Consider the following 57,671-nt stretch of genomic DNA (forward strand, 5'->3'; position numbering starts at 1 on the left):
ATCTAAAGGAGCTAAGGCATTGACTTCAAAATCGTTTGAAAATTCTGTCTCAATAGAATAGGTGCTTAATAATTCACTTAATTTCATCAAATATCCTTATTGTTCTTTATGTAAATCCCACAACAATGTAGTTTTATTATCTTTTTCTTCTACAGCTCCCATGCCCATAATATTATACCCCGCATCTACAAAATGCACTTCGCCGCTCACCCCACTAGACAAAGAAGAGAGCAAATACATTCCCGCATTGCCGACTTCTTCTAAGCTCACATTTTTTCTTAAAGGAGCATTGATTTCATTCCATTTTAAAATCATTTTAAAATCAGCTATCCCACTAGAAGCAAGCGTTCTAATAGGTCCGGCGGACAATGCATTCACTCGTATATTTTCTTTACCTAAATCAACAGCTAAATAACGCACCGCACTTTCTAATGCCGCTTTAGCTAATCCCATGACATTATAATGTGCCATGTATTTGGTGCTACCTAGATAGCTCAAAGTTAAAATTGATGCCCCACTATTTAATAAAGGTTTTAAGGTATGCGTTAGCTCTATTAAAGAATAAACTGAAATTTCCATAGCAGTATTAAACGCACTTTTAGAAGTTTCTAATAACCCCCCTTCTAAGGCGTCTTTTGGAGCAAAAGCTACGCTATGAACGATAAAATCTAATGAGCCTAAATCTTGTTTGATATTATCGTGCAACAACTTAAAATGCTCTTCTTTACTCACATCTAATTCATACACATAAGGGCTATTAAATTCTTGTGCGATAGGTCTCACACGCTTTTCTAAATTCTCATTTAAATAAGTGAAAGCTAGTTCTGCCCCTTGTTCATAGCAAGATTTAGCAATCCCATAAGCGATGGACTTATTGTTTGCAACCCCTACAATAAGCCCTTTTTTACCCTTTAAAAATCCCATAATTTTTCCTTTTATAAAAATGAAATAATTGTTTTAAAATTTTCCAATTCTAAAGACGCGCTTCCAATCAACAAGCCATCTACACTATCAATGTCTAAAATTTCTTGTGCGTTACTTATATTCACACTTCCGCCGTATAACAAAGGGGTTTTTGGATTTAAATTTTGCTTTAAAAAATTATGCGTGAGATAAATATCTTCCACGCTCGCACTTCTTCCTGTGCCAATCGCCCATATAGGCTCATAAGCCACAATTAAATTTTGATAGTTAGTATCAACTATTTCTAATTGCTTGTTTAAAAATTCTTTAACCGCCCCTAAACCCTTTTCTCTAGTTTGTAAATCTTCGCCAATACAATAGACAATCTTAAAATTTTTATCTTTAAAAAAATCAAATTTTTCTTTTAAAATTTTAGAGCTTTCATTTAAAAGGGCGCGTCTTTCGCTATGTCCGATCAAGAGCGTGCTGATTTTGAGTTCCTCTAAATGCTTTGAAGTGATTTCACCTGTAAATGCCCCAGAATCTTTAGGATAGGCATTTTGTGCTCCCAAAGTGAAATGCAAAAATGCATTAGGCAACAGCCCTAAAAAATCAGGGAATACAAAGACCCTATCAAAGTGCTGTGGTTTTAAATTTTTTTCCAGTTCTTCTAAATACGCATGGCTTTTAAAGATAGGCATAGCGGATTTGAAATTAGCCATTGCAATTTTCATCATAGATTATCCTTAATTCTGTAGGTGATAACTAGCATTATTATATCGCATGCGTTTTAAAAATGTAAATTTTAAACAATAGCCCCCTTTAATTTTATTTTTTTCTCAATTTAGGGGATGGTTATAAGAAAAATTACCTTTAATGTAGTAACATGAAAATAGTGTTTTTGTATCAAAACGCTCAGATTGAGCCAAAATTTGAGTTTTTTTAGGAGCAATTTTTATGCAACAAGAAGAGATTATAGAGAGTTATTACGGCGTTAATAAAGAGCGTAAAAAGAGCGGTATTTATGCCAAGCTAGACTTCTTACAGAGTGCTACGGGTCTCATTTTAGCACTCTTTATGATAGTGCATATGTTCTTAGTCTCTAGTATTTTAATCAGTGATGAAGCCATGTATAAGGTGGCGAAGTTTTTTGAAGGAAGCTTGTTTTTGAAAGCGGGCGAGCCAGCGATTGTAAGCGTGGTTGCAGCGGGGATTATTCTCATTCTTGTTGTGCATGCCTTTTTAGCCCTTAGAAAATTTCCTATCAATTATCGTCAATACAAAATTTTTAAAACCCATAAGCATTTGATGAAACATGGCGACACAAGCTTGTGGTTCACTCAGGTGCTTACAGGATTTGCGATGTTTTTCTTAGCGAGTATCCACTTATTTGTCATGCTTACAGAGCCTGAGAGCATTGGACCGCATGGCTCAAGCTATCGTTTTGTAACGCAACATTTCTGGCTTTTATATATTTTCTTATTGTTTGCCGTGGAATTGCATGGCTCTATTGGATTGTATCGTTTAGCGATTAAATGGGGGTGGTTTAAAAATGTAAGCATTCAAGGGTTAAGGAAGATTAAATGGGCTATGAGCGTGTTTTTTATCGTTTTGGGGCTTTGCACTTATGGAGCGTATATTAAAAAAGGCTTAGAAAATCAAAATAGTGGTATTCATACCATGCAACAAGCCATAGAAGCTGATGAAAAATTCCACAAAGAATAAGGGTAAAGAATGAAAATAACATATTGTGATGCGTTAATTATTGGGGGTGGGTTAGCCGGATTGAGAGCGAGTGTTGCTTGTAAAGAAAAGGGCTTAAACACCATTGTATTAAGTCTTGTGCCTGTTAGAAGAAGCCATAGCGCAGCCGCTCAAGGGGGCATGCAAGCGAGTTTGGCAAATGCTAAAATGAGCGAAGGCGATAATGAAGATTTGCATTTCTTAGACACGGTTAAAGGGAGCGATTGGGGGTGCGACCAACAAGTGGCTAGAATGTTTGTAACTACCGCACCTAAGGCTATTAGGGAATTAGCTGCATGGGGTGTGCCTTGGACAAGAATTAAGAAGGGTGATAGGGGTGCCGTTATCAATGGCCAGCATGTAAACATTACCGAGAGAGACGATAGGCATGGCTATATTTTAAGCCGTGATTTTGGTGGCACAAAAAAATGGCGTACATGTTTTACCGCTGATGCAACTGGGCATACCATGCTATATGCGGTAGCTAATGAAGCCTTGCACCACAAAGTGGATATTCAAGACAGAAAGGATATGCTCGCACTCATTCATAAAGATAACAAATGCTATGGAGCGGTGGTAAGAGACTTAATTACAGGCGAAATTTCAGCATATGTCTCCAAAGGCACGCTTCTAGCTACAGGGGGTTATGGGCGTGTGTATAAGCACACCACTAATGCCGTGATTTGTGATGGTGCTGGAGCTGCAACAGCCCTTGAAACAGGGGTTGCCAAATTAGGAAACATGGAAGCGGTGCAATTTCACCCTACCGCATTAGTGCCAAGTGGGATTTTAATGACAGAAGGTTGTAGGGGCGATGGGGGTGTTTTAAGAGATAAATTTGGAAGACGCTTTATGCCTGCTTATGAGCCTGAGAAAAAAGAACTTGCTAGTAGAGATGTGGTCTCAAGGCGTATTTTAGAACATATTCAAAAAGGCTATGGAGCAAGCTCGCCCTATGGAGACCATGTGTGGCTAGATATTGCCATTTTAGGACGAGAGCATGTAGAAAAGAACTTAAGAGATGTGCGTGATATTGCCATGACTTTTGCAGGAATTGACCCTGCAGATAGCGATGAGCAAACTAAGGACAACATGCAAGGTGTACCCACTAATGAGCCAGAATACGGACAAGCTATGGCTAAGCAAAAAGGCTGGATTCCCATAAAACCCATGCAGCACTATTCTATGGGTGGGGTTAGGACAAATGCTAAGGGCGAAACCCATTTAAAAGGCTTGTTCTGTGCAGGCGAAGCGGCGTGTTGGGATTTGCATGGCTTCAACCGCTTAGGGGGTAATTCGGTGAGTGAAGCCGTGGTTGCAGGTATGATTATAGGGGATTATTTTGCCAAGCATTGCTTAGAAGCTCAGATTGAAATCAATACCAGCCAAGTAGAAACTTTTATTAATGAAAGCCAAGACTACATGCATGATTTGCTTTATAATGAAGGCACAGAAGATGTGTATGAGATTAGAGAACGCATGAAAGAAATCATGGACGAAAAAGTCGGCGTTTTTAGAGAAGGAAGCAAACTAGAAGAAGCCCTTAAGGAACTGCAAGAACTTTATGCACGCTCCAAAAACATTTGCGTGAAAAACAAAGTTCTACACAATAACCCTGAATTAGAAGACGCTTATCGCACTAAAAAAATGCTTAAACTCGCCCTTTGCATCACTCAAGGGGCGTTATTGCGCACTGAAAGTAGGGGAGCTCATACAAGAATTGACTACCCTAAAAGAGATGATGAAAAATGGCTTAACAGAACTCTTGCTAGCTGGCCTAATAAGGAGCAAGACATGCCTACTATTGAATACGAAGAGCTGGATGTAATGAAAATGGAAATCAGCCCTGATTTTAGGGGTTATGGTAAAAAGGGTAATTTCATTCCCCACCCCAAAAAAGAAGAGCGTGATGCTGAGATTTTAAAAACCATTTTGGAATTAGAAAAACTTGGAAAAGATAGGATAGAAGTTCAAAACGCACTCATGCCTTTTGAATTACAAGAAAAATACAAAGCTAGAAATGTGCGTTTAGAAGATGAAGAAGTTAGGGCTAAAAACCAACATTTATATTCTTACAATGTCCATGATTTACTAGACAAACACAACGCAAACTCACAAGGAGAGAGCCATGAGCAATAATGAACGCACCATTACCATTAGAGTGTTAAAATTTGACCCCCAAAGTGCAATAAGCAAACCCCACTTCAAGGACTACCAGCTCAAAGAAATTCCTTCTATGACGCTTTTTATTGCCTTAAATCTCATTAGAGAGCATCAAGACCCTGATTTAAGCTTTGACTTTGTGTGTCGTGCTGGGATTTGTGGCTCTTGTGCGATGATGGTTAATGGCAGACCGCGCTTAGCTTGTAAAACCCTTACTTCTAGCTTTGAAAGTGGGGTGATTACTCTTATGCCTATGCCAAGTTTTACGCTCATTAAGGATTTGAGCGTAAATACCGGTGATTGGTTTGGCGATATGACTAAGAGAGTGGAAAGTTGGGCGCATTCCAAAAAAGAAGTGGATATTACCAAACCTGAAAAGCGCATTGAGCCTGATGAAGCCCAAGAAGTCTTTGAATTAGATAGGTGCATTGAGTGTGGGTGCTGTATTGCATCATGTGGGACAAAGCTTATGCGTCCTAATTTCATCGGAGCCGCTGGCATGAATAGAGCCATGCGTTTTATGATTGATAGTCATGATGAAAGAAGTGATGATGATTTTTATGAATTAGTTGGTGATGATGATGGTGTTTTTGGATGCATGAGCTTGATTGCTTGCCATGACACTTGCCCTAAAGAATTGCCTTTGCAAAGCAGTATCGCCACTTTGCGTAATAGAATGTTGAAAGTGGGTAAAAGCCGCTAAAAACCTTTGGCTTTTAGTGAATCAACTTGAGAAGCTTTTTAATCTTTCTGAGCGTCTTTCTTTTGAATGGATGCCTTGGGATTATCTCTGTCAATAAGATTTCTCTCTCACACCCTTTTACCTTTTATGACCCCTATAGCACTAACATCGGAAGCTTGTATGCTAAAGATTTAAGCAAACACCCTAATCGTAGTGCCGCCATTCTACTAGAAGATGGCTTTGATGCCTTGTTGCATAGAGTGGGACTCATTAGAATGAGTCAAAAAAGCATTGACATTCAAACTTACATCTACAAAAACGACCTTTCATCTCAAGTGATTGCTAAAGAGCTTTTGAATGCGGCTAATCGTGGGGTAAAGGTGCGTATCCTTATAGATGATAATGGCTTGTATTCGGATTCTTCAGATATCATGCTTTTGAATTTCCATAAAAATATTGAAGTAAAGATTTTCAACCCCTACTACGCCCGCATTAAAGCCCTACGCTATTTTGAAATGCTTGCAGATTATGAGCGCATTAAAAAACGCATGCATAACAAGCTTTTTATCGTGGATAATATCGCTGTGATTATGGGTGGACGCAACATTGGGGACAACTATTTTGACAACGATTTAGACACGAATTTCTTGGATTTAGACGCTCTGTTTTTAGGGGGGGTTGCCTTGAAAGCTAGAGAGAGTTTTGAAAGCTATTGGCGATTCCACCGCTCTGTGCCAGCTGGACTACTACCCACCCATAAAAGGCTCAAAAATAATGTGGAAGAAATTGCCAAACTCCATGAAAAGATTCCTGTAAGCACAGAAGATAAAAAAGAATTTGAAGATAAAGTTCAAGATTTTGTAGAACACTTCAAAGAAGGTCATTACACCACTTATTATGGAAATGCGGATTTTTTAGCGGACTTGCCCACTAAAATTGATATGCCTTCGTATTCGCCCATTCAAATTGCTTTTGAATCTGTCCTAGAAAATGCCAAAGACTCCGTTTTTATCGCTTCATCTTATTTTATTCCGGGTAAAAAAATGATGAAAACTTTTAAAAACCACATTTCTAAGGGGATTGAATTAAATATTCTCACCAACTCTCTCTCATCAACTGATGCCATAGTAGTCTATGGAGCATGGGAAAGGTATCGCAATAAATTAGTCAAAATGGGAGCAAATGTCTATGAAATCCGCAATGATTTTTTAAACCGACAAATCAAGGGGCGTTTTAGCACTAAGCATTCTTTACACAGCAAAACCATTGTCTTTGATGACACACTCACGCTCTTAGGAAGCTTTAATATTGACCCACGCTCTGCAAACATCAACACAGAAAGTGCAGTGTTGTTTGATAACCAGGCTTTTGCTAAAAGGGTGCGTTTATTAATTAAGGCTCAAGCTCAAGAATCATGGCGGCTAGTGGTGTATCGGCATAAAGTGCTTTGGGAAGCTGTAGAAGGCGGACGATTAATCCACCAAAAAACTTCGCCGGACACTTCTTTTTTCTTACGCTTGATTAAGCAATGGACTAAGGTTCTTCCCGAGCGAGAGCTTTAAATACAAGCTCTCCTATAATACACAATTATGTAATATATCACAATAAATCCTAGCACAAGAAAACCTATTAAGGTTGTTTTTCGCTTTTTATGCCACCACTCCCTAATCTCAAAAAGGGTTACCCCCTTTTGTAGTTAGCTAGAACAAATAATAATAACTAATAAACATGCTATAAAGAGTGTTGTTTTGAACTTCATAGAGTTTGTTAGAAGTGTTTAAAGAAACACTAGGATTTTTTAAGAAAGGCACCTTCACTCCTAAATCAAATTCATGCATGCCATTAAAGACAAATCTTAATCCTGTATGTAAGAAGGTGTTAAATTGAGTGTTACTCACATGGTTGTCTTTGATTTGAGCAATTGAAGTGTTTCCAGCAAGATTGACTCCAGCAAAGATTCCAAAAATCATGCTTTGCTTGTCGTTATTGTCTATGATATTAGCTAGGAAGTCTAACCCACCCCCATAAAGGATATTAGAGTTAGAGAAGTAAGCGTTAGTGTAAAGGTATTCAATATTAGCATAAGTTCTTAATCCAAATCTAGGCACAAAGAAATGTTTGTATCCTATAGCTAGACTAACTCCATAATGGAGAGTGGTTTGTTTGGAAGTAGTTGTATTTAATGATTGTGTGGCGTATTTAGAGATGAAAGAGTTAGAATGGGATAAGGCATGGCGGATAAAAAATTGTGCCATATTTTGAAATATATTTGGATTAGCACCCACCCCATAGCAATAGTAGTCTTGTATGCTTTGACTTGTAGTCCCATTTGGAAAAGGAAAGTTCTGTGGTATAGGACAAGTAGGAAGTTGCGGAAAATTAGGCTCGTTACCAAAAATTTTATTAAATTGGCTTTCATAAGTCGCATGGCTAACTCCTTTAAGTCCTTGACAATCACGCAAAGCCGTTCCGTCTGTAGCTCCCTTACTCAAACTCTGGCAATATTTTTGATATGTCGTCCATTGTGGACTACTCATAGCTGCGTCAAGAGAATCGCTTTTTTGTTGTTTGTATGTTTCCACTTCAGTCTCATATTGAGCTTTAGCTTCTTGTTCTTGTTTATTTTGTAGGGGTGGGTTTTGACCTGAGTCTTCTGAGCGGCCTTTAGGTTTTTTAGAGCTAGGAACTGATACTGGGGCTTGGTGTTGTGCTTGGGGTGGCTGTGGCTCTTCGGCTGGTTCTGGTTCTTGAACCTGCGGTTGGTGCTGTGGTTCTGGCTGTTCTTGACTTTGTGGTTGAGCTGATTTTGGTTGTTCTTCTGGGGCTGATTTGTGTTGTGGTTGTTTACTCTGTGGTGGATTATTAGGTTGTTGGTTAGGTTGTTGTGGCTGTGAAACTGAAGGTTGTGGTTGCCCTAGTGGCTCTGAGCTTGAAGAAACATCTGGTTTTTTTGGTTCTTGTGGTTTTGGTGTTTCTTGCTTAGGTGGTGTCTCTAAAGGTATGCTAGGTATAGGGCTTAATCCTAAGGGGATGCTATTAGTATTAGAAGTAATAATTCTTTGTTGTTCACCCTGACCGATTAAAAAGCTTCCACCCACATACCATGAACTCTTTTCAGCTTTGAGGCTTATAAAAGAGAGTAAAACAATTAGTAAGGCTCTCATAATGCCCCCCCCCCAGAGAGTAGAGGAAATAATAAAAACCAAGAGATTGTTTTAGCATCTGAATTGGCTTTATTATTTGAAAAAAGGTTACAAAATTTCATCTTAATTCCTAATCATTGACTAAATCATTAACAAACGCAATATAGCATAAAATACATGAATTTAGAGTGAATGTTTGTGGTTTAAAAGTGTCATTTTTAAAACTCTTCTGAAACTATGCAAATGGCTCTGTTAAAAGAAAGGGTTTTTAGAAAATCTCATTTTCTTTTCTTGTATTGTTTAAGAAACCGCTTGACTTTTACAAATGGCTCTTTATTGTTTATTTCAAAAAATACTATGCGTTTTTTAAAAGATTACAAATAGCTTAATAAAGCTAAATCAACTAAGCATTAAAATGCATGCCTATTAGTGCAACAAGCGATAGATTGTTAAGATAAATATAGAGAGCTTTAAAACAAAGTTTTAAAGCAATAATCTCAAAAGCCTTGCGGGTGTTTCTTGGAGTTTAAAAAGACTAAAGGTCTTTTTAAACCAAAAAAAGGGGGGGAGTAAGGACAAAATGTTGAGTCGGTGTCTAGTCTTTAGAGCATTAAATATGCTTTTTTAATAAGACACAAACAAAACAAAGTCTTTTAAAAACCCCCTTAAGAAATTAAGGAGTGCTAAAATGCGAAATGTAAAAAAGAGATTTTAAAAAATAAACTTTTTAAAATAAGCGAATAATGCGACAGCACTTGGTTAATCCTTTGCTTTAAGAGTTAGTTTTAGCAAATTAGCTAAAGAATGACAAAAACATGGTTTTAAGAAAATGAGTTTTACAATAAAAATATAATATAAAACAAACTTTCTTAAAAAAATCAAAGAATGCTAGATAAGATTAAAGCAAAAACAACACTTTTATGAAAAACATTTTTTGAGCTGTCAATATTAGAATAAGGTCTTTATTTTTACATTCAAAGTCTGGTTTGAGAGTGTTGTTTAATTAGAGATTTCAAAAACAATGATTTTCTTTAATATTATTTGACTATTATAATTCACCCTATAAACCTTATGGTTAAGGCAATTTAGGTAAATTCTAGGTATCTTTGGGGTTTTCTATGCTTTGGCGTAGGGATTGCATGCCTTTGATTTTCTTTATTCTCTAGCATGCCTGTTACTAACCCCCATTCTATTAATGAGCGTTTAAAACCACTAAGATGCATAAAAGACAATCATTTTCAAGCATAGAGCATGCAAATCTCTCAAACCATTAATGAGATATTTTTCCATGCTATCCTAGTATATTCTTTAAAACACCCACCCATAATTCATAAACACATGCATGTTGTTAAAGTTTTCATTCAAAGCCACTTCGTTGATAGTTTCTTCTGTAAGTAGTTGGGCTTTAATGTTTTGTTTAATAAGTGGCATACTAATTCCTAGAGAGATTTTAGAATGCTTGTAGCGGTAGTTAAAGCCTGTAGTGAAATAGACATTGCCTTTATGCTTGCTAGCGTTAATCATACCATTGAATTGATAGCGGTTATACAAGGCTCTAGCTCCAGCAAAGACTCCAAAAGAAGATTTGAAGTTTTTATCTTTATAGACATTGATAAAGTCTATTAAGAGATTCACTCCACCCCCTACTCCATATTGTTGTGTTTTGTTTAATAAGCCTTGTCTTTTAGAGAAGTTGTAATTAAACATAGCATAGTAAGAAAGACCGATAATGTTGTTGAAATAGTTTTGATAACCTATTTGGGTGTTGAAGCCTAACATAGGAGAATTTTGCCGCTTATTTGTGGGCGAAAGATTTGTAGTTGATTGAATAGTGTTGCTCAAGGTTTGCATCATGTTTGAAACATTTGACACCATGAAATTGTGGGCTAAGTAATGTGGGTTGTTTGGAGAATTTAGGTTTTTAAAATAGGGGACTTCTTCACTTGTAGTGTATGCAGAGCAACTAGAATAAGGACACTTAATGACCTGAAAAGGAATTTCACCTCTTTCTTCCATGTCTAGCCACACCTTAGTGGTTAAAGAAGTGAAACCATCTCCATGGGGGTTTCCAGCACCTGTAGTAATGCTATTACACCGATTGTCTGTTCCACAATCACCATGACTATTACCATAAGTCATGTTTCCGCTATGCAAATAGCCCCTAGTGTGGGCGTATTCATGCATAAATTCGTAGAATTTTTGCAAATGCTCATATGTGATAGCCTTAGGGTCATAAAGCAAGGGGTTAGAAAATTCGCTAAAAGCAGTGTCGCTCAGTGCGTAAAGATAGGGACTAGCTAAACCCGCTATATTATGTGTTCTATTTAATTGACGGAAAGCTAAATTATGGCTATCGCCCCGCATGTTTTGGATTACATATTCTTTGGAAATTACTTGATTACGGCTATCATAAAAATCAAAATTAGCATTATGAACTGCATCAGCCCATTTTTGCGAATCTAAAACATAGGCTAGATCTAATAAAAGCAAAGGGAGTTTTTGGGCGTATTCTTTTGTAGTATCTGTATAGCATTGATATGAGCCACACCCATTATAAGAATATCCGTTTCTAAAAGTGCCATGAATATTCGTGGTGATACTCGCTAGAGCTTCTAGGGCTTTTTTAGTTTGTTGCTCTTGTGTATCAGTGGGAGTTGTTGTGCCATTGTATCTAAACTCAAAGTTTTGCGTGTTTGCATTCTGTAAGGCTGTATCATTAAAAGCTGGAATTTTATCTTTAGATATAGTCATATGCGAATTTTTAGGAATACTTTCAAAAGTGGCGATTTCTACTTCTCTATAACCTTGTGTTTGGGTGTTATCAGCCACTTTAACCACTAATTTAACATTCTTTAAATCTTGAGATAAGTGGTTATCAATAGTGATTTGATTTTTTGAAGTGTCATAACTTGTTGCTATGGGGTTGGTGGTAGAAAAAGTTGTTCCTGCGATTTTTCCATCAGCATAAAGCTCTGCAGAAGAAGCATAATCACTCGTTGTTACATGTGAAACGCTTAGATTTTTTAAATCTTTGATATTCGCATAAGGGCTGTTATTGGTATTTTCTTGTGGCGTTTCTGCTTCTTGGTGTGCTTGTTCCACGACAGCTTGGGGAATATTGGCTTGTTTGTTTTCTTCAGTCAAGCTTTTATTTTCCACACTCTCTTTTGGATTAGAAATATTATCCGCACTCGCTGTTGTGGGGGTTTCATTTTGGGAATTGTCCACACTTCTCTTGGCTCTAGTTTTGCTTGTGTTTGAACCATTTTCATGTTTCTTAGTAGACTCTGTTGTAGAAGTTATCCTGTTAGGCGAATATCCTTGTTGATACAGGCTATTTCCTAAGACTGATTGTGGGTTGGAGCGTTTTTGGACGCTTTCAGTAACGCTTGACATACCGGTTTCAAACCCTGCTTCTATAAAAAAGCCACTTTTGGGGTGGGCTTCACATTCACTTAGCACACCCGCTAAAACAATGCATGCACTTTTGCTGAGTTGCTTTAAGTTTGTTGTAAGATTTTTATTATTACTCAAAACATTCCGCCTTTTACTCTCTCTCTCTCTCTCTCTCTCTCTCTCGTTTAGTCATTGTTTGTCCTTAAGTGGTTTATTTTATTAAGTAGTCTTATTGTAATCAAATTTGATTAAAAGATATTTAAATACCTTGAAAAGCTTAAAAGTGGGGTTGAAAATACAAGTAGGGGGTTACATAATAGCCCCCCCATGAAAAAATTGAAAAATTTAATGCTGTCTGAAAGGGCTGTCTACTACTTTCTTTCTATCTACAATGTAAGGCACTAATGCCATATGCCTGGCTCTTTTAATCGCTACTTCCACTCTCTCTTGCCACTTCTTGCTATTACCTGTCAATCTTCTAGGCATGATTTTATAGCGTTCTGATAGCGTGTGCTTGAGCATGTCCAAATCTTTATAATCAATAAAGCTGATTTTAGCTTCAGTATATTTGCAATAGCGTTTTGAATAGCGTTTTCTTTCCATAATGTCTCCTTAATTTAACCCTTAAAAGGGGATTTCTTCTTCATCAATATTGATTTCAGGCACGCTGTTTTGATATTTAGGTGGCTGTGCCTGTGGAATCTCTTTGGCATAAGTGTTTTGATAATTTGAATAATTTGGGCTTTGATTAAAATTATCATGATTAGGGGCGTTATAGCTCGTTTGGTTAGGATAGGCGTTATTGAAATTGTCATGCATGGCATTGTCTTCAGTGGGTTTTCTATCCATAAATTGCAAAGAGTCTGCTGTGATAGTGTGGCGAGAATTTTTTTTACCCATTTGGTCTGTCCAGCTCTCATAGGTCAAACGCCCTTCTATCAAAACGCTTGAACCCTTGCTTAGATATTGGTTAGCAATTTCAGCCGTGCGTCCAAACAACCGCACATCTATGAAGCATACATCTTCGCCGAGTGTACCATCTTGCTTTTTAAAACGCCTGTTTGTGGCTAAGCCTATTGTAGCTGCGGCTGAACCACTAGGTAAATACTTCAACTCCACATTCCTAGTCAAACGCCCTACCATAATCACCCTGTTAAACATCATAAGCCCCTAAATGTTGTTATCAAAATCACTCACTATGTGCTTCTGTGCTTTCTACTTTCTCTTCATTATGAGAGTGTGTTGGCTCAGATTTTTCATGCTTTTCTTTAGTGTGCGATGGCTTTTTGTTAGCTCTATCCACTAGCGAATGCCAAGCTTCTACCTCTTTCTTGCTGTCGTATTTAATGACAATAAAACGCAACACATCTTCATTAATGCGATACAATCTTTCAAGCTCCAAAATCATTGAAGGCTCCGCTTTGAAATAAATCACATAGTAGTAACCCCTTTTATGCTTTTTGATTTCATAAGCTAGATTACGCATACCCATATCTAAGCTAGTCTCAATCACGCCACTATGCTTAGTAATCACTTCTTTATAAAACTCAATTTTTGCTTTAATCTCTTCTTCTACTAGAGTAGGTTTGAGAATAAACATCGTTTCATAATGTCTCATTAACTCTCCTTGTGGTTTAACAGCCCTTTTTTTACTAAAAAAGAGCAAGGTCTAAAAAACCCTTGGATTATACCTTTCTTTCACTTGTTTTTTAATTAAACTTTTTAATTATTGATGATTTTTTGAATTTGTGCTAGATACAAAAAACCTAATTCCTTTTGTCCTTGCATGCTTTGAACATGCCATAACCTAAAGATTTCAAACACACGCTTATAGCCGACTTCTTTTAAGCGTAAGGCATTTTTAGCATAATTTTCTGCAATCTCTTTGGGTGGCACATAGCCTAGAACTTCTTTAGCGTCCACTAAACCTGTAGTCTTAATATGGGCGAAAAATAAAAAAAGCTGGTAAAAATACCTTTCTAAGCCCCTTAAAATGTCTTGGTCTTTCTTGCCTTCTTTCAGCAAATAATCATAGGTATTTAGAACGCTTTTTTTAAGAAAAAGCCCTAAAATGAGCTTTTGTAAATCCATATCCCCCGCATTTGAGCTTAATTCTTGAATGTCTTCTAAAGTAATAGGAGTGTTTAAAATAGCTAGTTTTTCTAAATCGCTCAATGCAATGCCTAAATCTTCGTTGTTAATTTCAAAAAGAGTGTTTAGCAAATGGCTGTTAATGTTTACCCCTAATGCATGGGCTTTTTCTTGCAAAAACTTCAAACTCTCCCAAGTTTTAGGGGTAAAAAAGCGAGCGTAAATGGCTTGGTCTTTTAAGGGGCTTTTTTGAAACATTTTTACCATGGTATCGCTACTATATTTGTATTTAATCAGCTCGCTCTTAGCTCCATAAAGTCCTACAATGAGTCTGTGATTACTGGGGCGTTCTAAGGCTTTTAAAAAAAGATTAATGTCATTTTCTTTGAATTTCTTACGCCCTAAAAGAGCGAAGTCTAATTTTAAAACCACTAAACTACTATCTCCAAATAGAGAATCTTGTTCTAAAAGTGTCATCACCTGACTCGTTTCATAATCACTCGCATAAAAAAACGAAGTCTCTATATTAGGATTACTCCGCTTGATAAGAGAGCTAATCATTTGAATGTAGTAATGGATAAAAAAATCAAACTCCCCATACAAAAACACCGCTTTTGGAAGATGCTGTTTCAAATAATTATCCAAATCTTTACGATACATAATCCTAAATCCTTTCTATGATTTCGCCTTTAACTTGTCCTAAAACTAAGTCAGCATGCGTGATTTTAACACGCACTTTTTCTAACACTCTAAAAGTTTTTGGGGTTTTTACTAAGACTTTTAGTCCTACAAGCTTTCCTTCTAATCCTACAACCACTTCATCTTTAATCTCTAAAACAATACCTTGAAACTCTTCTTCTAAATGCTCTAAGGCTAGGCGAGTGTATTTGCGTTTGACAAAATCCCTTTCAATTAAAGCGACCTTTTTTTGTAAAGCGTTTAATTCGGAGCATAAGGGGGGCATTTCTTCTAGCAAATACGAGCAACCTTTAGCTTGATGAAACAACAATTCTTTTAAAAGCCTATGTAAGGCTAAATCGCTATACCTTCTAATGGGTGAAGTGAAATGCGTATAGCTAAAAAACCCTAAACCAAAATGGCTTTCTTGAGTGAAACTATAGAGTGCTTCATTTTGAGATTTGATTATCAAGCGTGCAACTTCTCTTTCTAATTTCTTTTCTTTCGCCACTTTTAGGGCATATTCTAAAAATGGAAAAAACCCCATGTTTTTAGGGCGAATAATGTCATAGTCAAAAAGCTTAGCATAAAGGCGTTTTTGTTGCTCTAAACTTGGCTCTTTGTGGATGCGGTATATCCCCTTATTGTGAAAATGTCTATCTAATAATCTCGCACTAGATTGATTAGCTAGTAGCATAGCTTCTTCTATAAGGGTGTGTGCGTAGCTTGCTTTTTCTATTTCAATCTTTTCTATACGCCCTTCTTCATTCAAATAAAGCTTGTTTTCAAACGCATTGAAATCAAACCCCTTTTTTAAACGCTTATCTTTTAACTTTAAAGCAACTTCTAAAAACCCCAAAAGGCTTTTTTGTAATTCTTTGCTCAATGAGCTTTTTTTATGGCTTAGAAAATGATTGATTTCTTCATAACTACAATTAGCTCTAACTTCAATAATACCTTGAAACAATTGAGCGTTCTCTAATGCATTCAAAGGAATTTCATACACTAAAGCTAAGCGTTTTTCTTTTGCCTTTAATGAACATGCCCCTTGAGACAGGCTCAAAGGAAGCATGGGATAGACACTATTAGGAAAATACACGCTAAAGCCCCTAAGCCTAGCTTCTGTATCTAAGCTTGAATGTTTTGGCACAAATTCGCTCACATCAGCAATAGCTACAAACAAGACATTTTTTTCTCGGTCATAAAAAATCGCATCATCAAAATCTTTGGCATCTTTTGGGTCAATCGTAATGAAAGGAATGCGAGAGTAATTGATTCTATTTTTAAAATCTGTAGCTTTAATTTGTGCATAATGGTGGGCTAAATTCAAACAATCTTTTGAAAAATCCTTGATTCTATCAAAAAGACTTAAAGAAAGGTTTTCATCTAGCAAAGGGTCTTCTAAAGCCCCTAAAATTTCACTAATTTTACGCTTTTTAGTGTCAATTTTTACCACGCAATTTCTAGGCAGTCCTAATAAGGATTTTTGGCTGTGTTTTAAAACAAGGGCTTTTTTAAAAGGCTCTTTAAAGGAAAGGGCGATGATTTGGTTATTTTTTTTAGCTAAGTAACCTAGCATAAAAGGTGCTTCATCAGTGATAACGGCTTTAAAAAAAGCTATGGGGCGGTTTTTATGGGGCTTAATAGCACATAAGATAATAGCGTTACTATCCAAAGAATGGGGCAAATTCCTAATTAATGGGTCTTTAGGATAGCTTCTAGCTAAAGAGATTAAAAACGCCTTATTTTTATGCACTCGTTGAACTCTAGCGATTTCAAAGCCTTCTTTTAAAATATAGCGTTGATTTTTAAAATCAACCACTTCTTTTAGAACACCCCTTTCTACTAAAGGAGCGAATTTCTTAGGAATACCTTTAACCCCAAAAAACAGACTTCTTAAAAACCCTTGCATCAAAAAACACTTCGCATTATTTCAAATGCCTTTGAATAAGAGATTTTAGAAGAGCTAAATTTTTCAAAGCTTAAAGACGCTTGATAAACTAGCATGTCTTTTCCGTCTTGAAAATTTATATTTAAGTCTTTTGCTAGAGACAAAAAGGGCGTTAAAACCCCATACATTAAATCATAAGCAAGCTTACTTTCTTTAAAATACCCTTTCAAAATCTCTTTATCCAAAGGTAGTTCATTATTCAAACTCGCTGAAGTGGCATTAATAATCAAATCAAAGGCATTTTTAGGGGCATTAGTGAAACAAGCACAGCCTAATTGCTCAAAGAAATCTAAATGATTAGCAGAGCGACTCAACACGCTTACTTTTAAGCCTTGTTCTTTTAATCCGCATGCTAATGCTTTAGCACTCCCCCCAGAGCCTAAAATCAAAGCGTTTTGATAGCTTTTATGCTTTAGTGAAAGATAAAAGCCTAAGGCATCAGTATTGTAACCTACAAGCTGATTATTCTCTAAAACAAGGGTGTTTACCGACTTGCATTCAAGGGCTATGCCCCTGACTTCATCACAAATTTGAAACGCCCTTTCCTTAAAGGGTAAGGTTACATTAGCCCCGCTTAGCCCTAAGCCCAAAAACTCATCTTTGATATGACTCTCTAAAGGAAGCAATATAGGGTGGTAATGCCCCAAAAACCCTAAAGATTGTTGGTAAGCCAAAAAACAAGCGTTATGGATTAAGGGTGATTTGGAATGCTTAATGGGGTTGCCAAAAACCCCAAAGGATTTTAAAACCATAACTTCGCTTAATGAGACTTTTTCAAAAACTTCAAAAATACATATCCCTGAACACTCGCAGAAAGCTGGATTTTTGCCCAATCTTTTTGAATCTCTAGCACCTTCACGACCTGGTCTCTCAAAAGCGAACCGATGATTTTACCTTTTGTGCTAGGAAAAGCTCGCACATTCACGCCACTTGCCATAACCCTATAATCTCCCAACACTTCTAAAGACGCTTTTTTTACCACAGCATGCATGCTTTCTTTCTTAGATTGAATATCAGGCTGGGCAAGGGGGGGTTGTAACTCCTTGGTTTCTTGCTCAAATCTAACTTCTTGTTTATTTTCTTGAAGGGGGTTATTCTTTTTTTCTTTCACTTCTTTTTCAGAAGGAGTTTCGCTTTCCTTAATGCTTTCTTTAGTCTCTTCTTGGGTCTCTTCTTGAGTTTTTACTTCAGCTTTTTTGGAACGCTCCTCTTTAACGCTCTTATTTGAATGCCCTTTTACTTCATGCCCTTTCTCAACAGACATGCCAAGCACAACATACACTAAGGCATACACCAGCACAAACCCCAAAACAACCAACAGGGGCTGTGCAAAAAGTCTAAAAAAAAGTTTCATCTCTTACCTCAACGATAACAAAATTTTATAGTGTGTGGCTCTTTATAATGCTTCAATTACTCCCTATTGTATCGCAAAAAGGATAAAACTTTGAGAAAAGACTTAACGCTTTTCAAAATCAATCCTAGGGTCAATCACCGCACAGAGCAAATCACTCACTAAGCTTGCCACTAAACCTAAAAGCGTGAAAATATAAAGCGAACCAAAAACCACCGGATAATCCCTACTCACTATACTTTCATACCCTAATAGCCCTAACCCATCTAAGCTAAAAACAATCTCTATGAGTAGGCTTGAGCTAAAAAACATGCCTAAAAAAGCTTGTGGAAAACCAGCCACGACTAATAAAATCGCATTGCGAAACACATGAGCGTAAAAAATACGCCCCACTGAACAACCCTTAGCCTTAGCACTCACTACATAAAGCTTTCCCATTTCATCTAAAAAAGAGTTTTTAACCAAAAGCGTAAGGCTTGCAAAACCCCCCAAAGAAATACAAATCACAGGCAGGGTAATATGCCATAAATAATCCTTGATTTTACCTAGCGTGCTGAAACTTTCAAAATTATCGCTCACTAGCCCCTTTAAAGGAAACCAGTGCAAATAATTCCCCCCTGCAAAAAAAGCAATCAATACGACCGCAAACAAAAACGCTGGAATGGCATTTGCAACAATAATCACCACGCTACTAAGCACATCTAAAGGCTCATTATTATGTCTAGCCTTAAAAATCCCCAAAGGAATAGAAATCAGATAAATTAGAAGCGTGCTAAAAAGTCCCAAAGAAACAGAAACCGGCAGCTTTTCTTTAATCAAATCAACCACTTTAATTTGACGGTAAAAGCTCTCGCCAAAATCAAATTGCAAATACTTTTTAAGCATGAGCAAGTAGCGTTCACCTATGGGCTTATCAAAACCATAAAGCTTTTTCAAGCTCTCTTGCAAATCACTCTCCAAGCCTTGAGACCCCCTATAAATACTCCCCTTAGAAGCGCTTTGTGTTTCTTTAGATTGAGTGTTATTGATTTTAGCCATCATTTGTTCTACAGGACCCCCTGGGGCGGATTGAATAAGAAAAAAATTGATAGTCATAATAACCAATAAGGTAGGAATAATCAGCACCAAGCGTTTAAGAATGTAAGTAATCATTTAGCATGCCCCTTTTCATACTTTTTTGCCCACCATAAATAAGGCGAGAATCCATAACTAGGGCTAGTTTCAGGCAAGCCGATGTAATTGTATGTTGCAATTCTATAAGTGGGTAAATAAAAATGCGGAATCACATAAAATCCCCATAATAGCACTCTATCCATAGCTTGAGTGGCAACTACTTGCTCTTTATAATCTTTGGCATTGATAATTTTTTCAATCAAGTTATCCACGATTTTACTAGAAATTCCAGCGTAATTTCTAGTGCCTTTTTCCTTGGCACTACTTGAGCCAAAATAAAAGCGTTGTTCATTACCTGGAAAGGGTGATTGACCTATCACTCCCACCACCATATCAAAATCATAGCTTTTAACCCTATTGACATATTGACTCAAATCCACTCTTTGAATTTGCAATTCAATGCCTAACACTCTAAGGTTTTTAGCAAAAGCTAGGGCTAATCTTTCAAATGCTGGGCTATTTAAGAGCAAGGTGAAACTAAAGGGCTTATTATTCTTATCCACTAAACGCATGTTTTTAAAGGTGTAACCAGCACTTTTTAAAAGCCCTTGAGCGTATTTTAAATTCTCTCTCAAGTTGTAGCCCAAAACATCGGCTCCATCAGTTCTTGGCACGACAAAAGGCTCATCAAAAACCCTTTCATCTAAATTCTTTTCATAGGGGGTTAGCAAAGCTTTTTCTTCAGGACTTGGCAAAAGGGTGGATGCATACACAGAATTACTGAAAAAACTCGTGATGCGTTTGTATTGTGAAAAAAATAAGTTTTTATTTGCCCATTCAAAATCAAAAGCGTAAAACAAGGCTTCACGCACCCTTTTATCCTTAAAAATCGCACGGCGTGTGTTAAAGAAAAACCCTTGCATGCCACTTGGCATTTTATGGGCTATTAAATGCTTTGTGATTTCCTTGTTGTCTATAGCCTTTCCCACATAGCCCCTAGCCCAAACCTTAGCCACGCTTTCAATCCGCCAGTCATACGCCCCAGATAAAAAGGCTTGTAATGCAATCGTTTCATCTTTGTAATACTCAAATTTCACTTGATTGAAATTAAATTGCCCCTTTCTACTGGCTAAATTTCTTGCCCAATAATTAGGGTTTCTTTGATAAGTGATTTTCTTACCCACATCAAAAGAAGCGATTCTATAAGGACCGCTAGAAACCGGAATAAGCAAAGGATTTTTGGTGAAATAATCCTTTTTAAAGGCTTTTTTTGAAAAAATCTGTAATTGCCCTAAAATCAAAGGCAACTCTTTATTTTCGGTGGTTTTAAAGATAAATTTAACACGATGCCTGTCCAAAATAACACATTTTTCTACATCTTGATAGTATTGCTTATAGATGGGTGAGCCAAGTTTCATTATCGTATCAAAGCTAAATTTTACATCAACAGCCAAAATGGGAGCGTTATTGCTAAATCTTGCTCTTTTATTTAAGGTAAAAATCACATAGCTATTGTCCTTAGCCACTTCTACATCTTTAGCAATCAAGGGGTATTCTGCGTAAGGTTCATCTAAACTTTGTGCCATTAAAGTATCATAGATTAAATCCAAGCCTTCTGCCTTAGTGCCTTTAATGACAAAAGGGTTGAAACTATCAAAAGTTCCTATCGCTTCATTTCTTAAGACCCCACCCTTAGGGGCGTTAGGGTTAACATACTCAAAATGCGTGAATTTATCCTTGTATTTGGGTTCTTCACCTAAATACAAATAGGGCGTTGCTTTTAAAACATAAAATATCCCTAAAAATAAGCCCAAAATTCTCAATAACACTTAAATTAACCCCATTAAATCTTTAGCTTTTTGATAAGTAGCTCTTGCTAAAGGCCTAGCTTTTTCTACGCCTTGATTTAACACTATTCTCACTTCATCATCACTGATTTCTTTATATCTTTCTTGTATGGGTTTTAAGGCTTGGATAATAACTTCGGCTAATTCTTTTTTAAAATCCCCATAGCCCTTATCTCTAAAACGCTCTTCTATATTTTCTTTACTCTCATTACTTAAAAGCATATAGATATTCAAGAGATTAAAAATGCCTTCTCTATTTTCATCAAATTTAATCGTGCCGATAGAATCCGTAGTGGCTTTTTTGATTTTTCTAAGAATCACATCAGGTTCATCTAAAAGAAAAATCGCATGATTTACCCCCTTATGCGATTTACTCATCTTAACGCTTGGTTCATCTAGTCCCATAACCCTTGCCCCCACTTTTGCAATTAAAGGTTCAGGCACTTTAAAGCACATTCCAAAATCCCTATTAAACTTTTCTGCAACATTTCGTGTGAGTTCTAAATGCTGTTTTTGGTCTTCGCCCACCGGCACTAAATCCGTTTGATACAATAAAATATCTGACGCCATTAAAATAGGATAATTAAAAAGCCCTACGGTCACGCTTTTTGGGTTTTTCAAAGATTTATCTTTAAATTGCGTCATTCTTTGCATTTCTCCCATAGAAACTTGACAATCTAATAACCACGCTAATGCAGGGTGTTCATCAATTTCACTTTGAATAAACAACCCTGATTGACTAGAACTAATCCCACAAGCTAGAAGCAATTTGACTAATTCATAGCTTTGTGCTTTTAAAAACTTAGGCTCTATGGGTAGAGTAATGGCATGCGAATTAACCACACAAAAAAGGTTTTCATACTCATCTTGCATCTTAACCCAATGCTTAATCGCTCCTAGATAATTACCCAAATGGATTTGTCCTGTGGGCTGAATGCCTGAAAAGACTCGTTTTTTTTGCATTTTGTTTTCTCGTTAATTAAGGTGGCATTATTGTAGCAAGCTAATTTTAATATTTCAGTGTTTTCTAAGTTTTTAAGAACGCTTAATCCCAGAAAACAGCAACGCTTCATAGCTCAATTTTTCAAGGACCATATTTTTTAAAAAATGCTTTTTTTGCTTGAAATTAAGCGTTGAACCCCCCAAAAGACCGCATTTTTTAAGATGATTCAAACCATCTTTTTGATTCTCAAAACAAAGAATAAAACGCTTAGTTTCTAATTCTATTTGAAAATCCTTAAAAATATTTTTGATTAAGGATTTGAGTGTCATAAGATTTCTCAAAGGCGAAGTGGTGCCTAAAAATTCATGCACTTCATGCAAACTAAAATCCGTGTGAATGGCTAGTGCAACTTCCTTGCTAGAACAAGCAATTTTTTCTAAAACGCTTTTTAAATCCTTTGCCCATTGTAAAGACGAAGAAGCCACAATTAAATCATAAGTTTTAAAAGCATATTTTTCAAAATCCGCATGCTCTAAAGAAACTCTTTGAATGTTTGTGGAATGCGTAGGGTGTAGTTTGAGCATGTTTATAGAATTGTCCAAGGCGATGAAGTCCTTAATGAAAATACATTGTTGCTCTAGGGCTTTAAAAATAGCACCACTTCCTGAGCCTAAGTCTAAAACCCTAGTGTAATCTTTTTGCTTTAGATATTGAATGAGATACTTTGCAATTTGTTGTTGAATGTTTGCAAAAAGATTATAGGTGTTAGCATGCCTGTTGAATGAATGGAGTGAATCTAACATAACCGCCTTAAATTTAAAAACTAAATTTTAGTGTATTCTTAGCTAATTTTAGATAAGATTAAGCATAATTTTTGCTAAATTTTAGGGATATTATCTTTTACTTTAAGGAATCAGTGTTTATGACGAGTGTGCTATTAGGCTTACAAATTGTTTTAGCGGTATTAATTGTGGTTGTGGTTTTGTTGCAAAAAAGTTCTAGCATCGGCTTAGGAGCTTATAGTGGGAGCAACGAATCCTTATTTGGTGCTAAGGGACCAGCGAGCTTTATGGCGAAATTAACCATGTTTTTAGGTCTGTTATTTGTGATTAATACCATTACTCTAGGCTATCTCTACAACAAAGAATATGGCAAAAGCATTTTAGATGAGACTAAAACCAACAAGGAGCTTTCGCCTTTAGTTCCTTCAGCAGGCACACTCAACCCTATGCAAGAAACCCCAACTAATCCTTTGCTCATTCCACAAACAAAGACTCCTTCTAAAGAGCCTTTGAATCCGCTCTCTGTTGATATTTCTAAAAAAACAAAAGAACCAGCAAAACCACACACTCAAGCAACTCAAGAAAAGCCTAAAATCCATACAAAACCCACGCATGCTAACACCCATAAAAAACAACCCACAAAGGATGAAAAATAATGCTACAAGCTATTTATAACGAGACCAAAGATTTGATGCAAAAAAGCGTTCAAGCACTAAGCAGAGAATTTTCTACTCTAAGAAGTGCGAAAGTTTCAGTGAATATTTTAGATAATGTTAAAGTGGATTATTATGGCACACCTACAGCCTTAAATCAGGTAGGCTCAGTGATGAGTCTAGATGCGACCACCCTTCAGATTAATCCTTGGGAAAAAAACCTACTCAAAGAAATTGAAAGAGCCATTCAAGAAGCTAATATAGGCGTGAATCCTAATAATGATGGAGAGACTATCAAGCTCTTTTTTCCGCCTATGACAACAGAGCAGAGAAAACTCATCGCAAAAGACGCCAAAGCTATGGGCGAAAAGGCTAAAGTGGCTGTGCGAAATATCCGCCAAGATGCTAACAATAAAGTGAAAAAACTAGAAAAAGATAAAGAAATCAGCGAAGATGAAAGCAAGAAAGCTCAAGAGCAAATCCAAAAGATGACTGATGAGGCCATTAAAAAAATTGATGAAAGCGTGAAAAACAAAGAAGATGATATTTTAAAGGTCTAAGACAATGAATGTCAAAGAATGTTATAAAAACGCAAAAGCTCTCCTAGAAGGGCATTTTTTACTCAGTAGTGGGTTTCATTCTAATTATTATTTACAATCCGCTAAGGTATTAGAAAATCCTAAGTTAGCCGAACAATTTGCACTAGAATTAGCCAAACAAATTAAAGAAGCTCATTTGAATATAGAATGCGTGTGCTCACCTGCCATTGGGGGCATACTTGCTGGGTATGAACTTGCAAGAGCTTTAGGCGTGCGTTTTATTTTTACTGAAAGGGTGAATGGCACAATGACCTTAAGGCGTGGCTTTGAAGTCAAAGAGAATGAAAGGATTTTAGTGTGTGAGGATATTATCACTACCGGAAAATCCGCTATGGAATGTGCGAAAGTCTTAGAAGAAAAGGGTGCTAAAATTGTAGCTTTTGGGGCTTTAGCTAATAGAGGGATTTGCAAACGCACCCATTCTCATTTAGAAGCTAAAGAGGGGGCATGCTTGCCTAACAACTTACCCTTTTTTGCGTTAGAAGATTTTGTTTTTGAAATGCATGAGCCTAGTGCGTGTCCTTTATGTGCTACAAGCACTGCTATAAAACCCGGAAGTCGTGGCAACTAAAAAAAATCGTGCTAAAACTCTTTTAAAGCCAACGCCCATTAGAAACGCCACAAAAAATACTTCCCAACTTTCCCTAAAAGGGTTGGGTATTACCCTACGCTTAAAAGCTTTTATCACTGATATTTTTATGATTTACACCCCCATGCTTTATATTATGACTTATATTATCTTGGGAAGCGCAAAGAGTTTTAGGGAAAATCAAAGTGCGATTTTTCTATGCCTAGTTTTTTATGCCTTAACACACAGCTTGTTTATCGCTTTTAAAACTCAAAGCCCCGGAATGCGTTATGCAAATTTTAGACTAATCAAAAATAATGGCGAAAAAGTAGGCTTTTTCTTAGCCCTATGGCGCTTTATTTTATGGGTATTTAGCATGGGATTACTTATAGGATTTATCGCACCCTTTATTTTTAAGTTTTTCTTGCATGACAAACTCAGTGGCACTCACATTGAAGTGGAGCCACAATAAAAATTTTTTCATTAAGAAATAGGATATTTTTAAACAATAATTTTCTTTATTTCAGCTAAAGATTAGCAAAAATATGGTTTAATCTGTGTCATCATTTGCTAAAAGTAATAAATAAGGAGTTTGAGAGTCTGATGCAGCAAGCCACAGAAGCATTGAATCACCCCTATTTTGGCGTTTTTGTTTTGTTAGTATTCACCTTTTGGGTGTTTAATTTGACCTTAAGAATCCAGCGGTTTTTAAGCCGTAAGATGGCACAAAAAAAAGGCGAAAAGCTTAAGCTTGCTCCGTATGAATGCGGACCTGTGGCTCTCAAACAGCCTAATAGAATCTCACACCATTTCTATATTATGGCTATGCTTTTTATTTTATTTGATGTAGAAATTGTCTTTATGTTTCCTTGGGCGATTGATTTTAAAAAGTTAGGCTTGTTTGGGCTAGTTGAAATGCTAGGCTTTGTCTTCTTTTTAACTATCGGTTTTATTTATGCTCTCAAGCGAAACGCTTTAACTTGGCAAAATTTAGAGGTGAAGTAATGCAACAAGCACCAGTCGTTTTAAGCACTTTGGATAAATTATTGAATTGGGGGCGTTCTAATTCGCTTTGGCCTTTGACCTATGGCTTGGCATGTTGTGCGATTGAAATGATGGCAACAGGGGGTTCAAGGTTTGATTTTGATAGATTTGGCACCATTTTTAGAGCCAGCCCCAGACAATCCGATGTGATGATAATTGCTGGCACACTCACCAAAAAACACGCTGAGTTTATGCGTAGGCTCTATGACCAAATGCCTGAACCTAAATGGGTGATTTCTATGGGAAGTTGTGCGAATACCGGCGGAATGTTTAACACTTATGCGACCGTTCAAGGGGCTGATAGAATCATTCCGGTGGATATTTATTTGCCCGGCTGTGCACCACGCCCAGAGACCTTGCAATACGCCCTTATGGTTTTACAAGATAAAATCAGACGCTCTAAAGCGATTAAGCAAGACGCCCCTAAAAGGTTGATTTAATGATTAGAAAGCAATCCCCTTATGAAGATGTGCAAAAACAATCACGCCAGCATGACCGCTACAAAATCATAGAACCTACCCCTAAAAAATATTTAGAAGGTAGTGCTTATGAAGTTGTCTATAACCATCTCTCTTATAAGCATGAGATTTTAGACAAATTCATAGAAACCAACACCGCTGTATTTTGGGTTAAAAAAGAAGATATTTTTGAGATTGCTACCATACTACGCCATTTAGGTTATGAAACTCTAAGTGAAATGAGTGCGATAGATTTGTGTGCTAAAAAAGGGCATTTTGAATTGTTCTATCAATTTGTGGGTTTTAGTCATGGCTGTAAGAATCGCCGTAGGGTGCGTGTGAAATGTGTTTTAAAACCTAATGAAAGCATAGACTCCTTAAGCTTTTTATACCGCTCGGCTAATTGGAGTGAAAGAGAAGCCTATGATATGCTTGGTATTGTGTTTGATAAGCACCCTTATTTAAAACGCATTATCATGCCTAATGATTGGGTAGGACATCCCTTATTACGCTCTTATCCGCTTAAAGGCGATGAATTTGCCCAGTGGTATGAAGTGGATAAAATCTTTGGTAAAGAATACAGAGAAATTATTGGCAAAGAGCAACGAGATAGCGCTAGAATTGATGAAAAAGATACCTTCAATTTTGCAAAAGTTGGCTATGAACAAGGTAAGGGCGAAGCATTAAAAGAAACAGAAGAAAAACATGCGTTTAAGAAAATTCCTTTTGTCAAAGATTTGCACAAACTCGCTCCCACTATTTTAAAGAAGAGGCTATAAAATGGCTCAAAATTTTACTAAACTCAACCCCCAGTTTGAAAACATCATTTTTGAACACAATGATAACCAAATGGTGCTAAACTTTGGACCCCAGCACCCTTCTAGCCATGGGCAATTACGCTTGATTTTAGAATTAGAAGGTGAAAGAATCATTAAAGCTACCCCAGAAATTGGCTATTTACACAGGGGCTGTGAAAAGTTAGGCGAAAACATGACTTATAATGAATATATGCCTACCACAGACAGATTAGATTACACTTCTTCTACAAGCAACAATTACGCCTACGCGCATGCTGTAGAGACCTTACTAGATTTAGAAATCCCACGCCGAGCCCAAGTGATTCGCACGATTTTATTGGAATTAAATCGCATGATTTCGCACATCTTTTTTATCAGCGTGCATGCCCTAGATGTAGGGGCGATGAGCGTGTTTTTATATGCGTTCAAGACAAGAGAGTATGGGCTAGATTTAATGGAGGATTATTGCGGAGCAAGATTGACGCATAATGCCATAAGAATCGGGGGTGTGCCTTTGGATTTACCCCCTAATTGGCTAGAAGGCTTAAAAAAATTCTTAGGTGAAATGAGAGAATGCAAAAAACTCATTCAAGGCTTACTAGATAATAACCGCATTTGGCGTATGCGTTTGGAAAATGTGGGCGTTGTAACGCAAAAAATGGCACAAAGTTGGGGTATGAGTGGCATTATGCTAAGAGCAACTGGCATTGCCTATGATATTAGAAAAGAAGAGCCTTATGAGCTTTATAAAGAGCTTGATTTTGATATACCGGTAGGTAATTATGGCGATAGCTATGATAGGTATTGCTTGTATATGCTAGAAATTGATGAAAGCATTCGCATCATTGAGCAACTCATTCCTATGTATGCTAAGACTGATACGCCCATTATGGCTCAAAATCCGCATTATATTTCTATGCCTAAAGAAGATATAATGACTCAAAACTACGCCTTAATGCAACATTTTGTCTTAGTAACTCAAGGCATGCGCCCACCTGTTGGGGAGGTGTATGCCCCTACAGAAAGTCCTAAGGGTGAATTAGGGTTTTTTATCCATTCAGAAGGTGAGCCCTACCCCCATAGATTAAAGATTAGAGCCCCTAGTTTTTACCACATCGGAGCTTTGCAAGACATCTTAGTAGGACAATATTTAGCCGATGCGGTAACGGTTATTGGCTCAACAAATGCGGTATTTGGCGAGGTAGATAGATGAAACGCTTTGATTTACGCCCCTTAAAAGCGGATATTTTTGAACGCCTAGAGGAATTGATTGAAAAAGAAATGCTAATAGGTGAAGTAGCGATTTTTATGTTTGAGGTGGGGGATTTTTCTAATATTCCTAAGAGTGCTGAATTTATTCAAGCAAAAGGGCATGAACTGCTTAATTCTTTACGATTCAATCAAGCGGATTGGACGATTGTTGTGAAGAAAAAGGCTTAATTTTGAGTGCTTTTAACCCCCTAAATTCTCTTTTAGAAGCAAACTCATCTCTTAGCTTAGAAGAAACCTATTACTTGGAGCAATTATCTCTCAAAAAAGGTTTTAAAATAAACTATAAAGCGACTAAAGATGACTTAAATTTTTTAGAAAAAAGCGATTTATGTGTTTTGTTTGGGGGATTTTCAAACACTTGCTTAAATGAAAATGAGTGTTTGTTGCTAGAAACCATCCATCAATCAAAACTCAATTACGCCTTACTAAGACCTTTGCAAGACACTAGAGACCTGCAAGAAACTTGTCTTTTTATGTCTTATGAAATTAACACCGAAGTGGCAATTTTATCTTTGCTTTTAAGGGGTATTTTAGAAAAAACTTTGCAATTAAAAGGGCATGTTTTAGAAAATATAGATGTAGGGTATCTAAGCTCTGAAGCTAATATGAGCGAGGAAGAATTGCAAGAACTCATCGCACTCATTTTTGAAGCTCAAAAAGTGGTGTTTGTCCTAAATAGAGAAATCACAAAGCATGCTCATGGTTTGTTTTTATACACTCTTTTAAGCGAGTTGCAAAACCATATCCATTTAAAAATCCTACAAGCATCTTCAAGTTTTTCAGATTCAACGCCTTTAATTTATCATTCAAAAGACAAAGAATTGTTGCTTAAAACAGCTTTGAAAGAACAAATCTTGCCTTTCAAATCACAGCTCAAATCAAAAGATTTAGAGCCTTTAGAACAAATCCATGAGGCTAATGGCTCATTTGCCTACCTTGCTTGCAACAGCACCAAAAACCCAAAACTATATTTTTCTAAACAATTTAAAATCGCCAATAAACTCAACTATACTAAGGCTAACATTCAAGTCTTAGATAAAACGATAGAATGCGAGCTAGAAGAAAGCCCTTATTTGAAAGGCTTAATTGCAATTTTAGAGGGGTTTTCTAAAGAAACTTACCCTTATGCCCCCATTACTAACTTATCCCACTCTCAAGGAAATTTATGATTAAAGTAACCATTAATGGTAAAACAATTGAATGCGAAGAGGGACAAAGCGTATTAGAAGCCGCTAGAGGTGCTGGCATTTACATTCCAGCTATTTGTTATCTAAGTGGTTGTTCGCCCACTGTCGCATGTAAAATGTGCATGGCTGAAATGGATGGCAAACGCATTTATAGTTGCAATACTAAACCCAAGAATAATGCAGTCATTTTCACTAACACCCCCGCTTTAATGGCTGAGAGAAAAAACATTATGCAAACTTATGATGTAAACCACCCCCTAGAATGTGGCGTGTGCGATAAGAGTGGGGAGTGCGAATTACAGGACATGACGCATTTAACGGGCGTAGAACACCAGCCCTATGCGGTTGCTGATGATATGAAAGAATTAGACACATGGGCAAAAGCCTTGTATGACCCTAATTTGTGTATTATGTGTGAGAGATGTGTAACCACTTGTAAGGACAATGTGGGCGAAAACAATCTCAAAGCCACTAAAGCCAACTTACACGCCCCAGATAAATTCAAAGATAGCATGCCAAAAGATGCCTTTAGCGTGTGGAGTCGTAAGCAGAAAGGCATTATTTCTTTTGTGGGTAGTGTGCCTTGCTATGATTGTGGGGAATGTATTGCAGTATGCCCTGTAGGGGCGATGAGTTACAAAGACTTCGCTTACACAGCTAATGCATGGGAATTAAAAAAAATCACTTCTACTTGCACGCATTGTTCAGCGGGGTGTTTAGTTCAATATGATGTGCGTCATTTTGACACTCTAGGCGAAGAATCTAAGATTTTTAGAGTGCTGAATGATTTTTACCACAACCCTATCTGTGGGGCGGGGCGTTTTGCTTTTGATGTGAGCTCTAGTTCTAAAGGTAGCACTAATCTAAAAGAAGCTCAAAACACCTTAAAAGAATGTAATGCGGTGCGAATAGGCGGAGATATTACAAATGAAGAGGCGTTTTTAATAGAGCGTTTGAGAAAGCAACTGGGCTTTAAAATCTATAATAAAGATTTGTATCATTTCCAACAATTCTTAAAGGTATTAGGCGAAATCAAACGCCCTAGCATTGAAGAAATCAAAACTTCTAATCTAGTCATTACGCTTGGGTCTTCTATCAAAACAGAAAATCCGCTTATGCGTTATGCTATCAATAACGCTCTCAAACTTAATAAGGCGTCTTTAGTAGTTCTACACCCTATCAAGGATAATGCGTTAGCGAATTTAAGCCGAAGTGTCCTAAATATCACGCACGAAGTAGGTGCTGAAGAAATTCTTTTGGGTATGCTTTTAAAAATGCTTGATATTGAAAGCGCATGTTTAAAAAGCTTAGAAGATTCCAAACAAAGCGTTGTAGATGAAGTGGCTCTAAAAAAATTAGAAGAAGAGCGTCAAAAAGCCTTAGAAGAAAAGAAAAAGCAAGAAGAAGAAAATAAAGAAAAAAACGAACACTCAAACAACGAAGAAGTAGCCACACAAGAGCTAGGACAAAAGCAAGAAGAAAATTTTGAAGTTCCTACAAAAACCACTTATTCTATGCTTGAAGAAGTAGGCATAAGCCTAGAGACTTATGAAAAAATTCTCGCACTCTTGCAAAAATCAAGCAACACCTTGCTTGTCATAGGTGAAGAGATTTATAGCCATAAACAAGCTTTAAATATCGCTAAAATGTTGCGTTTATTGGCTCAAAAAAGTGCTATTCGTTTTGCCCTTATCCCACCTAGCGCGAACGCTTTAGGTATCGCTTCACTTTGTGAATTAAGCACAGAAGGTTTTGAGAATGAGAAAATTGTAGGCATTCGTGCTCAAGGAGATTTTACAATCAGTAGCGATAACAAGGTTTTTGAAAAAGGTGCGACTAACAAAGTTAATTTTATCTTGCCTAGTTTAAACCAGCTAGAAGGCACCATAACTAATATTGAAGGGCGTGTGTTGCCTTTAAAACCGGCTTTAAATTTTGAAGGCTATGACTTGAGCGATATTATGCAAGGCTTTGGCTTTATTGAAGAAAATTTAATAGAATGCACCAAGCAACTTCCTACAGAAGCTGGTTTTAAGGCCATAGATTTTGATAGTTTGACTAATCACTTCACTAACGATAGGGCTAATCATAGGGGTTATAAACTAGAATCAAGTCATTTTGAAAATAGTGCTAAAGAATATGAGAAGATAGAATGCGAACCGATTAAACCCCTAAAAGAAAAAATAACATTCAATGCGTATTTGAAATACCCAGAAACGCAATTCAACCACGCTACTAATAAAAGTGAGAATCTGCAATTAAAAGCCGGTATTTATGTTTCTAAAGCTTTCTTAGAAAAATTGAATAAAGAAGTGGGACAAAGCATTACTTTAGCTAAAGAACAAGATGAAGTTACAGGCATTTTGTATCTTGATGAGAGTTTGGAACAAGAAGTGTTTGTTATTTCGCCCTGTATTTTAGATAGTGTTTCAAACTTTTTCAAAGAGAGCGTATTTGATAGCGTGAGTTTAAAGGAGCAAGCATGAGTGCTTACATCATTGAAACTTTGATTAAAATCTTGGTTTTGGTTGCCATTTTTTCAGCCTTGGGGGGCTTTGCCACTTATATTGAGCGAAAAGTGTTAGCCTATTTTCAACGCCGTTTAGGGCCTTGTTATGTAGGGCCTTTTGGACTTTTGCAAGTCGCTGCTGATGGCATTAAACTTTTTACCAAAGAAGACATCATTCCCCAAGGGGCGAATAAATTCATTTTCACACTAGCCCCCATTATTGCTATGGTGAGTGCGTTTGTGTCTATGGCACCTATTCCTTTTTTCCCTAATTTCACTTTGTTTGGGTATGAAATCAAGCCTATCATCTCTGATATTAACATTGGCTTTTTATTTTTCTTAGCGGTAGGTTCAGCAGGCATTTATGCGCCTATTTTAGCCGGACTTGCTTCTAATAATAAATACTCTTTGATAGGCTCAGCAAGGGCTACCATTCAACTACTCAGTTTTGAAGTGGTAAGCACCTTAACAATTTTAGCTCCCTTAATGGTAGTAGGCTCGCTCTCTTTAGTAGAGATTAACAACTATCAAAGCGGTGGTTTTTTAGATTGGCTCGTATTCAAACAACCCTTGGCTTTTATTTTGTTTTTAATCGCAAGTTATGCTGAGCTTAATAGGACTCCTTTTGACTTGTTAGAGCATGAAGCAGAGATTGTAGCGGGGTATTGCACTGAATATAGTGGCTTGAAATGGGGCATGTTTTTCTTGGCTGAATATGCGCATTTATTCGCCTTTTCTTTTGTGATTTCTATTGTGTTTTTTGGCGGGTTTAATGCATGGGGCTTTATCCCGGGTGGCATAGCCATTTTAATTAAAGTGTGCTTTTTTGTCTTTTTATCCATGTGGGTTAGAGCGACTTTTCCGCATGTTAGACCAGACCAGTTAATGGGCATGTGCTGGAAAATTATGTTGCCTTTAGCCTTACTTAACATTGTGCTAACAGGCATTATCATTTTGATTTAAGGAAGATTTATGGCAAAACAAGAATACAAGCAACTTCCTAAACGAGCCGAAATTCGTAGTGCTACAGAGCATTTTGCAGATACCATAAAAACAAGCCTGGGTTTAGATTTGTTTAAGGGCTTAGGACTTACGATTAAAGAATTTTTTAGTCCTAATGTAACCATTCATTATCCTATGGAACAACTTCCTTTAAGCCCACGCTATCGTGCGGTGCATAATTTGCAACGCCTTTTAGATTCAGGCTCTGAAAGGTGTATTGGCTGTGGGTTGTGCGAAAAGATTTGCACGAGCAATTGCATAAGAATCATCACACATAAGGGCGAGGATAATCGCAAAAAGATTGATTCCTACACCATTAATTTAGGGCGTTGTATTTATTGTGGATTGTGCGCGGAAGTTTGTCCTGAACTGGCTATTGTTATGGGCAATAGATTTGAAAATGCCAGCACCCAACGCTCTCAATATGGCTCTAAAAGTGAGTTTTTAACTAGCGAAGAAGATGCCAAGAATTGCTCACATGCTGAGTTTTTAGGCTTTGGTTCAGTAAGCCCTAACTACAATGAACGCATGCAAGCTACCCCCCTAGATTACATCAAAGAGCCTTCAGAAGAAGAACCAAAAGAAGAGACTCAAGCACAAACAAGCACAGAAATTAACAAGGGAGATGAAAATGTTTGAAACAATTGCCTTTTATTTCTTTGCAATCCTTACTTTAAGCATGGCATTAGTGGTAGTTACAACCACTAATATTCTCTATGCCATTACCGCTCTCTCTAGTAGCATGGTTTTTATCTCAGCTTTTTTCTTTTTGCTTGATGCAGAGTTTTTAGGCGTGGTGCAAATCACGGTTTATGTGGGTGCAGTCATTGTAATGTATGCCTTTGGCATGATGTTTTTCAACTCAGCCGCTGAAGTAGTTGAGCGTAAGCAAAACCCCAAGGTTTTATGCGTGCTTTCATTTGGAGTGGCAATATTACTTACCTTAATTTTAAGTGCACCTAGTATTGGCGAAAATCTTTCTCAACAAGTTATTGGTTCACAAACCCCTAACATTAAAGCCATTGGCTACGCGCTCTTTACTAATTACTTGATTCCTTTTGAAGCAGCGGCTTTAATGCTCTTAGTGGCTATGATTGGGGGAATTGCTACAGGGATTCAAAAAATCCATGGAAAAAACAACGCACAATTTGTAAAGGAATCTCTATGATAGGGTTAAACCACTACCTAATTGTTTCAGGGCTACTCTTTTGTATTGGCTTAGCCGGAATGCTGAAGCGTAAAAATATTTTATTGCTCTTCTTTTCTACAGAAATCATGCTCAATGCGATTAATATCGGTTTTGTAGCGATTTCAAAATACAAGCAAAATTTGGATGGGCAGATGTTTTCGCTCTTTATCATTGCTATTGCTGCTAGTGAAGTAGCGATTGGTTTGGGCTTGGTGATTTTATGGTTTAAAAAACACAAGAGCCTAGATATTGATTCTTTGAACGCTATGAAAGGTTGAGCATGCAGTATTCTTCTTTGTTAGCAGTCGTATTGTTTTTGCCTTTAATAGGTGCGGTTTATGCGGGGCTGTTTGGGGCTAAAGCTAAAGCGTTGCATGTAGGCATTTTTAATTCTTTATGCGTGCTTGTTTCTTTGGTGGGTGCTGTTTTTCTTTTTATTCAAGTGTGGCACAACCAAAGCTATGAAAAGTATTTGTTTGACTGGATTGCTGTAGGAAATTTTAGTGTCGGCTTTTCCCTTATGCTAGATAATATCAATGCTGTAATGATTGTAGTCGTTACTTTAGTCTCTTTCTTAGTGCATGTGTATTCTATAGGCTATATGGAGCATGACGCAGGGTTTAACCGCTATTTTTCTTATCTTTCTGGCTTTGTGTTTTCTATGCTTGTTTTAGTTTTGAGCGATAATTTCTTAGGGCTTTTCATTGGCTGGGAAGGGGTTGGATTATGCTCTTACTTACTCATTGGCTTTTGGTATCACAAAGAAAGTGCAAATAACGCTTCTATTGAAGCCTTTGTGATGAATAGAATCACGGATTTAGGCATGCTTATGGGTATTATTTTGATTTATTGGAATTTTGGCACCCTTCAATATAAGGAAGTCTTTAATGCCCTTAATAGCGTGGATTCTCAAATGCTCTTTTACATTAGCGTGTTGCTCTTTATTGGTGCTATGGGTAAGAGTGCGCAATTTCCTATGCACACATGGTTAGCAAACGCTATGGAAGGACCTACCCCAGTATCTGCTCTCATTCATGCAGCGACTATGGTAACCGCTGGAGTGTATCTAGTCATTAGAGCAAACCCCTTGTATAGTGCTGTCTTTGAAGTGGGTTATTTCATTGCATGCTTAGGGGCATTTGTAGCCCTCTTTGGCGCAAGCATGGCTTTAGTCAATAAGGACTTAAAACGCATTGTGGCTTACTCCACGCTTTCTCAATTAGGCTATATGTTTGTTGCAGCAGGTCTTGGGGCTTACTGGGTCGCTCTCTTTCATCTCTTTACGCATGCGTTTTTCAAATCGCTTCTTTTCTTAGGCTCAGGAAATGTTATGCATGCCATGGAAGACAATTTGGATATTACCAAAATGGGAGCTCTATACAAGCCTATGAGAGCTACAGCTATCTTTATGATTATAGGCTCAGTAGCGTTATGTGGTATTTATCCTTTTGCAGGATATTTTTCTAAGGATAAGATTTTAGAAGTAGCTTTTGGAATGCACCATCACATTTTATGGTTTGTGCTTTTGATTGGAGCAATTTTTACCGCCTTTTATAGTTTTAGGTTAATTATGCTAGTATTTTTCGCACCCAAACAACACACAATCCATCACCCCCATGAGGCTAAGAATTTCATGCTTTTAAGCATGTTACCCTTAGGGATTTTAGCTGTTATTGCTGGGTTTTTTGAAGAGCCATTTTTCCATTTTATCTCAAAAGTTATTCCTAATTCTTATGATGAATATCCTGTGCCTTTTATGTTATTAGTAGGAATTACCACTATCGCTGTTTTATTGAGTATTGCGTTTGCGATTTACAAATACAAGCAAGGTATAAACTCTAACAAAGAAGGGGGTTTCTTGTATAAGCTTCTTTTAAATCAATACTACATTCCACAACTCTACAATGCCATAGCAAGGGCTTTTCTTTTGCTCGCGACATTCCTACACTCTGTCATAGAGTTGAGAATAATTGATTCTATTGTGGATAGAATAGGCAGAAGCGTTTTTGTGGTGGGGCGTTTATTTAGAGCTAGTCAAGACGGGAATTTAACTTCTATGCTACGCTTTATGGTGGCTGGAGTTTTAATTTTGCTTGTGTTTGTGGCTGTTTTTGGGAGATAGATAATGCAATATTTACAAACACATCTTTTAAGTGTGGTGATTTTTTTTCCTATGCTGAGTGCTATCTTAGCGTTTTTTATGAGTGCACAAGCTAGTAGGGCGTATGCAATTGTCATTGCTTTAATTGAGCTATTATTGGCCTTATTGCTATGGCATGGGTTTGACACTCAAGCTGTAGGCATGCAATTTGAAGAAACCAAAGAGCTTATTTATCAAATCGGTGTGAATTATCATGTAGGTGTTGATGGTATCACGCTCTTTTTGTTACTCTTAAACGCTATTGTTGTGCTGTTGTCTGTGATTTATGTCAAAGAACATCGTAAAGACTTTGCCATTTGCCTTTTGCTTTTAGAAGGGATTTTAATGGGCGTGTTCTCTTCTCTAAACATGATATTTTTCTATGCTTTTTGGGAAGTTTCGCTCTTGCCTGTTTTGTATTTAATCGGGCGTTTTGGCCGCAACAATAAAGTCTATTCAGGCATGAAATTTTTCCTTTACACTTTTTTAGCGTCATTACTCATGCTTTTAGGCATTTTATATATCGGGTATGACTACGCTAACCACTATGGCATGATGAGCTTTGATATTTTAGACTGGTATCAATTAAGTTTTTCTAGCGAGATTAGAATATGGCTCTTTTTAGCTTTCTTGGTAGGAATTGCCGTTAAAATTCCGCTCTTTCCTTTACATACTTGGCTACCCTATGCCTATTCTAATGCTCCTACTTTAGGCTCTGTCATGCTCTCAGCCTTGCTTTCTAAAATGGGAACTTACGCCTTGTTACGCTTCTTACTTCCGCTTTTTCCTGAGCTTTCAGAAATTTATTTAACGCCGATAGCCATTTTAGCACTGTGCATGATTGTTTATGGGGGCTTTGTAGCTTACGCTCAAAAAGATTTGAAAACTCTCATCGCTTACAGCTCACTCTCACATATGGGCGTGGTGGTGCTGGGGATTTTTGCTTTCAATGTTGAGGGCATTTCTGGGGCGGTGTTTATGATGTTTGCTCATGGCGTTGTAGCCATGGGGTTATTTATGCTCGCTGGCATTTTAGAAGAACGCACCAAGAGTTTAGAAATCGCTCGCTTTGGGGCTGTTGCAAAATCCGCCCCTATTTTTGCGACCTTTTTTATGGTGGTCTTAATGGCTAATGTGGGTATGCCCTTAAGCATCGGTTTTGTAGGGGAGTTTTTGAGCTTGCTAGGATTTTTTGCTGCACGCCCCATTCTTGCTATCATCGCTGGCACAAGCATTATTCTATCAGCGATTTATATGCTCACTTCATACAAAAATGTGTTCTTTGGCACTTTAAAAACAGGGAACAATCAAGTGAGTGTGTTTGAAGATTTGAATGCTCGTGAGGTGGGGATTTTAAGCGTTATTTTGGCTCTCATTCTAGCGTTAGGGATTTATCCTAAAGTGTTTTTAAAACCCATTGAGCAAGGCACTAAAGGGCTTTTAGAAACCATGCAAACTCGCTTAGCTCCTTTAGTAGGCTCATCAGACATCAAGATAAAAGAGGTCTCTTATGTTAATAGATAGTATCCATATCTCTTTTGATAGCTTTAGTTTTCAGAGCATTTTACCCATGCTTGTTTTAGTGTGTGGGGGAATTTTTACGCTCTTAATCAACGCATTCACTTCAAAATTTTCACGCAATTTGAATGTGTTTTTATGCATGCTCTTTTTAGCCCTAGATTTCTTAGTGATTCTAGGTTTTGAAGCACAAGAGAGTGCATTCTTTGGGTTTTTAAGCTTGGACACTCTCTCGCTAGTTTCACAAAGCATTATCCTCATTTCAGCCTTTTTGCTCATCTTCTTAGCCCTTTCTAAAGAACGCTTTAATGAATTTCAAACGGCTGAATTTTATCCCCTGTATTTATTCATTGTGGCTGGCTTTCAGTTTATGGTCTCAAGCAATCATTTGCTCTTAATCCTTATTGGATTAGAAACAGCGTCCTTACCCATTTGTGTTTTAATGGCATTGAGCGACAAACGCTTTGGCTTAGAAGCGGGGATTAAGTATTTCACTATGGGAGCTATGGCGAGTGCGTTTTTTGCTATAGGAGCTATGGCTTTTTATCTTTTAACAGGCAGTTTGAATCTTGAAGTCATTACCCTATACCTACACAATGAGGGCATCACGCACCCTATGCTCTTTGCTATGGGCGTTGTCTTTCTCATTGGAGCGATTGGCTTTAAGGTCTCTTTAGTGCCTTTCCACACTTGGATGCCTGATGTGTATGAAGGCAATAACCCTGTTTTTGCAAGCTACATCTCCATTGTGCCTAAAATCGCTGGTTTTGTCGTAGCCACTCGCATTTTTGGGGTGTTTATGGAAACCCATATTGCTTGGGTAGAAAATATTTTTTACGCTCTCATTCTTATCACTATTACCATTCCAAATTTTATCGCTCTATGGCAAGAAGATGTTAAAAGAATGCTTGCTTATAGCTCTATCTCGCATTCTGGGTTTGCTCTAGCTTGTGTGTTTATCCACACTGAAGAAAGTCAGAGTGCCATGTTTGTTTATTGGTTTATGTTTGCATTCACTTACATTGGAGCTTTTGGAATTTTATGGCTGTTAAAAAGTAGAGAAAAGACTTGGAATGAACGCTATGACCACCCCTACTCTAAATTTAATGGTCTCATTAAAACGCACCCCTTAATAGCTATTTTGAGTGCTGTATTAGTTTTTGGATTAGCTGGCATTCCGCCTTTTAGTGTGTTTTGGGGAAAATTTTTAGCCGTTGAAAGCGCGTTGGAGAAACACCATGTTCTTTTGGCGGTTGTTATGCTAGTCAATAGTGCTGTCGCTGTGTTTTATTACTTCCGCTGGCTAGTGGCTATGTTTTTTAACAAACCCATGCAAGCTCAAGGCTATGCACAAAGCGATATTTACACTCAAAATGCTACCATGCCCATTTATGCTGTTATTATTGCTATGGCACTTGTGTGTTCGCTCTCTATCTTTATTATGCAAGGACTCTTAGAATTTGTGGCTTAAGTCAAAAATCATTGGCTCTCTTTTGATAGGTGCGAGCCTGTTTACACATTCTCTTAACGCCTTGAGCCTTACGCTCACACAAGGTAAAGAAGATGGGCAAGATTTTTCTGTCTTAACCTTACGCCACAATAAAGCGTTTTCTTGTTTTTATGCGAGCGATAAATCTCGTGATGGCATTAGAGCATCTCTAGTTATCACGCACGCAAAACACCCTGTAGAATGCGTTATAGACTCCATTCCTAATGAAGGCTTTACCCCCCTAGAAAATGCCTTTTTCAATATTGCTTACTCCATGCAACAGGGGCGATTTGTCTTACGCATCAAGCCAAAAGTTATGCGAAGACTCACTCTCTTTTCCTTTGCTAGAGATTATAAAAATGAAGTGCCACTTTTTCAGGAAAACGACTCCAAAGCTAAAATGTGGCAAATTATAGGCTATGACCAAAGCATTCCTTTTTTAAAAAACCCCCATGCTAATACTAAAAAGGGCTTGAATTTTCCTATCACAATCCGCAACGCTCAAACCCCTATGATTCAAGAACTGGATATTGATAGTAAGCCCTTATTAACAACCAAAAGATACGATTTAAACGCCTATTTAGAAGCTAAAAAACAAATTGACTCGCAAGCCTATTTTGATGCCCTACGCACTATTAGCCGCATTTTTAAAAACTACCCCCAAACGATTTTTAAAAAAGATTTGTATCTGTTAGAAATTATCGCTCTAGGGAAGTTAGGCATTAAAAAACCCTTGCTGATAGATATTGGCACTAAGTGGATTAAGAGCTATCCCACTGACCCAAATATCCCTGAAGTGCTGTATTATGTGGCTAAAGCCTTAGATGAAACCAACCATTACAAACAAGCTATCCGCCATTACAAACGCATTCTCTTAGAATACAAGCACTCTCGCTATGCCCCCTTAGCTCAAATGCATTTAGCCATTGAGGCAGCTGATGCATCTGATTTTAGTGGGGCTATTACGCTGTTTAAAGAAGCTTTTTCTAACGCTAAGGACAAAGAGAGTGCAAGTGAAGTCGCTCTCAATTGGGCTGAAGTAGAAATCATGCATCAAAATTTTAAAAACGCCAAGTATCTCATTGACAAGGTTATCAACGCCAATCCAAATTACATTTCTACGCATAGCAAATTAGCCTTAGAATTACTCAATTTATTAAAAAAAGACCAAATGAATGAGAGTGCCATTAAAATCGCTAAACTACTCATCAATCAAGATGATGATTTAAAGGCTAAAGAGCAAGCGCTCTATGATTTAGGGGCGTTGTATGCAAGGATTAAAGACTTTAAAAACGCCCATCTTTATAACCTACAATATTTGCAAGCCCATGCGGAACTAGAGCGAGCTTCTATTGTTAAGGCACGAGATGAAAAAGCCCTTTTTTCTATGGAAGGAAACACGCAAGAAAAAATCGCTCATTATGATAAAATCATTCATAGTTTTCCTAACTCCAAAGAAGCCTTGAAGGCTACTGAATTAAAAGCTCAATTACTCTTTGATGAAAAACGCTATGCCGAAGTCTTAAGCATGCAAAAGGATTTACCTAAAGATTTTCCTTTGATTCAAAAAACGCTCAACACCCTTTCTAAAGAAAAATTAGATAACAATAATTGCAAACAAGCTTTAGCGTATTTAGCGCAAGTTAAAAATTTTGACCTAGACAAAAACCAAGAAATTAAAGCCTTTGATTGCTTATATTTCGCATCATTACACCAAAAAGCTCAAGTCATCGCTTTAAACGCCTTAAAAGCCGCCAAAACCCCCAGCGAAAAATTGCCATGGCTTTATCGTTTAGGGCGTAATTATTATCGCTTAGGGGATTTTAAAAATTCCACCTTTGCTTCCAAAGATGCCTTGACTCTGGCTCAAAGCTTGAATAAAAAAGAATTTTACAATATCGCTTTTATCTTATTTGCAACTTATATGCAAAACAATGAAAAAAATTTAGCTTTAGAGATTTATGCGTTTTTAGAAAAGCATTTCAAAGACGATAAGCGTATGATATTAGTCTATTTTAAATTATTAGAGAATGAAAAAGACCCCAAAAGTATCAAAATCTATGCCACGACCTTACTCAAACTACAAGACACCTACAAGGACTATTCTTACACGCCTTTTGCACAATTTGCCCTAATAGAGGCATATAGAACCACCAAAGACTATCTCAAAGCCTTAGAAGTGCTAGAAAAACTTTTAACTCACAAACTTTCTGTAGAAAATCATCAAAAAGCTTTGTATTTACAATCTAGTTTATTAGATTTAAGTAATCAAAAAGCAAAGTCTAAAGAGAGCCTAGAAAAATGCGTTCAGTTAAAACAAAAAGATAAAACAAACCCATGGCAAAGCTTGTGCGAGCAAGGTTTAGATTTATTTAAAAATAAGGAGCAATAAAATGGATACAAATATTTTTAGAGAATATGACATTAGGGGCATTTATCCAAAAACTTTAGATGAAAATATCGCTTTTAGTATCGGCGTAGAGTTAGGAAAAATCATGCAACAATATAGCAAGGGCGTATTTGTGGGCTATGATGCAAGGGTGCATGGAAAAAACCTTTTTGAAGCTTTGAGTGCAGGATTACAACAAGAGGGTTTAAAAGTGTATGATTTGGGGCTTATTCCTACACCGGTGGCGTATTTTGCGACCTTTAATGAGATAGATAGCATTCAATGCCCTAACTCCATTATGATAACTGGCTCTCATAACCCTAAGGAATATAACGGCTTTAAAATCACAATCAATAACAACCCTTTTTATGGCAAGGATATTCAAGCTTTAAAAGACACGCTTTTAAATGCCACACAAAACGCCACATATAAAATTAAACCCCTAAAAGAAATGCCTTTAAAAGTCAATGCCCTAGAAGCTTATCACAACTATTTAATCAACAATTTTAAGCATTTAAAAGATTTCAAGCACAAAATTGCCCTAGATTTTGGTAATGGCGTGGGAGCGTTAGGCTTAGTGCCTATTTTAAAAGCTTTAAACATTGATTTTGATAGTCTTTATAGTGAGCCTGATGGCAATTTTCCTAACCACCACCCAGACCCAAGCGAGACTAAGAATTTACAAGACTTGAAGGCACATATGCAAGAAAATGCTATTTCTATAGGCTTTGCTTTTGATGGCGATGCGGATAGGATTGCAATGCTAGGGGCTAATCATATTTATGCAGGCGATGAATTAGCCATATTATTTGCTAAGCACTTATACAATCAAGGCATTACCCCTTTTGTGATAGGTGAAGTCAAATGCTCTCAAGTGATGTATGACACTATCAATAGTTTTGGCAAGACGCTGATGTATAAAACCGGGCATAGCAATTTAAAAGTCAAGCTTAAAGAAACAACTGCGCATTTTGCAGCCGAGATGAGCGGGCATATCTTTTTTAAAGAGCGTTATTTTGGCTATGATGATGCCCTTTATGCGTGTTTAAGAGCCTTAGAATTAATGCTTAAAGAAGACCCAAGCGATTTAAAAAACTTCATTAAAAATCTCCCCTATTCTTACACCACGCCTGAAGAAAAAATCTTTGTGAGCGAAGAAGAAAAATTTGAAATCATTCAAAATTTACAAAACAAACTTCAAAATGTGCCAGATAACTTCCCTAAAATCAAAGAAATTATCAGTATTGATGGCGTGAGAGTGGTTTTTGAACATGGTTTTGGACTTATTCGTGCGAGTAACACCACCCCATGTCTAGTCACTCGCTTTGAAGGCAAAGATGAAAAAACGGCGTTAGAGTATAAAAAGGCGTTGTTAGGATTATTGGATGGGTAATTAGTCCATCTCACTTAAGTATTGCGTAGAATAATAAAGATTGTAGGTTAAAGCTAAATAGCGAAATAAAAACACAATGCATGCTTAAAAAAGCTTAACCTTAACTAATTTTAGTTAGGGTTAGTTATAATTAGCTATAACTAACCTAATTATAATTATATTTCATTATGGTTGTAAAACTACAACCATATAAAGTCGGAGTAGTATCATGAAAGCATTAGATGCGGCAAAATTTTTGGTTAACTTAGCGATAGACAATGAAAAACCCATGACTAATCTAAAATTACAAAAGATGTTGTATCTAGCTCAAGCAGAGAGCAATGCAACACTTATTGAAGAAGATTTTCAGGCGTGGGAGTATGGACCTGTTGTGCCAAGTGTTTATCGCAATTATCGTAATGGAGCTTCTAGAATTAATAGTAAAGATGAGGAAGTAGAAATATCTGATGACAATAGAAACGCTTTGGAAGAAACCTATAGAAAGTATGGGGACAAAGAGCCATGGGATTTATCAGATGCAACACATGCAGTTGCATCTTGGATTGATAATTACGATAAGGATACGAAAAATAAGGTAATTCCAAAAGAATCAATTAAAAACGATAGAGAAAAATTAAGGGAACTCTTATGCGACAAGACCTTAAAGAAAAAATAAAAAGAGTTATTGAAATTGTTGCCGGTGAAAATAGCGATGAATCCAATAAAAATGATGAGAGTTTGTTGTCTTGTTTTGATTTCTTGAGTGAATTCCATAAAACCGATTTCGGTCTGTTTAGTCTGTATTTTACGACATTCCTTAATGATGAAAGTGCTGGACATAACAAGGGAACTGATTTCTATGATGGTCTTATGGAAAAATTTGAGAGATTATCACAAAAAGATGCTTTTTCCCCATACAAAGAGCTTTTGGAAGATATGCACAATATTTGTCTTGTTGAAAGGTCTCGCATGGATATTCTATATCAACATGAACAATCAATACAAAGATTGCAAAGTGATTTAGAGACTAGTGCCACAAAAGTTGCAGACCTTAATAATAAAATCAAAAAAACTAAGGATAGATTGGGTAATGTAAAAAGGGATTTTGTTGCTATTTTGGGAATCTTTGCCGCTATTTTTATGGCATTTGACAGCGGACTTAAAATTAATTTGGCCGTATTTGATAAAAAAGGCCTAGATGATTTAATCGCCCTATGCTTATTCATGTTCGCATCGTTTTTTACCCTTATCTTGTTGCACTCTCTCTATCGTTTTGTCAAAAATATTGCAAACAACAATCAAGATGCCAATAAAACCGACTCATGGGAATATGGGATTTCCATTTTCCTACTTTTCCTCTTAGCTTTTGTTATTGTTTATAAGAGCTTTAATGCAAATAGTAGTAGTTCTCAGGCTAACCATCAAATCCCTTGTTGTGATACGACTGCACCATGTTTAAATTATCTAGCAAAAGTTTGCAACAACCATTAAAACTTTTGATACACAAGCACCACGCTTTTAGGCGTAGAATATAAGCTAAAAAAATTGTGCGTAGCTTCATTAAGCGTTCCACAAAATAGCGTGTTTAAACGCAAATCTTTTAAAGGGTATTTGAGATTTTTAGAAGTGAATTTACTCTCAAAATCCAAGCTAAAAAGTGAAATTTGCTCTCCCTTAAAACTAGGCAAAATAAAAGGGGTTTCTAGCACCCTAAAAATACCATAATCACTAATCGCTTGGAGTTTCTTGCAAAATTTAAAATACTCAAACAATAAAAAAATGTTCGCTAGGGCGTGGTCTTCTCGCTTACCATTCAATCCTAAAAAAATAAAATCATTATAGCCCCATTTATGCGCGTAAAAAAAGGCTTTGGATAAATCGTTGCTATTTTGCTCATTCACGCATATGGGGTTATACAAGGCCTTCAAACGAGAATCAATGCTATCCAAATCGCCTATGACTACACTTGGTTCAATTTTTAACTCATGCAAGGGTGCAACAGCCCCATCGCATGCAATTAAAAAAGGGGCGTTTTTTAAAATTTCTAAGCATTTTTTTGACTTAGGAAACTCCCCATTAGCCAAAATCACTGCTTGCATGACTTATTCCAGCGCTTAAAATAATACATGCCAATAAAAAGAAACAAAATCGTTGTGAGTAGTTGCGTTAGGGTTTCTGTAGAGATTTGAAAGATACAAAACCACACAATAATAGACACTACATTACCCAAAGTCAATAGCACATAACTCTCCATATAACGCAAAACCTGTAAAATAAAAGCAATAATAAATACCACAAAATTAAAACTCTCTGCCAGCAAAAAATTCGTTTTAATCTGTTTGAAAAACAAAGCGCTCAAACAAGTTAAAACCCCTATGCCTAAAATCAGCGCAAAGCGTAAATCCCACGAAAGTTTTTTAGCCTTGATAGTGCCGTTATTTTGCTCTGTTTTTTTCCATGAAAATAACCCATAAATCGCCACAGGCATATACAAAAAAAGGCATAAAATCACTTCGGCTTTTAACCCCCATTGATAAGTGATGTAAGCATAACTCAAATTATAAATAAAACTAAATACAAAGCAAATTGTTTGTCTCTCTCCAGCAAAAAACGCATACAAAATCCCACTAAGCCCTGCGACTAGATTGATAAACGAACCTTTAACAAGAATATGAGCGGCAATTAAAAACATGCAAGCAAGAGTGAGCGTAGCATAAAATCGTTTGGATAATTGAGTGGTTATTAGCATGTTATTCCTTACGCAAGAATTACCTTGACAAGTTCTATGGGTTTAATCTCAGCTTTTTAAAGCACCCCTTAAAATGGCATCAATTATAGCACAAGTCCAACTAGCTCTTTTGATACGCCATATCCCAAAACTTGTATTCATATTCGCTTGTAGTGATAAAAATGTCCTTTAATTTTTCAATTTCTTGTTTTGAAGAAGTGCGAGTGAGAGAATCAAGCAAAGTAATATTCCAAGTTACACATGCTTGAAATTCTTTTGAAGAATAGCCCTTAATCCAATGCCCATAAAAGGCATGTTCTAAAGCGTTTGGAATTTGACTCAAATTTTGTGCAATCACTAGGTAGCTCCAAGCACAAGCTAGAACAGCCACCGTAACTTCTTTAATAGACCCCTTAAGCCCTTCAGCGAGCATGTAGCTTGTATAAGATTTATTAGCTAGAGTGGGGCGTGCATTTTGCAATTCTGTTTGAGTGATTTGAAGTTTTTTAACATAATGGTTGTGGATACTCATTTCGTTATTCAAAATATCTTGTATAGCGTTAGAAAACTCTCTCATTGTTGCTTCATCATAAGCTTTGACTACGCCTAGAGCAAACACCCTAGCGTATTCTAAAAGATACAAATAATCCTGAATGATATAAAAACGAAATTTATCCGTTTCTAAAGTCCCATGCCCAATGCCCTGAACAAACGGATGAGAAATACAATTTTCCCAAATAGATTGCACACTTTTATACAGATATTGTGAAACTTGCATCAATAACACACTCCCAAATTCAATTTAATACGCATACCAGCACAAAGGCTCGTAATATAGCATAAAGACTTGTTTTTTCTAAAAGATTCGTGGTTAATCCCTTAAAAAACTTTTCTTAACCACCTATTAAAATACTGCCCCAAAATTGAACGCTATTTAGGCTAAGTCCACTACCCCCTCCATTAAACTCAAATCACCACCCCCATTTAACACAAAGCTTAAGAATGCCTTGAAAGCCAAGAATAGTCAACGCCTCCACAAGCGCATTGCTAGGATACCCAAAATACGCCGAAATTTCATGCATGGCGATGATAAATAGCATCATTAAGAGCATGAAATAAAAGTCTCTTAGCCTTGAGTTTGACAAAACATCATAAAATGCACCAAAAAATTTGGCTTTAAAAATAGCTTTAATAAAACGGGGTTGTTCTTGCCAAGATTTAATAGTGAGGTAACCCCATGACCTACCTTGCGGGTTGAATAAAAGATTAGCCAATAAAACCGCTACTAAGGCTGCCGGCCATATATACAGGCTACCTTTAGGGTCAAAAAGTGGGTTAATATGATTACGACTCAAGAGTCCACCTGTTATAGACATGCATAACCCACAAGCTAGACCAATCGCTCTTGTGTATTCAGAATTGCTCAAACGCTCTTTTGTATCCATGCGATTCCTTTCCCCCCTCCATATGAGAGTATTTATATCAAAATAGATTTAACTATCATTATTATTGACTAGCAATTTGTAACATAAATGTTAAATAACCCCATTAAATGTTTTATTTCTACACAAATTGTAAAATTAAAGTAAATCACTATAGAAAAAATAGCTTTAACAAAAACTATCTGCTTCAATAAATGTCATTTCTAAGTCTTCTTAAGCTATAATATGAAAAAACTCAATATTTAGGTGTTTTAATGATAGGAAATACAATCAAATTAGGTTTGGTAGGATTAAGTTTAATGAGTGTGTTAAATGCCAAAGAATGCGTTTCGCCGTTAGTAAGAAGCACTAAGTATCACCAACAAAGTGCCGAGATTAAAGCTTTACGGCTACAGACTTACAAAATGGCGAAAATGGCGTTAGACAATAATCTTAAGTTTGTAAAAAATAAAAAGCCAGCCATTATCTTAGATTTAGATGAAACGGTGCTTGATACTTCTGATTACGCCGGCTATCTTGCTAAAAATTGTCTGGAATACACTGAAAAGACTTGGGATGATTATGAAAAACAAGGGACTTCTAAGCTTGTGGCTGGAGCCTTAGAATTTTTAGAATACGCTCATTACAAGGGGGTGATGATTTTTTATATTTCTAATCGCACCCACAAAAATAAGGCGTTTGTATTGAAAATGTTAAAAAGCTTGAAACTTCCGCAAGTGAGTGAAAAATCCGTTTTATTAAAAGAAAAGGATAAACCAAAGGCAATAAGGCGTGCTATGGTTGCTAAAGATTATGAAATTATTCTCCAAGTCGGCGATACTTTGCATGATTTTGATGTCATTTTTGCCCAAGATAAAAAGAACACTAAAGAGCAACAAAACAAAGTGCTAAAAAACGCTCAAAAATTTGGCACAGAATGGATTATTTTACCTAACTCTTTGTATGGCACATGGGAAGATGAACCTTTAAAAGCATGGCAAAATAAAAAATAAAGCTTTTATCAATAGCATAAGCAAAGACAATTTTTGCTAACATGACAAAAATTGTTTCTTAAGGCAAAGCAATGGGTTTTATAGGGTTTGAAGACCTAAAATGTAAAGACAAAGAAAACTCTAAAAAAATTTTTGTGGTTCGCAACGATAAATTAGGCGATTTTATTTTAGCTATTCCATCTTTACTTGCCTTAAAACATGCTTTTTTAAAAAAAGGCATAGAAGTGTATTTGGGAGTGGTTGTGCCTAGCTACACCGCCCCTATAGCCTTGGAATTACCTTTTATTGATGAAGTCATCATAGAAGACAATCATTTGAGTGTCAATCTAAAGGATAAGTCCATTGACGCTCTTATCTTTTTATTTTCTAATTTCAAAAACGCTAAACTTGCCTTTAGTTTGAGAAAGCATGTCCGCTATATCCTAGCTCCTAAGACAAAAGCCTATTTTTGGCTTTATAAAAAAAGTGTGCGTCAAAGCCGTTCCTTATGTCTGAAAACAGAATACGAATACAATTTGGATTTAATCAATGTTTTTTGTAAAGATTACAACCTTCCTAACGCTCAAATGCCAGAAATTACATACAAACTTAAAGACAGAATAAAAGAGCGTTCAATCCTTGCTTCAAAACTTAACATCAATCCTAATTCTTTACTCATTGGCGTGCATATTCATAGTGGGGGCAGTTCGCCCGTATTGCCAGCATCGCACTTTATCAAGCTGATTAAAATTTTACATGCAAAACTAGATGGTGAAATCATTCTCACCTGTGGGCCAGGCGAGAGAGACGCCACAGAATTACTTCTTAAAGAAGTGCCTTTTGCAAAGCTTTATGACACTAGCCATAGCCTAGTGGATTTAGCCAAATTGTGTGCGAATTTAGAGATTTATATAGGAAACGCTTCAGGTCCTTTGCATGTGAATGCTTTATTTGACAATCTGTCTATTGGATTTTATCCTAACGAGCTAACTGCTTCCATTGCTAGATGGAGGCCTTTCAACAAACACTTTTTGGGCATCACTCCGCCTGATAACTCAGATGATATGAGTTTGATTGACATAGAAAAAGAAAGTGGAAAAATCATAGAATTTATCACACAAAATCTTTCTAATCACACACAAGAAAGATAGCTACAACAAACAAAAACACTCAAAAATTTTTGCACTAAATGGGTTATTTTACCTAAGTCTTTGTATGGCACATGGGATAATGAGCCTTGAGCTTTTAAAAGCATGGAAAAATAAAAAATAAGCTTTAATAAGGCAATTTCAAAAACTTAAATTTGTTAAAAAGAAGAAGTTGCTTTGCAAATGAAATAAATTTTTAAGCGCATTTTGTGCTTAAAAACCCTATAATATTTTTGATACCAAATACACTAGGACTACATGCCCTACAGATTAGAAAAAGACTTCCAAGACTTAATTGCTAACAACAGCAATATTCAAAAAGATATTTGTTCTATTTTAGAAGTGGAATATAAAGATTTTAAACTTTTAAAAGAGAACACCTATATCAATGGCATTACGGCAGATTTCACTCTTTTTGAAAAAAATAAAGTTAAAGCCATTATAGAGTGTAAGGGCGGGGCTATCAATGTAACAGATTATGTGAGAGGTATTGGCCAAATTTTTCAATACGAATACTTTTTTGAAAATACTTTAAGCCTTAAAAATTATCAATTTAGTGAGAATTTTAGTAGTGTTTTGATTTTTCCTGAGAGTGTTCTAAAAAACAATGATTTTAATGTGGGGCTTTTTAAATATCCTAAGAGCAAGAAAATCTTAGAAATCAATTCGCATAGTTTAGCTGTTAGACACATTAGTGATAACGAATTACAGAAATTAAGAGAGACAAAACATAGGGATTTTAAGGTAATTTCGCCCTATTATGTGCGTGATATTAGATTTTTTGAAGTGTATTTTTTACTCCAAGTTTTAGCCATTTTCAAATTTAAAAATAAAATTGCACATCGCAAAAGTATAGAAGAAACTATTTTAAAAAGGTCTAATTCGCTTAATAATGGTAACTGGCGAAATGTTTTTATTACTTTATCCACACTAGGTTTAATTGATAACAAAAACTATCCTACAAGCACAGGGTTAAACCTTATAAACATGGGCTATAGTGAATTTCTTGTGATGATTTTTGAGAGCTATATCAAACCTTACTACATTGAAATTTTTAAACTTGTAGAAAACAATACGCTTAATTTAAAAAATCATGAGATTGCAGAACGCATTAAAAAAAATTTTAACAACCATGAAGTTTTATTTTTAACCGAGTCAAATTCAAGGTATATTTCATCATGGCTTAATATCGCAAAAGATGATTTTGCTTTCTTTAGCTTTGCTAAAAGAGATACGCAAAGAAAACTAATATTTAACCCTTTTATTAGCAATAAAGAAAGCTTTGTCAAACATATTGAAAAATATTCACTTTACAATCAATATAAAGAAAGATATAAGGAAATTTTAAATGGCATATAATATTTGTGAATTTTTTGTAGGGGCAGGTGGTTCGCATTTAGGCTTTATGCAACAAGGTTTTAAAACGCTCTATGTCAATGATATAGATGAAAATGCCTTAAAAACTTTACTTTATAACAATAAAGAATTAAAAAATGCCATTGTAGATAAAACAAGCATTACAGAAATTGACCCTAAAAATTTACAAGCACAGATAAAACAAGAGATTGATGTTATTTTTGCTGGCATTGTGTGTAAAAGTTTTTCGTTAGCTGGAGAGCGTTCGCCTAATGATAAACGAAATTATTTTTATCGCTATTATTTAGAAATAGTCAAAACTCTAAGACCAAAAATCAGTATTATAGAAAATGTAAAAGGCATGCTAAATGCTAAAATTTTAACACAAGATACAGACCCTAAAATTTTACAAGAAGTAGATATTTTATACCAAGAGTTAGAAAATTATAAGGGCAAAAAAGACAGAATTAAGAAAAAAGAACGCCATAACTAAGGAATTTGAAAATTACGGCTTAACCTTACGCCAAAAAAAACATGCCTTACAAAAAAAACTCAATAATTTAATGCATGGCGTTGTAGATGATATTTTAAAAATTTATAAAAACTTAGGCTATCGTGTAGAATTTAAAATTCTAAATAGTGCATGGTATGGAAGTGCGACAAAAAGAGAAAGATTGATTATCGTAGCCATAAGAGATGACTTGCCCTTTAATTTTACATTCCCTAAGCCCACGCATTTAAGCGATGAAATCAACACCAAATTAGATTTTAAAGTTTTACCTACAAATTTTAAGAAACCTTTTTTAATTAGAGACGCTTTTAATTTGATTGACTATTCTAACTTAGATGATACAGACAATTTTCCCATGCAACACAATGAAAAGACCATTGAACGCTTTAAATTCATACAAGAAGGTAAAAATATAAAAGATTGTATAGAGAATCTACCCAAGCATTTACAAATTTCTCAATTTTATTCTAGGGGTAACACCATGCGTTTAAAAATGGACTCTCTTGCCCCAACCTTAGTCCCAGGGCATAGTAATTTTCCTATCCACCCAACAGAACACAGGAGTATTACCATTAGAGAAGCAGCCACCATTACAGGCTTTCCCACCCATTATAAATTTTTTGGCTCACACACCAAGCGTTGCGAACAAGTAGGCAACGCTGTGCCTATTGCCTTATCAAGTGCTATTGCTAAGGAAGTTAAAAGGTTTTTAGATAGTTTAAGATAAAAAAATTTGATAACTAATATCATTCTAACGATTTTAAAACATTAAATGATTTTATATAGAGACTTTAGCGTGCTATTGATTTACCCTAATTCATCTATTTTCTTGTAAAATACAAGCTTAAATCTTAATTTAAAGTAGCCTATGATTAGTCTAATAGAACAAATCCCTTATGTTGCTTACCCCCTGGCTCTTTATGAGAAATTAGAGCAAAATAACACCCTTTTGTTTGAGAGTGCTGAAATTGAGAGCAAAACCAATACTAAATCTTTACTTATGGCTAAAGCTTGCTTGAAACTCATTTGTAATCATAACGCCGTAACCATCGCTAGCCTTACGCCCAATGGCGAAGCATTTTTAAAAAACCTAAGCACATTTTTCAAAACCCCTATTCAAAATAACACCCTAACCTTAATTTATCCACAAGTTAGAAAAGCACAAGATGAGTTTAATAAGCTCTTTGAACCTAGCCCTTTTGATGCTCTAAGGGGGCTTTTTAAAAGCATTAGCACCAAACACAAACACCCTTTTGCACTCTTTTGTGCCGGATTGTTTTCTTTTGAAATGCTGAATTTTTTTGAAGATTTGCCCAAGCTACAAACACAGGACAACACGGCGAATGACTTTATCTTCTATGTCGCCCAAAATTTAATCATCATAGACCATAAAGAAAAAACCACCGAGATTTTAGGGGCGTGTTTTGATAAACACCTTAAAATAGAGATAGAAAAAGAATTACAAACCTTAAAAATTCTAGCTAATAGCATACAACAAGATTTTATACCTAAAAAACTCAAGCAAAACATAGAAATTAGCACTAATTGCACAGACAATGAGTTTGAAAAAAAGGTGTTATTCTTACAAGAAGAAATCAAAAAAGGCGAGATTTTTCAAGCGGTATTATCACGAAGTTTTTATATGGAATGCAAAGAGCCTTTGAGTGCGTATTATCATTTAAAGCTTGCCAATCCTAGTCCCTATATGTTCTATGTAAAAGATAGCGATTTTATCCTTTTTGGGGCAAGCCCTGAGAGTGCTTTAAAATACAACGCTAGTAATAACTTAGCTGAGATTTATCCCATTGCAGGCACTCGTTTAAGGGGTAAGGATAAAAATGGCAACATTGATTATGATTTGGATAGCAAAATGGAATTTGATTTGCAACACGACTATAAAGAAAGGGCTGAACATATCATGCTAGTGGATTTGGCACGAAATGACATGGCTAGAATTTCACAAAAACGCTATTGCAATAAACTCTTAAAAGTAGATAAATACTCCAATGTCATGCATTTAGTTTCTTGCGTGGTGGGGGAATTAAAAAAATCTTGTGATAGCTTGCATGCCTATAGAAGTTTTATGAATGCAGGCACTCTAAGTGGAGCGCCTAAACTATCAGCTATAAAACTCATCTATCAATTAGAAAATCAAAGAAGAGGGTCTTATGGGGGGAGTGTAGGGTATTTGAATTTAGAAGGCTCAATGGATTCTTGCATTACTATTCGCTCATGTTTTGTTAAAAATCATAGAGCTGTAATTCAAGCTGGAGCTGGAGTGGTGCTAGATAGTAATCCTAAAAGTGAGGCTAACGAAACCAAAGCTAAAGCTCAAGCACTCATCAATGCCATTAGGAAAACAAGCTTATGAAAATCTTTTTTATAGATAATTTTGATTCTTTTTCTTACAACTTAGTATATGAGTTAGAACATTTAGATTATGAAGTGCTAGTGTATAGAAACGATATTGAGCCTAATTATCTTATGAAACTTATGAATAAAGAACAAGAAAAACCCCTTTTATTTCTCTCACCAGGTCCGGGTAATCCTAGTAATTCTAGTAATCTCTTAGAAATCATAGAAAGGGCTAAAGGTCATTTTCCTATTCTAGGGATTTGCTTAGGCTTACAAGCCTTAGCACAAAGCTATGGGGCTAAGATTATAAGAAGCAAAGAAATTATGCATGGCAAAGCAAGCACTATCACGCTTAAAAAACACGAAGTTTTTAAGGGCTTAGGGGAAAGTATGGTTGTGGGGCGTTATCATTCTTTAATGGCAAGCGAACTACCTAAGGATTTAGAAGTGATTGCCAAATATCAAAATATCCCTATGGGAATTATCCACGAGCAAGATAAAATCTTAGCCTATCAATTCCACCCCGAAAGCATCATGACTTTAAAAGGAAGCGAGCTTTTAAAACAGAGTGTAGAGTTTTTAAGGAAACTATAAAGCATGAAAGACATTTTAAACACCCTATATAATCAAAAAAATTTGAGCGACAAAGAAACAGAAAGGTTATTCACGCTTATTATCAACGAAGAAGTCAGCTCTGTGCAACTTGGGGCGATATTATGTGCTTTAAAAATTAAGGGTGAGAGCTTTGATGAAATTAGTATCGCCGCACAAACGATTTTAAAGCATACGCCAAAACCTTTCAATAGCAACTTGGACTTAATAGATAATTGTGGCACAGGGGGCGATAGACTAAAAACAATCAATATTAGCACCATAGCTGCACTCATTGCTAGCTCTATGGGACTACCCATGGCAAAACATGGTAGCAGAAGTGTATCAAGCTATAGTGGGAGTGCGGATTTATTAGAAAATCTAGGCGTGAATATTGAAATGAATAGCACGCAATTAAAAAATTGCTTAGAGCATTCGCAATTTGGGTTTTTATTCGCCCCCTTATATCATCAGAGTTTTAGGAAATCTGCCCCTTTAAGAAAAGAACTCTTCGCTAAAACGATATTTAATTGCTTAGGGCCATTGATTAACCCCTTAAGACCCAAAATCCAGCTTTTAGGGGTGTATGATAAATCCTTGTGTAAGACTATGGCACTCGCTTTAAAAAAAATAGGAGTTCAAAGAGCTATGGTGGTTAATGGGGGCGGGAGTGATGAAATTGTCTTACATGATAAGACAAGTGTGTGCGAATTGAAAAATAATGAGATTTTAGAGTATTCTTTGAGTGCGAAAGATTTTAGTTTACCCCCCTATGATTTAAAAGAATTACAGATTAATGACGCACAAGAAAGCACAAAAGCATGTTTAGATATACTACAAAATAAAGCCAAAGATTCGCATAAAATGGTAGTCGTGGCTAATGTAGCGTGCTTATTGTATTTGAAGGGTATTGCCAAAGATTTAAAAGAAGGCGTTGCAATGGTCTTAGAGCATTTAAAAACCGGTATTGCCTATACGCATTTGCAAAAAATTATAGAGCTAAGTCATGTCTAGCGTGTTAGAAAATATTATCAAAAACAAACGCCTAGAAGTCGCAACGCTTAAAAAAATCCACGCCTTACCTAGAGCCTTAAAACCAAGCGATAGAGATTTTAAAAAGGCGTTATTAGAAAAAAATACAAGCTTTATTTTAGAATGCAAAAAAGCTTCGCCTTCTAAAGGGCTTATTAGAGAAGATTTTAATTTAAAAAAAATCGCTAAAACCTATGAAAAATTTGCGTCATGCATTTCAGTCTTAGCAGATAGGCGCTATTTTTTAGGCTCGTATGAAAACATTCAAATCGTTAAAGAAAATAGCACTAAACCCATTTTGTGTAAAGATTTTATCATAGATAGTTTTCAAATCAAGCTCGCTAGAATGATGGGGGCTAATGCAGTGCTTTTAATGCTAAGTGTCTTAGATGATAAAACCTATTTAGAGTTTTTTGATTTGGCTAAAACCCTTAATATGAGCATATTAAGTGAAGTGAGTAATGAAAAAGAAATCAAACGCCTTTTAAGTTTAAAACACGACATTATAGGCATTAATAATAGAGACTTACACACGCTAAAAACTAATATTGCTAACACCCTAAATTTACGCCCCCTTTTAGAAAAAAATGCGGTAGTGATTAGTGAATCAGGGATTAACTCACATGCTGAAGTTAAAGCATTAGCCCCTTATGTGAATGGCTTTTTAGTCGGTAGCTCTTTAATGAGAGAAAAGAATTTAAAAAAAGCGTGTGCCAAACTCATTTTAGGCGAAAATAAAGTCTGTGGCTTAACTAGAATTAAAGACGCTAAGATGGTTTATAAAAACCATTTTATTTATGGGGGATTGATTTTTGAAAAATCTTCGCCTAGGTTCATTAAACCCAAAAAAGCACTAAAAATCACAAAGGCTGTTAAAAAACTAGATTTTGTAGGCGTATTTGTGAGCCATAAAGCTAAAAAGATTGAAAAAATGGCTAAAAAGCTTGGTTTAAAAGCCATTCAATTGCATGGCAACTATTCACCTAAAGAAGTGGCATATTTAAGAAAAAAGCTTGTGAAAACTTGTGCTATTTGGCAGGTAATCAGTGTGAGTTCTAAAAAAGATTTAAAACCTAAGTTTGAAGGGGCAAATTTAATTTTGTATGACACCAAGGGGGATAAATTTGGGGGTAATGGCACAAATTTTGAATGGGATATTTTAGAAAATGTTAAAACGCCTTTTTTGTTAGCTGGTGGGCTTAATTTAAACAATGCTAAAGAAGCCTTAAAGGTAGGGGCTTTAGGACTAGACTTTAATTCAGGACTAGAAATTTCTTCTGGCATTAAAGATAAAGATAAAATCAAGCAAGTAGCAAAAATTTTAAGAGAGTATTAGAATGAATAAAAATGCGTATTTTGGGGAGTTCGGGGGGAGTTTTGTTTCAGAATTATTAGTGCCTGCACTTAGAGAACTAGAGCTTGCTTTTTATGATAGCTTGAATGATAGCGAATTTCAAAAAGAATATGCAAGGCTATTAAAAGATTTTGTAGGTCGCCCTAGCCCTTTAACTTTGTGTAAAAATATTATTTCTAATCCTAAAGTAAAACTTTATCTAAAACGAGAGGATTTAATTCATGGCGGAGCGCATAAGACTAATCAAGCCTTAGGGCAAGCCCTTTTAGCCAAAAAAATGGGCAAAACACGAATTATCGCAGAAACTGGTGCTGGACAACACGGCGTAGCTACAGCCCTAGCGTGTGCGTTATTGCAATTAGAATGCGTGATTTATATGGGGGCTAAAGATATAAAACGACAAGAGCCAAATGTTTTTAGAATGCGTTTATTAGGGGCAAAAATCATCAGCGTAACGCAAGGCTCAGCTACGCTTAAAGACGCCGTGAATGAAGCCTTAAGAGACTATGCAACTAACTATAAAAACACGCATTACTTGCTAGGCACGGCCGCTGGGCCACACCCATATCCTACAATGGTTAAAACTTTTCAAAGCATGATTGGCACTGAATGTAAGGCTCAAATTTTAGAAAAAGAAAATCGCCTACCTGATTATGTTATAGCGTGTGTAGGAGGGGGTTCTAATGCTATAGGGATTTTTAATGCGTTTTTAGAAGATAAAGAAGTTAAACTCATAGGCGTAGAGCCAGCGGGACTTGGACTAGATACAAATAAGCATGGAGCGACTTTAAATAAGGGGAGTATAGGCATTTTGCATGGCAATAAAACTTATCTCTTACAAGATAGTGAAGGTCAAATCACAGAAAGTCATAGCATTAGTGCAGGGCTAGATTATCCGGGTGTGGGGCCAGAGCATAGTTATCTCAAAGATAGTAAGCGTGCTACCTATGAGAGTGCTACTGATAATGAAGCTTTAGAAGCGTTTAGCTTGTTGTGTCAAAAAGAAGGCATTATTCCAGCACTAGAAAGCTCACACGCCTTAGCATATGCGTTGAAACTTGCTAAAAAGTGCGATAAAGAGAGCGTTATTGTAGTGAATTTAAGTGGTAGGGGCGATAAGGATTTAAACACCGTTGCTAACGCCCTAAAAAGGGAGATTAAATGAGATACTCACAAGTTTTTAAAACATTAGAGCAAGAAAATAAACCCGC

56 protein-coding genes, 1 pseudogene and 1 riboswitch (2 of these 58 cut by a window edge) are annotated in these 57,671 nt (G+C 36.4%); of the genes and pseudogenes, 36 read left to right on the forward strand and 21 right to left on the reverse strand.

Annotation, left to right across the window (positions count from 1 at the left end):
• The 3 genes in view from lpxD to HCD_RS00305 are tightly spaced (at most 11 nt apart) and all read right to left on the reverse strand, a layout consistent with a single transcriptional unit that may run on beyond the window.
• Window positions 1–87, reverse strand: partial view of a UDP-3-O-(3-hydroxymyristoyl)glucosamine N-acyltransferase gene (lpxD, locus tag HCD_RS00295; RefSeq protein ID WP_014658618.1) — the 5' portion only. The gene continues 924 nt to the left of window position 1, outside the view; only the first 87 of its 1,011 coding nucleotides appear in the window; the start codon lies at window positions 85–87; the stop codon falls past the left edge of the window.
• Between the two features lie 9 nt (window positions 88–96).
• A complete protein-coding gene (fabI, locus tag HCD_RS00300; RefSeq protein ID WP_014658619.1) occupies window positions 97–924 on the reverse strand; it encodes an enoyl-ACP reductase FabI in 828 nt (275 codons plus the stop codon).
• 11 nt (window positions 925–935) lie between these two features.
• Window positions 936–1,640 (reverse strand): triose-phosphate isomerase, encoded by a 705-nt coding sequence (locus HCD_RS00305; protein ID WP_041594798.1) that lies wholly within the window; start codon window positions 1,638–1,640, stop codon window positions 936–938.
• Between the two features lie 220 nt (window positions 1,641–1,860).
• Here HCD_RS00305 and HCD_RS00310 point away from each other — a divergent pair, with 220 nt between their 5' ends.
• From HCD_RS00310 to clsC, 4 genes are read left to right on the forward strand one after another with little or no spacing between them, the layout of a single operon-like run.
• Complete coding sequence (locus HCD_RS00310; RefSeq protein WP_014658621.1) at window positions 1,861–2,628, forward strand: fumarate reductase cytochrome b subunit; 768 nt, start codon at window positions 1,861–1,863, stop codon at window positions 2,626–2,628.
• Between the two features lie 9 nt (window positions 2,629–2,637).
• Complete coding sequence (locus HCD_RS00315) at window positions 2,638–4,785, forward strand: fumarate reductase flavoprotein subunit (protein ID WP_014658622.1); 2,148 nt, start codon at window positions 2,638–2,640, stop codon at window positions 4,783–4,785.
• Window positions 4,775–5,512, forward strand: a complete 738-nt coding sequence (locus HCD_RS00320) for a fumarate reductase iron-sulfur subunit (protein ID WP_014658623.1) — start codon at window positions 4,775–4,777, stop codon at window positions 5,510–5,512. The genes HCD_RS00315 and HCD_RS00320 overlap by 11 nt, the downstream gene beginning before the upstream one ends.
• Before the next feature lie 26 nt (window positions 5,513–5,538).
• Window positions 5,539–7,053 (forward strand): cardiolipin synthase ClsC, encoded by a 1,515-nt coding sequence (clsC, locus tag HCD_RS00325; RefSeq protein WP_014658624.1) that lies wholly within the window; start codon window positions 5,539–5,541, stop codon window positions 7,051–7,053.
• A gap of 138 nt (window positions 7,054–7,191) precedes the next feature.
• Here the strand turns inward: clsC and HCD_RS00330 are convergent, their stop codons facing one another.
• The 14 genes from HCD_RS00330 to HCD_RS00390 form a co-directional block, all read right to left on the reverse strand.
• Window positions 7,192–8,655: an outer membrane beta-barrel protein gene (locus HCD_RS00330; protein ID WP_014658625.1), complete on the reverse strand. Its 1,464-nt coding sequence runs from the start codon at window positions 8,653–8,655 to the stop codon at window positions 7,192–7,194.
• 1,064 nt (window positions 8,656–9,719) lie between these two features.
• Complete coding sequence (locus HCD_RS09260) at window positions 9,720–9,866, reverse strand: hypothetical protein (RefSeq protein WP_158308542.1); 147 nt, start codon at window positions 9,864–9,866, stop codon at window positions 9,720–9,722.
• A gap of 76 nt (window positions 9,867–9,942) precedes the next feature.
• Complete coding sequence (locus HCD_RS00335; protein ID WP_014658626.1) at window positions 9,943–12,168, reverse strand: porin family protein; 2,226 nt, start codon at window positions 12,166–12,168, stop codon at window positions 9,943–9,945.
• A 207-nt stretch (window positions 12,169–12,375) separates the two neighbouring features.
• On the reverse strand, window positions 12,376–12,633 hold the full coding sequence (gene rpsR / locus HCD_RS00340) for a 30S ribosomal protein S18 (RefSeq protein WP_014658627.1): 258 nt from the start codon (window positions 12,631–12,633) through the stop codon (window positions 12,376–12,378).
• 21 nt (window positions 12,634–12,654) lie between these two features.
• A complete protein-coding gene (locus HCD_RS00345) occupies window positions 12,655–13,191 on the reverse strand; it encodes a single-stranded DNA-binding protein (protein WP_014658628.1) in 537 nt (178 codons plus the stop codon).
• 28 nt (window positions 13,192–13,219) lie between these two features.
• Window positions 13,220–13,648, reverse strand: a complete 429-nt coding sequence (rpsF, locus tag HCD_RS00350) for a 30S ribosomal protein S6 (RefSeq protein WP_014658629.1) — start codon at window positions 13,646–13,648, stop codon at window positions 13,220–13,222.
• A 104-nt stretch (window positions 13,649–13,752) separates the two neighbouring features.
• Window positions 13,753–14,781: a DNA polymerase III subunit delta gene (gene holA / locus HCD_RS00355; protein WP_014658630.1), complete on the reverse strand. Its 1,029-nt coding sequence runs from the start codon at window positions 14,779–14,781 to the stop codon at window positions 13,753–13,755.
• Window positions 14,782–14,785: 4 nt separating this feature from the next.
• Window positions 14,786–16,711 (reverse strand): RNB domain-containing ribonuclease, encoded by a 1,926-nt coding sequence (locus HCD_RS00360; RefSeq protein WP_014658631.1) that lies wholly within the window; start codon window positions 16,709–16,711, stop codon window positions 14,786–14,788.
• Window positions 16,711–17,502, reverse strand: coding sequence for a shikimate dehydrogenase (locus tag HCD_RS00365; RefSeq protein ID WP_014658632.1), 792 nt, complete (start codon window positions 17,500–17,502; stop codon window positions 16,711–16,713). Before HCD_RS00365 ends, HCD_RS00360 begins: the two co-directional genes overlap by 1 nt.
• A gap of 8 nt (window positions 17,503–17,510) precedes the next feature.
• Window positions 17,511–18,104, reverse strand: coding sequence for an SH3 domain-containing protein (locus tag HCD_RS00370; protein ID WP_014658633.1), 594 nt, complete (start codon window positions 18,102–18,104; stop codon window positions 17,511–17,513).
• 102 nt (window positions 18,105–18,206) lie between these two features.
• Window positions 18,207–19,253 carry a microcin C ABC transporter permease YejB gene (locus HCD_RS00375; protein WP_014658634.1) on the reverse strand — a complete coding sequence of 349 codons (1,047 nt, stop codon included), beginning with the start codon at window positions 19,251–19,253 and terminating at the stop codon, window positions 18,207–18,209.
• Window positions 19,250–21,043, reverse strand: coding sequence for an extracellular solute-binding protein (locus HCD_RS00380; RefSeq protein WP_014658635.1), 1,794 nt, complete (start codon window positions 21,041–21,043; stop codon window positions 19,250–19,252). The genes HCD_RS00375 and HCD_RS00380 overlap by 4 nt, the downstream gene beginning before the upstream one ends.
• Window positions 21,044–22,024: a tryptophan--tRNA ligase gene (gene trpS, locus HCD_RS00385; RefSeq protein WP_014658636.1), complete on the reverse strand. Its 981-nt coding sequence runs from the start codon at window positions 22,022–22,024 to the stop codon at window positions 21,044–21,046.
• A gap of 72 nt (window positions 22,025–22,096) precedes the next feature.
• Window positions 22,097–22,807, reverse strand: a complete 711-nt coding sequence (locus HCD_RS00390; RefSeq protein WP_014658637.1) for a methyltransferase domain-containing protein — start codon at window positions 22,805–22,807, stop codon at window positions 22,097–22,099.
• A 119-nt stretch (window positions 22,808–22,926) separates the two neighbouring features.
• Here HCD_RS00390 and secG point away from each other — a divergent pair, with 119 nt between their 5' ends.
• From secG to HCD_RS09490, 22 genes are all read left to right on the forward strand, one after another.
• Window positions 22,927–23,442: a preprotein translocase subunit SecG gene (secG, locus tag HCD_RS00395; RefSeq protein ID WP_014658638.1), complete on the forward strand. Its 516-nt coding sequence runs from the start codon at window positions 22,927–22,929 to the stop codon at window positions 23,440–23,442.
• Window positions 23,442–23,999 carry a ribosome recycling factor gene (gene frr / locus HCD_RS00400; protein ID WP_014658639.1) on the forward strand — a complete coding sequence of 186 codons (558 nt, stop codon included), beginning with the start codon at window positions 23,442–23,444 and terminating at the stop codon, window positions 23,997–23,999. The genes secG and frr overlap by 1 nt, the downstream gene beginning before the upstream one ends.
• Before the next feature lie 4 nt (window positions 24,000–24,003).
• Window positions 24,004–24,609 carry an orotate phosphoribosyltransferase gene (pyrE, locus tag HCD_RS00405; RefSeq protein ID WP_014658640.1) on the forward strand — a complete coding sequence of 202 codons (606 nt, stop codon included), beginning with the start codon at window positions 24,004–24,006 and terminating at the stop codon, window positions 24,607–24,609.
• Window positions 24,599–25,078 carry an RDD family protein gene (locus tag HCD_RS00410; protein WP_014658641.1) on the forward strand — a complete coding sequence of 160 codons (480 nt, stop codon included), beginning with the start codon at window positions 24,599–24,601 and terminating at the stop codon, window positions 25,076–25,078. The genes pyrE and HCD_RS00410 overlap by 11 nt, the downstream gene beginning before the upstream one ends.
• 131 nt (window positions 25,079–25,209) lie before the next feature.
• Complete coding sequence (locus HCD_RS00415) at window positions 25,210–25,611, forward strand: NAD(P)H-quinone oxidoreductase subunit 3 (RefSeq protein WP_014658642.1); 402 nt, start codon at window positions 25,210–25,212, stop codon at window positions 25,609–25,611.
• Entirely contained in the window at window positions 25,611–26,090 is a 480-nt protein-coding gene (locus tag HCD_RS00420; protein WP_014658643.1) for a NuoB/complex I 20 kDa subunit family protein, read from the forward strand. Before HCD_RS00415 ends, HCD_RS00420 begins: the two co-directional genes overlap by 1 nt.
• Entirely contained in the window at window positions 26,090–26,887 is a 798-nt protein-coding gene (locus HCD_RS00425) for an NADH-quinone oxidoreductase subunit C (protein ID WP_014658644.1), read from the forward strand. Before HCD_RS00420 ends, HCD_RS00425 begins: the two co-directional genes overlap by 1 nt.
• A gap of 1 nt (window position 26,888) precedes the next feature.
• Complete coding sequence (gene nuoD / locus HCD_RS00430; RefSeq protein WP_014658645.1) at window positions 26,889–28,118, forward strand: NADH dehydrogenase (quinone) subunit D; 1,230 nt, start codon at window positions 26,889–26,891, stop codon at window positions 28,116–28,118.
• Window positions 28,115–28,345 carry an NADH-ubiquinone oxidoreductase subunit E family protein gene (locus HCD_RS00435; RefSeq protein WP_014658646.1) on the forward strand — a complete coding sequence of 77 codons (231 nt, stop codon included), beginning with the start codon at window positions 28,115–28,117 and terminating at the stop codon, window positions 28,343–28,345. The genes nuoD and HCD_RS00435 overlap by 4 nt, the downstream gene beginning before the upstream one ends.
• Window positions 28,346–28,347: 2 nt before the next feature.
• Window positions 28,348–29,346 (forward strand): hypothetical protein, encoded by a 999-nt coding sequence (locus tag HCD_RS00440; RefSeq protein ID WP_014658647.1) that lies wholly within the window; start codon window positions 28,348–28,350, stop codon window positions 29,344–29,346.
• The gene (locus HCD_RS00445; RefSeq protein ID WP_014658648.1) at window positions 29,343–31,850 is read left to right on the forward strand and encodes an NADH-quinone oxidoreductase subunit G; all 2,508 of its coding nucleotides are present in this window, start codon (window positions 29,343–29,345) and stop codon (window positions 31,848–31,850) included. Before HCD_RS00440 ends, HCD_RS00445 begins: the two co-directional genes overlap by 4 nt.
• The gene (gene nuoH, locus HCD_RS00450) at window positions 31,847–32,836 is read left to right on the forward strand and encodes an NADH-quinone oxidoreductase subunit NuoH (RefSeq protein WP_014658649.1); all 990 of its coding nucleotides are present in this window, start codon (window positions 31,847–31,849) and stop codon (window positions 32,834–32,836) included. Before HCD_RS00445 ends, nuoH begins: the two co-directional genes overlap by 4 nt.
• A gap of 9 nt (window positions 32,837–32,845) precedes the next feature.
• A complete protein-coding gene (gene nuoI / locus HCD_RS00455) occupies window positions 32,846–33,514 on the forward strand; it encodes an NADH-quinone oxidoreductase subunit NuoI (RefSeq protein ID WP_014658650.1) in 669 nt (222 codons plus the stop codon).
• A complete protein-coding gene (locus HCD_RS00460) occupies window positions 33,507–34,043 on the forward strand; it encodes an NADH-quinone oxidoreductase subunit J (RefSeq protein WP_014658651.1) in 537 nt (178 codons plus the stop codon). Before nuoI ends, HCD_RS00460 begins: the two co-directional genes overlap by 8 nt.
• Window positions 34,040–34,342 (forward strand): NADH-quinone oxidoreductase subunit NuoK, encoded by a 303-nt coding sequence (nuoK, locus tag HCD_RS00465; protein ID WP_014658652.1) that lies wholly within the window; start codon window positions 34,040–34,042, stop codon window positions 34,340–34,342. Before HCD_RS00460 ends, nuoK begins: the two co-directional genes overlap by 4 nt.
• A gap of 2 nt (window positions 34,343–34,344) precedes the next feature.
• Window positions 34,345–36,186: an NADH-quinone oxidoreductase subunit L gene (gene nuoL, locus HCD_RS00470; protein WP_014658653.1), complete on the forward strand. Its 1,842-nt coding sequence runs from the start codon at window positions 34,345–34,347 to the stop codon at window positions 36,184–36,186.
• A 3-nt stretch (window positions 36,187–36,189) separates the two neighbouring features.
• Window positions 36,190–37,728: an NADH-quinone oxidoreductase subunit M gene (locus HCD_RS00475; RefSeq protein ID WP_014658654.1), complete on the forward strand. Its 1,539-nt coding sequence runs from the start codon at window positions 36,190–36,192 to the stop codon at window positions 37,726–37,728.
• Complete coding sequence (nuoN, locus tag HCD_RS00480; protein ID WP_014658655.1) at window positions 37,715–39,193, forward strand: NADH-quinone oxidoreductase subunit NuoN; 1,479 nt, start codon at window positions 37,715–37,717, stop codon at window positions 39,191–39,193. Before HCD_RS00475 ends, nuoN begins: the two co-directional genes overlap by 14 nt.
• The gene (locus HCD_RS00485; RefSeq protein WP_014658656.1) at window positions 39,183–41,603 is read left to right on the forward strand and encodes a DUF7494 domain-containing protein; all 2,421 of its coding nucleotides are present in this window, start codon (window positions 39,183–39,185) and stop codon (window positions 41,601–41,603) included. Before nuoN ends, HCD_RS00485 begins: the two co-directional genes overlap by 11 nt.
• A gap of 1 nt (window position 41,604) precedes the next feature.
• Complete coding sequence (locus HCD_RS00490) at window positions 41,605–42,993, forward strand: phosphomannomutase/phosphoglucomutase (protein ID WP_014658657.1); 1,389 nt, start codon at window positions 41,605–41,607, stop codon at window positions 42,991–42,993.
• A gap of 208 nt (window positions 42,994–43,201) precedes the next feature.
• Window positions 43,202–43,648: a Panacea domain-containing protein gene (locus HCD_RS00495; RefSeq protein ID WP_014658658.1), complete on the forward strand. Its 447-nt coding sequence runs from the start codon at window positions 43,202–43,204 to the stop codon at window positions 43,646–43,648.
• Complete coding sequence (locus tag HCD_RS09490) at window positions 43,621–44,463, forward strand: hypothetical protein (RefSeq protein WP_014658659.1); 843 nt, start codon at window positions 43,621–43,623, stop codon at window positions 44,461–44,463. The genes HCD_RS00495 and HCD_RS09490 overlap by 28 nt, the downstream gene beginning before the upstream one ends.
• Here HCD_RS09490 and HCD_RS00505 read toward each other — a convergent pair.
• The 4 genes from HCD_RS00505 to HCD_RS00520 form a co-directional block, all read right to left on the reverse strand.
• Window positions 44,460–45,071, reverse strand: coding sequence for a thiamine diphosphokinase (locus HCD_RS00505; protein WP_014658660.1), 612 nt, complete (start codon window positions 45,069–45,071; stop codon window positions 44,460–44,462). The genes HCD_RS09490 and HCD_RS00505 overlap by 4 nt on opposite strands.
• Window positions 45,059–45,721 (reverse strand): nicotinamide riboside transporter PnuC, encoded by a 663-nt coding sequence (pnuC, locus tag HCD_RS00510; RefSeq protein WP_014658661.1) that lies wholly within the window; start codon window positions 45,719–45,721, stop codon window positions 45,059–45,061. Before pnuC ends, HCD_RS00505 begins: the two co-directional genes overlap by 13 nt.
• Window positions 45,709–45,800: riboswitch (TPP riboswitch) on the reverse strand. Its footprint overlaps the gene before it by 13 nt.
• A 21-nt stretch (window positions 45,801–45,821) precedes the next feature.
• Window positions 45,822–46,478, reverse strand: a complete 657-nt coding sequence (gene tenA / locus HCD_RS00515) for a thiaminase II (protein ID WP_014658662.1) — start codon at window positions 46,476–46,478, stop codon at window positions 45,822–45,824.
• Window positions 46,479–46,671: 193 nt separating this feature from the next.
• Window positions 46,672–47,145, reverse strand: coding sequence for a hypothetical protein (locus HCD_RS00520; RefSeq protein WP_014658663.1), 474 nt, complete (start codon window positions 47,143–47,145; stop codon window positions 46,672–46,674).
• Window positions 47,146–47,396: 251 nt separating this feature from the next.
• On the opposite strand from HCD_RS00520, the gene HCD_RS00525 reads away from it, so the two are divergent.
• From HCD_RS00525 to trpA, 10 genes and pseudogenes are all read left to right on the forward strand, one after another.
• Window positions 47,397–48,134, forward strand: coding sequence for a 5'-nucleotidase, lipoprotein e(P4) family (locus HCD_RS00525; RefSeq protein WP_041594799.1), 738 nt, complete (start codon window positions 47,397–47,399; stop codon window positions 48,132–48,134).
• A 71-nt stretch (window positions 48,135–48,205) separates the two neighbouring features.
• On the forward strand, window positions 48,206–49,264 hold the full coding sequence (locus HCD_RS00530) for a glycosyltransferase family 9 protein (protein ID WP_014658665.1): 1,059 nt from the start codon (window positions 48,206–48,208) through the stop codon (window positions 49,262–49,264).
• Window positions 49,265–49,519: 255 nt separating this feature from the next.
• Window positions 49,520–50,620, forward strand: coding sequence for a DUF5343 domain-containing protein (locus tag HCD_RS00535; RefSeq protein WP_014658666.1), 1,101 nt, complete (start codon window positions 49,520–49,522; stop codon window positions 50,618–50,620).
• Window positions 50,610–51,855: pseudogene (locus tag HCD_RS09760) on the forward strand (DNA cytosine methyltransferase). The gene HCD_RS00535 and the pseudogene HCD_RS09760 overlap by 11 nt, the downstream one beginning before the upstream one ends.
• A 141-nt stretch (window positions 51,856–51,996) precedes the next feature.
• Window positions 51,997–53,499, forward strand: a complete 1,503-nt coding sequence (gene trpE / locus HCD_RS00550) for an anthranilate synthase component I (RefSeq protein WP_014658669.1) — start codon at window positions 51,997–51,999, stop codon at window positions 53,497–53,499.
• Window positions 53,496–54,077: an aminodeoxychorismate/anthranilate synthase component II gene (locus tag HCD_RS00555; RefSeq protein ID WP_014658670.1), complete on the forward strand. Its 582-nt coding sequence runs from the start codon at window positions 53,496–53,498 to the stop codon at window positions 54,075–54,077. Before trpE ends, HCD_RS00555 begins: the two co-directional genes overlap by 4 nt.
• A gap of 3 nt (window positions 54,078–54,080) precedes the next feature.
• On the forward strand, window positions 54,081–55,088 hold the full coding sequence (trpD, locus tag HCD_RS00560; RefSeq protein WP_014658671.1) for an anthranilate phosphoribosyltransferase: 1,008 nt from the start codon (window positions 54,081–54,083) through the stop codon (window positions 55,086–55,088).
• Entirely contained in the window at window positions 55,081–56,442 is a 1,362-nt protein-coding gene (trpCF, locus tag HCD_RS00565; RefSeq protein ID WP_014658672.1) for a bifunctional indole-3-glycerol-phosphate synthase TrpC/phosphoribosylanthranilate isomerase TrpF, read from the forward strand. Before trpD ends, trpCF begins: the two co-directional genes overlap by 8 nt.
• A gap of 1 nt (window position 56,443) precedes the next feature.
• Window positions 56,444–57,625 (forward strand): tryptophan synthase subunit beta, encoded by a 1,182-nt coding sequence (gene trpB, locus HCD_RS00570; protein WP_014658673.1) that lies wholly within the window; start codon window positions 56,444–56,446, stop codon window positions 57,623–57,625.
• A protein-coding gene (gene trpA, locus HCD_RS00575) for a tryptophan synthase subunit alpha (protein WP_014658674.1) crosses the window boundary here: on the forward strand, window positions 57,622–57,671 show its beginning. Its footprint extends 739 nt past the window's final position; only the first 50 of its 789 coding nucleotides appear in the window; the start codon lies at window positions 57,622–57,624; its stop codon lies beyond the right edge, outside the window. The genes trpB and trpA overlap by 4 nt, the downstream gene beginning before the upstream one ends.

The organism is Helicobacter cetorum MIT 99-5656, from assembly GCF_000259275.1.
Classification (GTDB): domain Bacteria; phylum Campylobacterota; class Campylobacteria; order Campylobacterales; family Helicobacteraceae; genus Helicobacter; species Helicobacter cetorum.

Coding starts and splice junctions, on each gene's coding strand:
- fabI (WP_014658619.1), bottom strand. CDS start 924: ATGGGATTTTTAAAGGGTAAAAAAGGGCTTATTGTAGGGGTTGCAAAC.
- HCD_RS00305 (WP_041594798.1), bottom strand. CDS start 1,640: ATGATGAAAATTGCAATGGCTAATTTCAAATCCGCTATGCCTATCTTT.
- HCD_RS00310 (WP_014658621.1), top strand. CDS start 1,861: ATGCAACAAGAAGAGATTATAGAGAGTTATTACGGCGTTAATAAAGAG.
- HCD_RS00315 (WP_014658622.1), top strand. CDS start 2,638: ATGAAAATAACATATTGTGATGCGTTAATTATTGGGGGTGGGTTAGCC.
- HCD_RS00320 (WP_014658623.1), top strand. CDS start 4,775: ATGAGCAATAATGAACGCACCATTACCATTAGAGTGTTAAAATTTGAC.
- HCD_RS00330 (WP_014658625.1), bottom strand. CDS start 8,655: ATGAGAGCCTTACTAATTGTTTTACTCTCTTTTATAAGCCTCAAAGCT.
- rpsR (WP_014658627.1), bottom strand. CDS start 12,633: ATGGAAAGAAAACGCTATTCAAAACGCTATTGCAAATATACTGAAGCT.
- HCD_RS00345 (WP_014658628.1), bottom strand. CDS start 13,191: ATGTTTAACAGGGTGATTATGGTAGGGCGTTTGACTAGGAATGTGGAG.
- rpsF (WP_014658629.1), bottom strand. CDS start 13,648: ATGAGACATTATGAAACGATGTTTATTCTCAAACCTACTCTAGTAGAA.
- holA (WP_014658630.1), bottom strand. CDS start 14,781: ATGTATCGTAAAGATTTGGATAATTATTTGAAACAGCATCTTCCAAAA.
- HCD_RS00360 (WP_014658631.1), bottom strand. CDS start 16,711: ATGCAAGGGTTTTTAAGAAGTCTGTTTTTTGGGGTTAAAGGTATTCCT.
- HCD_RS00365 (WP_014658632.1), bottom strand. CDS start 17,502: ATGGTTTTAAAATCCTTTGGGGTTTTTGGCAACCCCATTAAGCATTCC.
- HCD_RS00370 (WP_014658633.1), bottom strand. CDS start 18,104: ATGAAACTTTTTTTTAGACTTTTTGCACAGCCCCTGTTGGTTGTTTTG.
- HCD_RS00375 (WP_014658634.1), bottom strand. CDS start 19,253: ATGATTACTTACATTCTTAAACGCTTGGTGCTGATTATTCCTACCTTA.
- trpS (WP_014658636.1), bottom strand. CDS start 22,024: ATGCAAAAAAAACGAGTCTTTTCAGGCATTCAGCCCACAGGACAAATC.
- HCD_RS00390 (WP_014658637.1), bottom strand. CDS start 22,807: ATGTTAGATTCACTCCATTCATTCAACAGGCATGCTAACACCTATAAT.
- secG (WP_014658638.1), top strand. CDS start 22,927: ATGACGAGTGTGCTATTAGGCTTACAAATTGTTTTAGCGGTATTAATT.
- frr (WP_014658639.1), top strand. CDS start 23,442: ATGCTACAAGCTATTTATAACGAGACCAAAGATTTGATGCAAAAAAGC.
- pyrE (WP_014658640.1), top strand. CDS start 24,004: ATGAATGTCAAAGAATGTTATAAAAACGCAAAAGCTCTCCTAGAAGGG.
- HCD_RS00415 (WP_014658642.1), top strand. CDS start 25,210: ATGCAGCAAGCCACAGAAGCATTGAATCACCCCTATTTTGGCGTTTTT.
- HCD_RS00420 (WP_014658643.1), top strand. CDS start 25,611: ATGCAACAAGCACCAGTCGTTTTAAGCACTTTGGATAAATTATTGAAT.
- HCD_RS00425 (WP_014658644.1), top strand. CDS start 26,090: ATGATTAGAAAGCAATCCCCTTATGAAGATGTGCAAAAACAATCACGC.
- nuoD (WP_014658645.1), top strand. CDS start 26,889: ATGGCTCAAAATTTTACTAAACTCAACCCCCAGTTTGAAAACATCATT.
- HCD_RS00435 (WP_014658646.1), top strand. CDS start 28,115: ATGAAACGCTTTGATTTACGCCCCTTAAAAGCGGATATTTTTGAACGC.
- HCD_RS00445 (WP_014658648.1), top strand. CDS start 29,343: ATGATTAAAGTAACCATTAATGGTAAAACAATTGAATGCGAAGAGGGA.
- nuoH (WP_014658649.1), top strand. CDS start 31,847: ATGAGTGCTTACATCATTGAAACTTTGATTAAAATCTTGGTTTTGGTT.
- nuoI (WP_014658650.1), top strand. CDS start 32,846: ATGGCAAAACAAGAATACAAGCAACTTCCTAAACGAGCCGAAATTCGT.
- HCD_RS00460 (WP_014658651.1), top strand. CDS start 33,507: ATGTTTGAAACAATTGCCTTTTATTTCTTTGCAATCCTTACTTTAAGC.
- nuoK (WP_014658652.1), top strand. CDS start 34,040: ATGATAGGGTTAAACCACTACCTAATTGTTTCAGGGCTACTCTTTTGT.
- nuoL (WP_014658653.1), top strand. CDS start 34,345: ATGCAGTATTCTTCTTTGTTAGCAGTCGTATTGTTTTTGCCTTTAATA.
- HCD_RS00475 (WP_014658654.1), top strand. CDS start 36,190: ATGCAATATTTACAAACACATCTTTTAAGTGTGGTGATTTTTTTTCCT.
- nuoN (WP_014658655.1), top strand. CDS start 37,715: ATGTTAATAGATAGTATCCATATCTCTTTTGATAGCTTTAGTTTTCAG.
- HCD_RS00490 (WP_014658657.1), top strand. CDS start 41,605: ATGGATACAAATATTTTTAGAGAATATGACATTAGGGGCATTTATCCA.
- HCD_RS00495 (WP_014658658.1), top strand. CDS start 43,202: ATGAAAGCATTAGATGCGGCAAAATTTTTGGTTAACTTAGCGATAGAC.
- HCD_RS09490 (WP_014658659.1), top strand. CDS start 43,621: ATGCGACAAGACCTTAAAGAAAAAATAAAAAGAGTTATTGAAATTGTT.
- HCD_RS00505 (WP_014658660.1), bottom strand. CDS start 45,071: ATGCAAGCAGTGATTTTGGCTAATGGGGAGTTTCCTAAGTCAAAAAAA.
- pnuC (WP_014658661.1), bottom strand. CDS start 45,721: ATGCTAATAACCACTCAATTATCCAAACGATTTTATGCTACGCTCACT.
- tenA (WP_014658662.1), bottom strand. CDS start 46,478: ATGCAAGTTTCACAATATCTGTATAAAAGTGTGCAATCTATTTGGGAA.
- HCD_RS00520 (WP_014658663.1), bottom strand. CDS start 47,145: ATGGATACAAAAGAGCGTTTGAGCAATTCTGAATACACAAGAGCGATT.
- HCD_RS00525 (WP_041594799.1), top strand. CDS start 47,397: ATGATAGGAAATACAATCAAATTAGGTTTGGTAGGATTAAGTTTAATG.
- HCD_RS00530 (WP_014658665.1), top strand. CDS start 48,206: ATGGGTTTTATAGGGTTTGAAGACCTAAAATGTAAAGACAAAGAAAAC.
- HCD_RS00535 (WP_014658666.1), top strand. CDS start 49,520: ATGCCCTACAGATTAGAAAAAGACTTCCAAGACTTAATTGCTAACAAC.
- trpE (WP_014658669.1), top strand. CDS start 51,997: ATGATTAGTCTAATAGAACAAATCCCTTATGTTGCTTACCCCCTGGCT.
- HCD_RS00555 (WP_014658670.1), top strand. CDS start 53,496: ATGAAAATCTTTTTTATAGATAATTTTGATTCTTTTTCTTACAACTTA.
- trpD (WP_014658671.1), top strand. CDS start 54,081: ATGAAAGACATTTTAAACACCCTATATAATCAAAAAAATTTGAGCGAC.
- trpCF (WP_014658672.1), top strand. CDS start 55,081: ATGTCTAGCGTGTTAGAAAATATTATCAAAAACAAACGCCTAGAAGTC.
- trpB (WP_014658673.1), top strand. CDS start 56,444: ATGAATAAAAATGCGTATTTTGGGGAGTTCGGGGGGAGTTTTGTTTCA.